Here is a 56215-nt window from a genome sequence, read left to right as displayed (position 1 = left end):
ACGGTCATTCGCCGGTCATCGTGCTGCGAAAGAGCACCGATGGTAGTTAGGGGCGCCCCCTGTGAGAGTAGGACATCGCTTCGCAATCAGAGCCCAATCTTAACGGATTGGGTTTTTTGTTTACAAAAAAGCTCCCAACAACCAAACACCGAAGGTGAGCCCGGCGCGTAAACCAAAGGATTCATTTTAACTAAGGAAATCAAAGGATACGATATGAATTCCCCGAGCATTGGGAGGACCTGCGATGGTAGTTGGAGGTGCCCCTGTGAGAGTAGGATATCGCTTCGCTAGTAGAATTCAGTCTATTAAGATTGATTTTTTTGTAAAAATAGCCTATAACCCTTCGACTACTTGTAAAAAAGTATAATTTACTATATAGCAATTATAAAAAGGAATATCATAGTAACCGTATAATTAAATAATAGAAACTATAGAAAGATATTTATATAATAGTGAAAACAAATATAAAAAGGGGGAAGTCATGAAGCTATTACTTATACGTCATGGCCAATCAGAGGCAGATTTGTTAAATGTCTATGAAGGAAGAGCAGATTTTTCATTAAGCAGATTAGGAAGAGAACAGGCAACAAAGCTAGCTCAATTCCTTATCACCCGTTATGATGTAGAACAAATCATTGCGAGTCCATTAAAGCGCGCCGCCCAAACATCGGAAATTATAAACTCAGTATATAACTGTGGCGTTATATTTAAAGAGAAGCTAATGGAATTTAATAATGGAATATTGGCCGGAATGGATAGAGAGCAGGCAAACGAAATATATCCTCTTCCACGGGGCGGACGTCCTCTAACAAAAGCAATTATGCATGGCGAATCTGCGCTCGAATTCCGCCAGCGTGTAGAATTTGCTTACCATGAAATAATGGATACATATAAAGAAGCGGCATGCATTGCCATTGTTGCCCATGGAGGGACAATCAATCATTTGTTAAATATTTTACTGAGAAATGATATAACATCACCATTCATTTTTACTACTGGAGATACAGGATATCATGAAATTGATTATAATCATGAAAAAATTATTGTCCGGTTATTAAATAATCAGAGGCATTTATAGTTTTCTAAATGTATTGAGTTACCTTTTATTGCTTCTACACAATTATTCGGAAAAATGATACTGTACTACAAGTTCTAAAGATACGCCTTGAAGTTTCTTCATTCTTATGTTTCTGCAAGATTTTAAGATAGGCTCCAAGCATTTCAGCCGTCTTCATTTTTACTGCCACATATAGCTCATCTTAACTATGTTAATAACAAACTTTACAAAAAGTTTCTTTTTAGATTACGGATATTCTCAACAGTTGGTTTTCCCCCTTGTAAATTCTATAATAAAGAAAGAACAAGGAACGGAGTGAAATGAAATGAAAAGTGAAAGACCACTTGTAGAGGCCCTACAAAAGTTTGTAGAAAAAGAACCGTATTCTCTACATGTTCCCGGACATAAAAATGGGCGTCTTTCAACGTTGCCGAAAGAAATAAAAAAGGCATTAATTTATGATGTGACAGAGTTATCTGGACTTGATGATTTTCATCATCCAGAAGAAGCAATTGATACAGCGCAAAAACTTCTGGCGGAAACATATGGAGCTGATCGCAGCTTTTTTCTTGTAAATGGGTCTACAGTGGGGAATTTAGCTATGGTCTATGCTGTATGCCAACAGGGAGATACAATTTTAGTACAGCGAAATGCGCATAAATCAGTCTTCCATGCAATAGAATTAGTTGGTGCCAAACCAGTCTATCTAGCACCTGAGTGGGACGACCATACGAGATCGGCTGGTGTAGTTCCACTTGAAACGATAAAAGAAGCATTAAGAGAGTATCCCGAAGCGAAGGCTCTCTTTCTTACCTATCCAACCTATTACGGGGTAGTTGCAAAGGATTTGCGGGAACAGATTGAACTTTGTCATGCACAGCAAATCCCTGTGTTAGTAGACGAGGCCCATGGTGCACATTTTACCGCAAGCAAAGAATTTCCTATATCAGCTCTTGAGTTGGGCGCAGATATAGTGGTGCATTCTGCTCATAAGACGCTTCCGGCCATGACAATGGCTTCCTTTATGCATATTAAATCCAAGTTTGTCTCCGATCAGAAGGTCAACCATTATCTACGCATGCTGCAATCAAGCAGCCCTTCCTATCTACTTCTTGCTTCCCTAGATGATGCAAGGCATTATATTAGTAAGTATAAGGAAAGTGATGCAGTATACTGTTTAGAAAGGCGAAAGCAATGGATAGAAGCACTGGAATCAATCCCCGAATTGGAACTTATTGAAGCTGATGATCCATTAAAGGTATGCATTCGGATGACAGGCTATACAGGGATAGAGCTAAAAGAAGCGATGGAGGAAAATTTAATATATCCTGAGCTGGCAGATATAGACCAGGTATTGCTAGTGCTGCCCTTGCTGAAGCACGGAGATTTGTATCCTTATGCAGAGATAAGAATAAGGATGAAACAAGTGGTAACCCAATTGAAAATGAAAAAGGGTAGTGGACAGCCACAAATGGGTAAACAATATAAAATGGCTTCTATTATTACCCCTAATGCCACATTCGCGGAGATAGAAGCGAAGGAAAAAGAATGGATTCCCTATATGCGGTCTATGGGCCGGATAGCAGGTGGTATGCTCATTCCTTATCCTCCAGGCATTCCTTTATTTGTCCCCGGAGAAAAGATTACTGTTTCGAAATTGAGCCAGCTTGAAGAGCTATTAGCTATCGGTGCTGCTTTTCAGGGAGAGCATCGTTTGGAAGAGCGTTTAATTCAAGTACTAAAGTAGTTGTTGGAGGAATATAGAAAATGGTAAGAAATATATTTATTACATTTGAAGGCCCAGAGGGAGCAGGAAAAACTTCTGTTTTAAAAGAAGTTACCAAGCGGCTGGAGAATGCACATATGGAATTTTTAGCGACACGTGAACCGGGTGGAATTAGGATTGCAGAAGAAATTAGAGAAATCATTTTGAATCCAGCAAATACGGAAATGGACGCTCATACAGAGGCTTTATTATATGCTGCAGCACGTAGCCAGCATTTACATGAGAAAGTAGAGCCGGCATTGCAGGCCGGAAGAGTGGTACTCTGTGACCGATTTATTGACTCTTCGCTTGTTTATCAGGGAATAGGACGTGGCTTAGGGGTAGAAAAAGTAAGGGCCATTAATGAATTCGCAATAGGAAGAAGGATGCCCGATAAAACAATTCTTTTTGATTTAGAGCCTTCTATTGGTTTAGCACGCATTGAGGCGAACCGGAAAAATGAGATGAACCGGTTGGATGTAGAAAGCCTTGCATTCCATGAGAAGGTGCGAGCTGGCTATTTACAGCTGGCAAAGGAAGAGCCGGAACGTATCATTCTTATTGATGCAAACCGCCCCTTAGATGAAGTAGTAGAAGAGGTTTGGTTGATAGTAAAAAGTTTGATAGAGGAAAAGTAAATGAAGTAAGTAAGAGTAATATGATATAATGGTAACACCATTCAACTGAAAGGATGAGGGCGAATGAAATTAGTCGTAGCAGTTATTCAAGATCAGGATAGTAATCGTTTATCAAATGCTTTAACGAAATATAATTTTCGTGCAACAAAATTAGCGAGTACAGGTGGATTTTTACGTTCGGGAAATACAACTTTTTTAGTTGGTGTTGATGATGAACGTATTCCGCAACTACTTGATGTAATTCGAGACAATTGCCGTTCGCGTGAGCAGATGGTAGCGCCGGTATCTCCATTGGGAGGAAGTGCAGATTCGTACATTCCTTATCCGGTTGAAGTGGAAGTTGGGGGAGCGACTGTGTTCGTATTGCCAATTGAACAGTTCCACCAGTTCTAAGATGGAGGTGGATTTTTAAGTGAAGATTAATCGTGATATGCGTGTCGGTTTCCAGAACCAAAATGAGGTGAGACAAACAAACCAGAACGGCAGCCGTTTTGGTGATATGGTCATAAAACAAGGTTCGAAAATGGAAACAGAGCAGCTGACACGTCTTCTAGGTGATATTTCCGCCGCTGGGGAAAGGGTGGCCCGTTCGCGGAACCTGCGCGAATTGACACGTTTTAAGATGCTGGTAAAACGCTTTCTGCAGGAAGCGGTAAACCACGGCTTGGAAATGAAGCAATCCCATACCTGGAATCGTTTTGGCGAGGGACGCCGCTTAAAAATTGTGGAGACAGTGGATGAGCGTCTTGTAGAACTTGCCAGCGATATTTTAGATGAAGAAAAAGAAACGATTGATTTATTAGATAAAATAGGTGAAATTAAAGGCTTATTAATTAACCTATACATGTAACCCCGTGTCTTTGTCGTGTATGTAGACACGGGATTTTTTCTAAAGGAATAGTGCTTGTATTGCATGAAGCAAGAAAGAGCTCTTCTATTGAGGCGAAAAGGTGAGTTGAAATGGTACGAAAAGTGGATGAGTTACAATTGGTTCAGCCGATTGTAATGAAGCAGCTTCAGACAATTTATGAAAAGAACAGAATGGCACATGCCTATATATTTGACGGCGAAAAAGGGACAGGAAAGCGCGATGTCATGACTTTTTTCGTGAAGCTTCTCCTATGCGAGCATCCGGCAGGTAACGTTCCATGTGAAACATGCCGTCACTGTATACGGGTTGATTCTGGAAATCACCCCAATGTAAAGCAGGTAGAGCCTGAGGGACAGTTTATTAAAATTGACCAAATTCGTGATTTAATTGCAGAAATGATGATGACAGGTGTGGAGAGTGGACGTAAAATTTACATTCTGCATCATGCTGATAAATTAAATACTGCTTCAGCAAATATGCTGTTAAAATTTTTAGAGGAGCCTGACGGGGAAGTGACCGCTATTCTATTAACGGAGCAAATCCAAAGTATTTTACCGACGATCCGCTCCAGATGTCAGCATATAAAATTTTCTAAGGTACCTCGACAAATTTTAATGGAACGCCTTATGGAGCAGGGAGTCACCCATTCGATGGCTTCCACGGTAAGTATGGTGACAAATGAATTTGAAACTGCCCTGGCCCTCACAAACGAAGAGCAATTTGCACATGCGAGAAAAACAGTGTTAAAATTAGTGGAGATAGTCAAAAGTAATGTGCATGAAGCTTTGCTTTTAGTACATGAAGAATGGCTTCCTTCATTTAAAGAAAAAGCGGAGATAGAACAAGCATTAGACTTACTACTGTTTGCTTACCGTGATATCGTGGCAATCAAGGCCAACCCTGATGCTGCCTGCACATATCCAGATATGCTGCATGTCTTTAAGGAAATGGCCCTGCATACAACGTACGAGCGATTATCGAGTCAAATGCAAGCAGTTTTACAAGCACGAGCGAACCTGCAGCGCAATATGAACCGAACGCTATTAATGGAGCAGCTAATGCTAAATTTGCAGGAGGGGTATACATTTGTATAATGTAGTAGGAGTCCGCTTTAAAAAAGCGGGTAAAATATATTATTTTGATCCGGCTGCTTACATACTGGAAGTTGGGGAGTATGTAATCGTCGAAACGGCGCGTGGTATAGAATACGGGAAAGTTGTCGTTCCCATCCGTCAAGTGGATGAAAATGATGTAGTGCTGCCGCTTAAACAGGTAGTACGGCCAGCCGATGAAAGAGACCGAATTCAGGTAGAAGAAAACTTGGCGGAATCCAAACGCGCGTTTGAATTAGCGAGTACAAAAATTATTGAACATACTTTAGAAATGAAGCTTGTCGATGTAGAGTATACGTTTGACCGTAACAAAATTATTTTTTATTTTACAGCAGAAGGCCGTGTTGATTTCCGGGAGCTTGTAAAAGATTTAGCCTCTATTTTCCGTACCCGTATCGAATTACGGCAAATCGGTGTACGAGATGAAGCAAAACTTTTAGGCGGGATTGGTCCATGCGGTCGTATGCTTTGTTGTTCCACATTTTTGGGGGATTTTGATCCAGTATCGATCAAAATGGCGAAGGATCAAAATCTATCGCTTAACCCAACCAAAATTTCAGGCCTTTGCGGCCGTTTAATGTGCTGCTTGAAATATGAGAATGATGATTACGAGCTTGCTAAAGAAGGCATGCCCGACATTGGTGACATAACAATGACACCGGATGGTCAGGGAAAAGTAATTGGCCTTAACATTCTCGAACGTTTAATTCAGGTTTACTTGCAGGAGCAGGAGCGTACTGCCGAATATTCTCTCGAAGAATTATTGAAATATGAAAAAAATCTTATATAGATAGAAACTTAATGAGGTGGCTTGAGTGAAGGACCGTAATTTTTTAGATACTGTTATGGAGTTCGAACAGCAGCTCGAATCAATGCAGCAACAGTTTGTTGACCTGAAGCGGTTTGTTGCGCATATGATGGAGGAACATCAGACACTTCAAACGGAAAACCTTCATCTAAGAAAGCGTCTAGAAGAGCTTTTATCTAAGGAGCAGCCCACTGTTAAGCAAAAGAAGAAGGGCAATTCTTTAGATATTGGGGAAGGATACGATAACTTGGCCCGCCTTTATCATGAAGGGTTCCATGTTTGTCATGTTCATTTTGGAAGCTCACGTAAGGGTGAGGATTGCTTGTTCTGTTTATCATTTTTAAATAAAGAAAATAGTTGATGAAGAGGCTGCTTCCTTAAAGGGGAGGTCAGTCTTTTCTTTTGGAGGAATGATGATGAATGAATGAATGGTTAAAGGAAGATGAGCGCCTGGATTATTTATTAGCTGAAGATTTACGGATTATTCAAAGCCCATCTGTTTTTTCATTTTCATTGGATGCAGTCTTATTATCCCGTTTTGTTAGCGTACCAAAACGTGGAGCAGTAGTAGACCTGTGTTCAGGCAATGGGGCAATTCCGCTGTTTTTGAGTGCCCGTACGAAAGCAGAGATTATTGGGGTGGAGCTGCAGCCACGTTTATATGATATGGCATGCAGAAGCATAGGCTATAACCAGCTGGAACATCAAATTAACATGGTGCTTGGCGATGTAAAAGAAGTACCGAATACTCTTGGGGTAGAAAAATATGATGCTGTAACATGCAACCCTCCTTATTTTCTTGCGCATGAATTGAGCGATAAAAATATAAGTGAGTACCATGCGATTGCAAGACACGAGCTTCATCTAACATTGGAAGAGGCCGTACATTCTGCCGGCCGTTTATTGAAACAAGGGGGCAAGGCAGCATTTGTTCATAGACCCAGCAGGCTATTGGACATTGTGACAGCTATGCGTGCAAACCGATTAGAGCCCAAAAGGATGCAGCTTATTTATCCAAAGCGTGGAAAAGAGGCCAATACACTGCTGATTGAAGGCATCAAGGATGGTAAACCGGATTTAAAAATTTTACCTCCACTTTATGTGTATGAGGACAATAATGAATATACAGAAGAGATACGAGCGATTCTGTATGGAGAATAGGCATTATTTTTATGTAGTAAAATGCCGGGACAATACATTGTATGCTGGTTATACAAATAATCTTGAAAAGCGCATAGCCGTGCACAATGCAGGAAAAGGGGCAAAATATACGAGGGCCCGTACTCCGGTAACATGTGTGCATTATGAAATATTTGAAACGAAACAAGAAGCAATGCAAAAGGAGTATGCGTTTAAACAATTAGGACGCAAGCGAAAATTGGAGTATATAAGGAGCAAAGCACATGAAATCACAGAAAAGCAGCCAATATGAAACAGGCAGTTGTTTATATCTTGTCGCAACACCGATCGGCAATCTTGAAGATATGACAGTCCGTGCATTGCGTATTCTAAAAGAAGTCGATATGATTGCAGCCGAGGATACACGTAATACACGTAAACTTTGCAATTATTTTGATATTACTACCCCACTGACTAGCTATCATGATCATAATCAGGAAATCGGCGGGGAAAAGCTGCTTTCCCTTTTACGGGATGGAAAATCGGTAGCACTAGTAAGTGATGCCGGACTGCCTTGTATTTCAGATCCGGGGACAGATATTGTTGAAAAGGCGCTTGCTGAAGGGTTTGCTGTTGTGCCGGTACCGGGCGCCAATGCAGCCTTGACAGCCCTCATTGCTTCAGGGTTAAATCCACAGCCGTTTTACTTTTTCGGTTTTTTAAACCGCAATAAAAAGGAGCGCCGTCTTCAGTTGGAAAGTTTGGCGAAGCGGGAAGAGACACAGCTTTTTTATGAAGCACCACACCGTTTGAAGGATACATTAAAAGACATGCAGCTAGTGCTTGGAAACCGCCGTATCGTCTTGGCACGTGAATTAACGAAGAAGTTTGAAGAGTTCCTGCGAGGCACGATAGAAGAAGCCATTATATGGTCGGAAGGAAATGAAATCAGAGGAGAGTTTGTAATAGTTGTTGAGGGAAATACTTCAGGTGAATTAGAGGAAGAAGAGCAGCTATGGGCCTCAATGACAATTATTGAACATGTGGACTATATAATAGAAGAAACTCAGGTCAATTCTAAGGAAGCAATTAAAGAAGTTGCTAAATTACGGGGAGTGCCTAAAAGAGATATATATAATGCCTATCATCATAAAGAATAGGAAAGTGCCCTTCATATAATGTATAATACATTCCAAATAAATTCCTAAACAAAATAGACCAAATTATTTTATCTGCAAGAGGAGGCTATATTAGAAGCGGTAATACCTTTAATAGAGCCTCTTTTCATAATAAATAACAGCTATAGAATACTGCTTCTGAGATGGTCATATTCATATAACACTATCCTCATCAAAAAGGAGGCGTCCTAGAAAAACTTCTTGGACACCTCCTTTTCAAATACTTAAATTATTTTTTTAAGTTATTTTGGATTTCTTTCATTAACATTTCTGCGCCTTCAGGGCTTAAAATTAATTTGCCCCCTACAAGGCGGAAATTGTCATCTGATACCTCACCTGTTACAGCGCAAGTCATGTTAGGCATGTATTTTTTTAGGATGATTTTATCATCATCAACATAAATTTCTAACGCATCTTTTTCAGCAATCCCTAATGTACGACGAAGCTCGATCGGGATAACTACACGACCTAACTCATCGACTTTACGAACAATACCTGTAGATTTCATGATAATATTTTCCTCCTAGTTTGGTGTTATGATAATTCGTCAAAATTCGACATCAATTCCTTGTCTATGATAAATCATACCAAGTAATACCATAAACGTCAATAAATTAGTACTGAAATTAGGATATTAATGTGAAATTTTTAATCAAAATCTGCAATTAAAACAACAAAAGTAAAGATTTTTACTATCATTAACCTTTTTTAGACTAAATATTCAAATAAAGGCTAAACTTATGTTGTGGTTATTTTTCGACAAAATACAATCTCAATAATCTTTCATTGAAACGAATTTACGACTTCGTTAGAATAGAAACTATACTGTGAAACAAATGGAGGCAGTTCTAGTGAGCGAACAAAAAACATTCTATATAACAACACCTATTTACTACCCGAGTGGCAAGTTCCATATCGGTACAGCCTATACGACGGTCGCATCTGATACAATGGCACGATATAAGCGTATGCGCGGTTATGATGTGCGCTTTTTGACAGGGATGGATGAACATGGTCAGAAAATCCAGGAGAAAGCCCAAGAGGCAGGAAAGCATCCTCAAGAATACGTAAATGAGATTGCAGATGCTGCTAAAAAACTTTGGTCTCTTATGGATATATCCTATGATGACTTTATTCAAACCACAGAAGAGCGCCATATCAAGAGTGTTGAACAAATTTTCACACATTTTCTAGAAAATGGTGACATTTATAAAGGTGAATATGAAGGACTTTATTGTGTGCCATGTGAGTCCTACTATACCGAAACACAATTAGTTGACGGTAAATGTCCTGATTGTGGCCGTGATGTACAAACCGTTAAAGAAGAATCTTACTTCTTTAATATGAAAAAATATGCGGATAAATTACTTCAATATTATGAAGAGAATATTGAATTTATTGAGCCGGAGTCTCGTAAAAATGAAATGATCAATAACTTCATTAAACCAGGTCTTGAAGACTTATCTGTTTCTCGAACTTCCTTCGATTGGGGAATTAAAGTCCCTGGTGATCCGAAGCATGTTATTTACGTGTGGGTAGATGCTCTATCCAACTATATTACGTCACTGGGCTACGGCTCTGACAATGAAGAACTATTTAATAAATACTGGCCGGCCGATGTTCATGTTGTCGGAAAGGATATTGTGCGGTTCCATACAATTTACTGGCCGATTTTCCTTATGGCCTTAGATTTACCATTACCGAAAAAAGTATTCGCCCATGGCTTCATAATGATGAAAGATGGAAAGATGTCAAAATCAAAAGGAAATGTTGTATATCCGGAAATGTTAGTAGAGCGCTACGGTTTGGATGCAACCCGTTACTTCCTGCTACGTGAGCTTCCGTTCGGTTCGGATGGTGTATTTTCACCTGAATCATTTGTAGAGCGGACGAATTTCGATTTAGCAAATGATTTAGGGAACTTATTGAACCGTACTGTTTCTATGATGAACAAATACTTTGATGGGGTCATTCCGTCAGAAAATCTGGAGCAGACAGAATTTGATGCCACATTAAAAGCATTTGCAGAAAATGTGCGTATTAAATATGAAGAAAGTATGGAAAAAATGCAATTTAGTGTAGTGTTAGCAGAATTATGGACACTTGTTTCCCGTACAAATAAATACATTGATGAAACTTCACCATGGGTATTGGCGAAAAATGAGGAAGATCGTCCAAAATTAGCGTCAGTAATGGCTAATTTGGCAGAAAGTTTACGTCATATTGCAGTAATGTTACAGCCGTTTATGACTTCTGCGCCAAAACAAATTGCTGAGCAGCTTGGACTACAAGAAAATCTGCTAAAGTGGGATTCCATTGCCACGTTCGGAAATGTTATTCCAGCAAACACAAAAGTGGTAGAAAAAGGGATACCTATTTTCCCGCGTTTGGATGCAGAGGAGGAAATTACCTACATTAGAGAGCAGATGCAGGCAAGTGTAAAAACACCGCAGGAAGAGCCGAAAAAGGAAGTTATAGAAACACCCGAAATGCCGGAAATAACAATTGATGATTTTATGAAGATTGATTTGCGAGTAGCTACGGTCACTGCCTGTGAACCGGTACCAAAGGCAAATAAATTACTAAAGCTTCAAGTCGACCTTGGGTTTGAGCAGCGTCAAGTCGTCTCTGGGATTGCGGAATACTATAAGCCTGAAGAGCTCGTAGGAAAGAAAGTAATTGTGGTAGCAAATCTAAAGCCGGTCAAGCTTCGCGGGGAGTTATCGCAAGGTATGATTTTAGCGGGCTCTCAAGATGGTGTGTTAACATTAGCTACCGTTGATCCGAAACTTGAAAATGGGGCAAAAGTAAAATAAACGTAATTAGCAGCGAGCCTCTTTCTAAATTTAGAGTTGTTAAGACATTCCCCTCTTTCAAATAGTGGAAAGAGGCCAATAGCTGGAGCATTTATAAGAAGCCTGTTGAACATGGAAGATTCAGCAGGCTTCCTTTCATTTGACTGTATAGCAAAATATTATTTTGGAATAAAGAAAAATACCATTAAATTGAATAAAAGGGGGTACATACATCCTTCGTCAAATAGAGACATATAGAGAGTTTGTTACAAAATAGCTATAGAAGTAATATAAATGAAATATAGATGAAAAATAAGAAATAATTTAATCCATTACAATACGGAAGTAGGAGAAGATAATATGGCATCATATATCGATACACATGTACATTTAAACGCAGACCAATATGATGAAGATCTAAAAGAAGTTATTAATCGTGCACTTGAAGCGAAAGTAGAGAAAATGGTAGTAGTCGGCTTTGATCGTAAGACCATTGAACGGGCAATGAAGCTGATTGAAGAGTATGATTTTCTCTATGCTGTCATTGGATGGCATCCGGTAGATGCAATTGATTGTACGGATGAAGAACTTGAATGGATTGAAAAATTGGCAGCACACCCTAAAGTAGTAGGTATAGGGGAGACAGGACTTGACTATTACTGGGATAAATCACCAAAGGATATACAGCAATATTGGTTCCGCAAGCAAATACAGCTTGCACAGAAAGTTAATTTACCGATCATTATCCATAACCGTGATGCAACAGGCGATGTAGTGCGTATTTTACGAGAAGAAAATGCAGCATCTGTCGGCGGTATTATGCATTGTTATGGCGGAAGCGTAGAAACTGCCCGTGAATGTATCGGAATGAACTTTATGATTAGTCTCGGAGGACCGGTTACGTTTAAAAATGCAAGACAGCCTAAAGAGGTGGCGAAGGAAATTCCACTCGAGTATCTTTTAATTGAGACGGATGCACCCTATCTAGCACCTCATCCACATCGGGGCAAGCGAAATGAGCCCTCATTAGTGCCTCTTGTTGCCGAGGAAATTGCACGCTTAAAAGAGATATCTGTAGAAGAAGTAGCAACAATGACAACAAAAAATGCAAAACGTTTTTTCAAAATTAGTGACTAAATTGTGAACACGCCTCCAATACTGCTGTTGGAAAGGCTTGCAAGCTGTCGCTAGGTGACTGGAATATGCATTTATGTTGACAGCTTAAAACGGAGTCCGTATAATCCAACGAGTATTAAAGGAGGCGTTTTTTCATGTCAAATGACACCATGAAAAATCTGTTCTTTGGTTCATTGAGGAGTAAGCAAACAGCGGTAAGAATTTTCTCTCTTGTCCTGTTTGTAGCAATTATTGTATTTGTTTTATACCAGGGAACGAAGGATTCGGTTGTCATCAATGCAAACGGTGAACAGCTGGAAGTGGCAACACACGAAAAAACAGTTAAAGATGTATTGGCAGACCAAAACATCACTGTTTCAGAATATGATAAATTATCACCCTCACTGGATACCAAAGTTGTCAGCGGAATGACAATTGATTGGGAACAGGCTAAAGAAGTTACTATTTCAGTTGATGGAAATCAGTCAATTATTTGGACAACTGAAAAACGAGTGAAGAACATTTTGGAAGAGGCAAATATTGAAGTAGCAGAGCATGATGATATTTCACTTAGCTTAGATACAGAAGTAGGAGCAGATCACAAAATCGATATTCAAAAAGCGTTTCAGTTAACGCTTGTCGATGGTTTAGAAGAGAGACAAGTATGGTCCACTTCGACTACGGTCGCTAACTTTTTGAAACAACAAGGGATTACATTAGGCGAATATGATCGTGTCGGGAAAAAGATGGAGGAGGTTATCACTCCAGGCGATCGCATCGCAGTTGTTCGCGTAGAAAAGGTTACCGATGTAGTGGAAGAATCAATCGATTTCGCAGTTGAAAAGAAAACGGATTCTTCTTTGTTGAAGGGAAAAGAGAAAGTAGTCACAACGGGTAAAAAGGGTACTGTTGAACGTACGTTTGAAGTTGTGAAAGAGAATGGTAAGGTAGTGTCTAAGACATTGCAAAAGGAAAATGTCATGAAGGCGCCGACAAAGCAGGTTGTAGCAGTAGGAACAAAAGTGATCACAGCCAGTGTTTCACGTAGTAATTCATCTGCCCCTTCACAAGGCAAGGAATTTTATGTGACGGCAACAGCCTATACAGCAAGCTGCTCAGGCTGTTCAGGTGTCACAGCTACAGGGGTGAATTTAAAAGCAAACCCTTCTAGTAAAGTTATTGCTGTGGATCCAAGCATTATCCCATTAGGTTCAAAAGTATGGGTAGAGGGCTACGGCTATGCTATCGCTGCTGATACAGGCGGCGCTATTAAAGGTCATAAAATTGATGTATTTGTATCTTCCAAGTCCAAAGCGGCAAGCTGGGGGCGTAAAAAGGTGCGCATAAAAGTATTAAACTAGTTAATAGAATTCCAAAATGATCGGCTTTCCCGTTTTTGACTGGCGGGAAGGCTATTTTTATGTGAAAAATCAAGAGTGGAAGCATTCCTGAAACGATAATTTTTCCGTTATAGAAGATGGATGTACTGCTGCGGGAGGCTATCTGTATTCAGCGATCACTTTCTGATGGGTGGCATTCTGCTGGATGTGTTAAAATACGAAAAGAAGCTTTACGGAAAAGAGGACATACTTTGAATATAAAAGAAATCATTGTCGTCGAAGGCAAGGATGATACAACTGCCATCAAGCGTGCTGTTGGTGCTGATACAATTGAAACGAATGGATCTGCTATTTCTGAGGAAACACTACGGCGAATTGAGCATGCTCAAAAAAAGCGGGGTGTTATTGTATTTACAGACCCTGATTATCCGGGGCGCCGCATTCGGGCCATTATCGAAGAACGTATACCTGGTGTAAAGCACGCATTTTTAGCAAAGGAAAAGACAATCGCTAAAAACGGGCGGGGACTTGGCATTGAACATGCCAGTGACGAGGATATCCGCCACGCATTGCTACATGTTTATACAATCAATGCAGGGGAGCATTTTGAAGAACAGATTACCCTCGAAGATTTAATGCTGGCAAGACTAATCGGACACCCCCAGTCCAAAGAGCGTCGTAATAAGCTTGGCGAAATTTTAAATATAGGAATGACAAATGGAAAACAGCTGCACAAACGTCTTATTATGTTCCAGATTACAGTGGAACAATTTGGCGCTGCGGTTGCACAGCTAAATCAGGAGGAACAAGATGCATAAGGACATTGCAACACCAATTCGTACAAAGGAAATTTTAAATAAGTATGGCTTTTCTTTTAAAAAGAGCCTAGGGCAGAACTTTTTAATCGACCCGAATATTCTACGGAACATCGTAAGTCATGCCAATCTTACATCAGAAAGTGGAGCCATTGAGGTTGGTCCAGGGATTGGAGCACTGACCGAGCACTTGGCAAGAGCAGCAAAGAAAGTAGTGTCATTTGAAATTGACCAACGCCTTTTGCCTGTATTGGAGGATACATTAAGTCCTTACGATAATATAAAAATCGTGCATTCAGATGTTTTAAAGGCAGATGTGGCAAAGGTAATTGAGGTGGAAATGCCGGGTATCAAAGACATTATGGTCGTAGCGAATCTTCCCTATTACGTGACAACACCTATCTTAATGAAACTGCTCAATGACCGTCTGCCGATTCGAGGCTTTGTCGTGATGATGCAAAAGGAAGTGGCAGATCGTATTACTGCCAAGCCGGGTACGAAAGAATATGGTTCATTATCCATTGCTATCCAGTACTATTGTACGGCAGAAGTGGCAATGATTGTACCAAAGACCGTGTTTATGCCACAGCCGAACGTGGATTCAGCTGTCATCCGTCTGATAAGACATGACCAGCCGCCTGTGGAAGTCATAAATGAAGATTTCCTGTTTGAAGTAACACGCGCGTCCTTTGCCCAGCGGCGTAAGACAATTCTTAATAACCTACAATCAGGTATGCCAGATGGCAAAAAAAATAAAGAAGCTATTGTAGCGGCGCTTGAAAAAGTAGGAGTAGACCCTTCACGCCGAGGGGAAACACTTACAATTGAAGAGTTCGGCCGTTTAGCGGATGCCCTATATCCTATATTTTACAAACGTCAATAAATCGAACTTCCTAAAAAAAAATAATGTTTTTTTTAAGAAAAAAGTTGACGGAAATTATTCCATGGTGATAAAATATTATATTTTATTGACTCAACTGACTATTTGTGATATACTTTTATTTAGTGAGGTGTATGCGAAAATGCCAAAAACGTTAGCTGACATTAAAAAGTCGTTAGAGTGTCATTTGGGTAAACGTTTGCAATTACGAGCAAACGGGGGTCGCAAGAAAACGGTTGAGTGTGAAGGCGTACTGAGCGAAACTTATCGTGCAGTGTTCGTTGTAGAGCTTGATCAGGAAGATAATGCGTGCAAACGTGTGTCTTACAGCTACACAGATATCTTAACAGAAGCAGTAGAGATTACTTTTTTAGATGACACGGTTGCTGTCGCTAAATAGGGTTTAGTTTTTATCTTATATGTTTAATGGAGCACCCATATAAATGGGTGTTTTTCCTTTTTTTAAAGGTGTATAGACAAAGCATATTCACACATAATACATTTGTCAGCCTTATATTCAAAAGGAGGAAGAAAGCATGGCTAAAGAAAAGATCATGTCACCACGTCTAAAAGAAGAGATTGCCAAGGAACTCGGATTTTATGATGTCGTACAAAAAGAAGGCTGGGGCGGGATTAAAGCTCGTGATGCTGGAAATATGGTCAAGCGTGCCATTGAAATGGCCGAAGAAGGTCTTGCAGCGGAAAAACGCAACAAGAACATTTAGCTAGGTTGAACCAAAAAGAGAAATAAGGCTGATGGAAGCTGTCTCGATAACGAGACAGCTTCTTTTCCGTAATTGGACAGTCTAAAAAGTTTCTATACTTTCCATAAGTGCCTTGTTCTGCAGTATGGTAAAATAAAGGACAATGATATTCGCAATGTGCGAGATGTAAGGAGGATTTTGGCATGTTGTATGTAAAGGCACCCGCTAAAATTAATTTAACATTAGATGTTTTATATAAAAGACCTGACCATTACCACGAGGTGGAAATGATCATGACGACCGTGGATTTAGCTGATCGAATTGGTTTAGAGCCTCGGAAAGATGGCCTTATTAAAATTATCTCTGCTGACCGCTTTGTCCCTGATGATGAACGGAATTTTGCCTATCAGGCAGCGAAGCTGTTGAAGGATACATATGGGATTTCTGAAGGTGTATCAATTAAGATTGATAAGGAAATTCCTATTGCAGCAGGACTAGCCGGCGGCAGCAGCGATGCAGCTGCTACTTTGCGCGGGCTAAATGAGATGTGGAATTTACAGTTAACAATGGATGAACTTGCTGAGCATGGCTCAAAAATAGGATCGGATGTTTCTTTCTGTGTGTATGGTGGAACGGCACTGGCTACAGGACGCGGAGAGAAAATTAGGGAATTGCCCGCCCCTCCCGCCTGCTGGGTCGTACTGGCAAAACCAAAAATCGGTGTTTCTACAGCAGATGTATATGGGGGGCTGAAGCTCGATGGGATCAAACACCCAGATACTAAGCGAATGATGGAGGCAATTGAGAAACAGAATTATGAACTTGTCTGCCAATCACTTGGGAATGTACTCGAAACTGTAACGTTCAATCTGCACCCGGAAGTAGTAACGATTAAAGAGCAAATGCAGCGCTTTGGGGCGGATGCCGTGCTAATGAGCGGCAGCGGCCCAACTGTATTTGGGCTGGTTGATTCAGAAACACGAGCTACCCGTATTTATAATGGCCTGCGGGGGTTCTGTGAAGAGGTATATATAGTACGGATGCTGGGAGAGCGGAATCCACTTGCTTAAAAGCGTATATTTGTGGTAATTTACCTATTAAAAGTTCGTGTTTATAGTGATTTAATTATGATATGGGAGAGGATCAAATGAAATGGAAGCGCAGTGAACGTCTTGTGGATATGACTTACTATCTACTTGAGCATCCACATCAGCTGATCCCGCTAACTTATTTTTCTACTCTATATCAATCAGCTAAATCTTCTATTAGTGAAGATTTATCGATTGTAAAAGAAACATTTGAAGAAAAAGGAATCGGGTTGCTGATGACCGTGCCTGGAGCAGCAGGCGGAGTGAAATATATCCCTAAAACGTCTGAACAGGACGTAAAGGATATTATTAATGAACTAATTGTAGAACTTAGACAGTCAGATCGGTTATTACCGGGCGGCTACTTATTTATGACAGATCTATTAGGAAATCCGGAACTGATGAACCGGGTGGGGAAAGTATTTGCGAGTGCATTTGCGGACAAGCAAATTGATGTTATCATGACAGTGGCAACAAAAGGGATTTCAATTGCCCATGCAATCGCCCGACATTTAAATGTACCGGTCGTTGTTGTACGCCGTGACAGTAAAGTGACGGAGGGTTCTACAGTAAGTATTAATTATGTATCAGGTTCTTCTCGTCGTATTCAGACGATGGTATTATCAAAGCGCAGCATGAAGAGCGGGCAACGTGTCCTTATTACAGATGATTTTATGAAAGTAGGAGGCACAATGAACGGTATGAAAAACCTGCTTGAAGAGTTCGAGTGTGAGCTAGCGGGGATGGCTGTCCTTGTTGAAGCAGAACATGCGGATGAAACGCTTGTTTATGACTATTATTCATTGGTGAAGCTTCATGAAGTAAACGAGAAGGATCGAACAATTGCATTAAGTGAAGGCAATTATTTTTCAAAGGAGAGAAAAGAATGAAAACAGTATCTACAAACAAAGCACCGGCAGCAATCGGTCCTTACGCACAAGGTATTATCGTAAATAACATGTTTTACTCTTCAGGACAAATCCCTCTAACAGCATCAGGCGAGTTAGTAGAAGGGGATATCAAGGAACAAACGAACCAGGTTTTTGAGAATTTGAAAGCTGTTCTTGCAGCGGCGGGTAGCTCGCTGGACAGCGTCGTAAAAACAACGGTATTTATGAAAGATATGAATGACTTTGCTGAAATGAACGAAGTATATGCTATTCATTTTGGTGAGCATAAACCGGCACGTTCGGCCGTGGAAGTGGCCCGTCTGCCAAAAGACGTCAAGGTCGAAATCGAAGTTATTGCATTAGTAAAATAATAAGTGGGAAAGCGCTGCTGATAAAGCGGCGCTTTTTTGTTAAAAGATAATAATTGATGGTTTATGATAGAAGTATGCCCATAACATTCTTGTAAATAGATTAGTATGCAAAGATTTGATCAAGTAATGTCCGATAAATTGAAAAAGTTAAAATATTTATAAATTTCTACTAATTAAAGAAGGAATTTAAGTTTTTTTGAAGAAATTAACTCTCATAAAAGGTGGCATCTTAGAAGAGAGGGGTGAAAGAATGGAAGTAACAGATGTTAGATTAAGACGTGTACAGACAGATGGTAGAATGCGTGCTATCGCTTCCATCACATTGGATGATGAGTTCGTCGTCCACGATATTCGAGTGATCGACGGGAATTCCGGCCTATTTGTAGCAATGCCGAGCAAGCGTACGCCGGATGGTGAATTCAGGGATATTGCCCATCCGATCAATTCAGGGACACGTAATAAGATTCAGGAGATCGTCTTGGCTGCTTATCATGCTTCAGATGAAGAAAATGAAGAGGAAGTCCTGGAACTAGAAGAAGCGAATGTATAATTTTAATATAAAGAGAGTCTACTCCGCAAAAGAGTAGACTCTTTTTATATGGGAAAAGAAGAATTCCGTCCGAATAAGCGTTTTCAAGGCGCAAAGGACGGTCATGGGAAAATGCGGATGTGTCAATGTTTTGTCAAGTCCGAATACCTTGAAAATCGCGTGAATTTACTATATAGTCATAAGAGACACTGAGCTGAATTGGGGGACTTAAAGATGACTAATATTTTTGCTATCGTGCTAGCAGCTGGTCAGGGAACACGAATGAAGTCCAAATTATATAAAGTGCTCCACCCTGTTTGCGGCAAGCCAATGGTTCAACACGTTGTAGACCATATCGAAACGTTGGATGTAAAACGTATCGTAACGGTTGTCGGGCATGGCGCCGAAATGGTAAAAGAACAACTGGGAGAGCAAAGCGAATATGTGCTGCAAGCGGAGCAGCTCGGAACAGCCCATGCTGTTCAACAGGCAGAACCTGTTCTTGGTTCGCTTGAAGGTACAACATTAGTGGTTTGTGGTGATACACCATTAATCCGCCCTGAAACAATGAAAGCCTTATTTGACTACCATACTTCGCAAAACGCTAAAGCGACTATTTTAACAGCTGTAGCAGAAGACCCGACTGGGTATGGCCGTATTTTACGAGATGCTGAAGGCAGCGTAGCTCAAATTGTAGAACAAAAAGATGCAACAGAAGAGCAAAGAAAAGTGACAGAAATCAATACAGGTACTTACTGTTTTGATAACAAGGCGCTTTTTGAGGCTTTGAAACTTGTAAAAAATGATAATGCCCAAGGAGAATATTATCTTCCGGACGTTATTGAAATCCTTCAGAAGCAAGGAGATCTCGTTGCTGCCTATGTAACAGAGAGTTTTGAAGAAACACTTGGTGTTAATGACCGTTTTGCGCTTTCACAGGCTGAGGAAATTATGCGCGCCCGTATCAATGAGCGTCATATGCGTAATGGAGTCACGATTATTAACCCTTCTACAACACATATTAGTGCTGATGCGGTTATCGGCTCTGATACCGTGATTCAGCCAGGCTGTATTATTGAAGGAAAATCAATAATTGGCGAAGACTGCATCATCGGGCCAAACAGTCATATTGTGGATAGTGAAATCGGCGACTCAACGACGATTCACAGCTCTGTTGTGCTACAAAGTAAAGTAGGAAATGAAACTGCTGTCGGACCATTTGCACACCTTCGTCCAGCTTCTTCGCTTGGTGACCACGTAAAGGTTGGTAACTTTGTAGAAGTGAAGAAAAGTAATTTAGGTGACTATACAAAAGTATCGCATTTAAGCTACATAGGAGATGCTGAAGTAGGGGATAATTGCAATATCGGCTGTGGTACCATTACAGTTAATTACGACGGTAAGAACAAATTTAAAACGATTATTGAAGATGATGTATTTGTAGGATGCAATTCGAATTTAGTGGCGCCGGTAACACTTGGAGCTGGCTCATTCATCGCGGCAGGCTCTACAGTCACGAAGGATGTACCGGGTGATGCGTTAGCTATTGCACGCGCGCGCCAGGAGAATAAATTAAATTACGTTAGTAACAAATTAAAATAAACTCATTAATTAGAAAAAACAGGAGGCCATCATGCCGTATCAATACGCTGACTCAAAATTAAAAATCTTCTCGCTAAACTCAAACAACCCTCTTGCGGAAGAAATTGCAAAAGAAATGGGCTGTGAGCTTGGTAAATCATCTGTAAAGCATTTCAGTGATGGAGAAATTCAAATTAGTATTGAAGAAAGTATTCGCGGTTGCGACGTATTCATCGTTCAATCCACTTCTGCACCTGTAAACGAACATCTTATGGAGCTATTAATTATGGTTGATGCTGTAAAACGTGCTTCTGCACGAACAGTAAACGTAGTAATGCCTTATTATGGGTATGCTCGTCAAGACCGTAAAGCAAAAGCTCGTGAGCCGATTACAGCAAAACTAGTAGCCAATCTTTTAGAAACTGCAGGAGCTACTCGTGTAATTGTATTAGATTTACACGCACCACAAATCCAAGGCTTCTTTGACATTTTAATCGATCACTTGGTAGCAGTGCCGATCTTATCTGATTACTTCAAAACAAAAGGTTTTAATCCTGATGATGTAGTAATCGTATCGCCTGACCACGGCGGTGTAACGCGTGCCCGTAAAATGGCAGAGCGTTTGAAAGCTCCAATTGCTATTATTGATAAACGTCGTCCAAAGCCAAACGTAGCAGAAGTAATGAATATTGTTGGTAATGTTGAAGGCAAGGTGGCTATCTTAATAGATGATATCATCGATACAGCAGGCACGATTACAATCGGTGCCAACGCACTGCTTGAAGCAGGGGCAAAAGAAGTTTATGCTTGCTGTTCACACCCTGTATTATCAGGTCCTGCAATCGAGCGTATTGAAAACTCAGTGATTAAGGAATTAGTTGTAACGAACACGATCCAATTAACAGAAGATCGTAAATCTCCAAAAATTAAACAACTTTCAGTAGCTGGCTTGATGGCTGATGCTATTTCACGTGTATATGAAAATAAATCTGTAAGTACTCTGTTTGACTAATCAAATAAATGAAAAGCCGTTTCCTTTTTAGGAAACGGCTTTTTTAATAGGGATAGTTTAAGTTTCCTCATAAAGGGTAAAGAATAAAGTGAAAAATTTTTATGGAAAAGGGGAATGTGAGATATGAGTACAGTATTAGAAGCAACAAAACGCGAAACTGGCGCTCGTTCGATTTTAACCGAAGTACGTAATAATGGCAGCATACCAGCAAATGTATATGGCTATAAAACAGAAGCCACTCCTATTAGTGTAGAGGCTAAAAGCTTACTGAAGGAGCTTCAGACAAATGGCCAAAACGCCGTGTTTAAATTAAATATTGAAGGAAAGACAGTGAATGCTGTTATCAATGAAATCCAGCGCTGTGCCTTAAAAGGCCACGTAAAGCATATAGACTTCCAAGCAATCAACATGAGTGAGGAAATCGAAGTAGAAGTTCCTATCACAATCGTTGGTGAGTCAGCGGGTGTCAAGGAAGGTGGCGTATTAACGCAGCCAAACCGAGATATAAAGATAAAAGTAAAACCTTCGGATATCCCGGAAGCTATCGAAATCGATGTATCAAACCTAAATGTCGGCGATACACTGTCATTAGCTGATGTACGTGGAAAAATTAATTTTGAAGTATTAAATGATGATGATTATACATTAGCTACTATTACTCCTCCAACGAAAGTTGAGGCAGATGCAGATGCTGAGGCAGTAACAGCAGACGATGTAGAAGCGACAGGTGAAAAGCTAGACCCAGAACGACCTGGACGCGAAGATTAAAAGAGCGGAGTCCCTATTAACGGGACTCTTTTTTTCACAATTTTTATCGGACGTAGGCATAACCTCAGCTATTTAAGCCATAGTAGGATATAATAATATTTACATAATCAGGTAAGAATACAGGCCTACTTTTTTCTCGAAAGAACTTTTTTTATAGATATGCTAAAATAAGCTACGATTAAAATTTAAATGAGGTTTATAAAAATGAAATTAATTATAGGTTTAGGTAATCCGGGGAAACCATATGAACATACCCGTCATAATATAGGATTTGATATTATTGATGCTTTGGCGGATAAATGGGGAGCTCCGTTAAATCTGTCAAAATTCAATGGGATGTATGCGACCATACATCGCCCCGAAGGAAAAGTTATGCTGTTAAAGCCACTGACATACATGAACTTGTCAGGTGAATGTGTACGGCCTTTCATGGATTATTTTGATATTGCGATTGAGGATATTATTGTTATTTACGATGATTTAGATTTGGAAACAGGGAAGCTGCGCTTACGTCAAAAAGGAAGTGCGGGCGGACATAATGGCATTAAATCATTAATCCAGCATCTTGGCACGCAGGAGTTTAACCGAATTAGGGTAGGAGTCAGCCGCCCGCCCGCCGGTATCAAGGTCGCCGATTATGTGTTGTCCAAGTTTTCAAAAGATGATGAGCCAATCGTGCAGGAAGCAATCAAAAAATCATGTGATGCCATAGAAGCATCGCTGTCGAAAAAATTTTTAGATGTCATGAACATATTTAACGGCGCATAAAAAAATAGAAGAACGTCTATACTTTGAATACACATGTATTCAAAGGAGGACGCATATGCCAGTTCGTTATCGCTGCAGACACTGTGAAACAGAAATTGGAAGGTTGCCTTTCGATGCAGAGGAAACAATCCGTAAGTTACACCTGTTTGAAATTGGGGAAATTGATGATTATATTGAAAAAGATGCACGCGGCGAAACAATCGTTCATTCGATCTGTGAGCATTGCGAAGATTCGCTCCGCCAATTTCCCGATTACCATGCGCTGAAAAATTGGTTACAGTAATAAAAAAGGTAAATGAGAAAAATAGCAGGTCGCTTTGGCACATGTAAACCTAAAAAGGTCTAGTGTGCCAAGGCTTTTTCCGTTTTTATTTAGGGAAGATTCTCTTTTGCTGCAAATATGTCATGAGTATGAGCCTTTTATCTAATATTCTTTCATCCTTGTAAAAAACAAGAAAAATAGAATGAATATTGCCAATGGATAAGTGGATGCAAGTTCTTTCAAATGAGAGGGGTTTTTAAATGGAAGTTTTTCATCAGCTATTCTCGCAAGATAAACATATAAATACACTGCTAAAGCAGATCGATAAAAATGAGGCGGATCAGCAATTAATTACCGGTCTGACAGGAGGGGCAAGACCAGCATTTATCCAGTCCATATTTAAGGAAACGAACAGGCCGATCTATGTATTATCACCAAATCTACTGCAGGCCCAGAAGCTTGCCGATGATGTAGCCTCTTTAGTTGGAGACGAATCTGTCTTTTATTACCCAGCAGACGAATTCATCGCAGCTGATATGACTATTGCCTCCCATGAGCTGCGGGCTCAGCGGATTGCAACGATGGACCATCTGGCAAAAGGAACGCCGGGTATTTACATTGTCCCAGTAGCCGGCATGCGGAAATATATAACACCTCCTGTCCAATGGAAAGAAAGTTCTTTACAGACAGCTGTTGGTGAAGAGATAGAAATGGACAAGTGGCTGTCAAAACTTGTTGCAATGGGCTATGCACGCAGCGGTATGGTGACGGCTCCGGGAGAATTTGCAGCGCGTGGAGGGATTTTAGATATCTATCCTTTATATGCAGATGCGCCAATCCGTATTGAATTGTTTGATACGGAAGTGGATTCCATCCGCTCCTTTGATGCGGATACACAGCGGTCGATTGAGAAGATGGATACTACTCGTATTTTACCGGCGATGGAGATTTTACTATCGGGGGCAGATCGGCTGAAGCTCGCGGAACGCTTAGAAGGCGCTCTAGCAAACAGCCTTAAGAAAGTCAAAAATCCCGAGCTGCAGGAGCTGCTTGTTGAAAACATTCAATATGATATCACGATGCTAAAGGAAGGGAATCTTCCCGATCATGTAAATAAATATGGCTCTCTTCTATTTGAGCAAACTACTTTTTTAGGGGATTATTTTGCAAGAGATGGCATTGTGCTATTTGATGAGCTGGGGCGCATTCAGGAGGTAATGGATGCATGGGAACGTGAAGAAGAGGAGTGGTTTTTATCCTTGATTGAAGAGGGGAAAATGCTCCATGACGTAAAACCTTCCTTCTCCTTTAAAGAAATAACGGCAATGCTCCGCCAGCAAACAATTTCTTTGGCATTATTTGCCCGTACATTTGCCGGCATCCGCTTTTCCAAAACAACAAATATCTCCTGTAAGCCGATGCAGCAGTTCCATGGACAGATTGCTTTGCTGCAAAATGAAGTAGAGCGCTGGGAGCGTGAGAAGTTTACTGTTCTATTTGCTGCAAGTGGTGTAGAAAGACTGCAGCAAATGCAGCGGATGCTAGAGAGCTATCATATAGAAGGGCAAATCGGCATGCCGAATGGTCCAGGCATCTTTTTGATAGACGCTGCGCTGTCCGCTGGCTTTGAGCTGCCTATGCAGAAAATCGCTGTTGTCACAGATGACGAGCTGTTTAAGCAGCAGGCAAAGAAGAAGAAGCGGCCGCAAAAAATGACGAATGCAGAGCGCATTAAGTCTTATACGGAAATCAAGCCTGGTGATTATGTTGTCCATATTCATCATGGGATCGGGAAATATATCGGCATTGAAACATTAGAGGTGGGGGGCACACATAAAGATTATCTCCATATTCGTTATCGTGCGGATGATAAGCTCTATGTCCCTGTTGACCAAATTGATCTCATCCAAAAATATGTGGCTTCCGAAGATAAAGAACCAAAGCTTCATAAGCTGGGCGGTGCCGAATGGAAAAAGGCAAAGGCGAAAGTATCTTCGGCGGTCCATGATATTGCGGATGAACTAATTAAATTATATGCCAAGCGCGAGGCGGAAAAGGGTTATGCGTTTGCACCGGATTCCGATGAAGTACGGGCTTTTGAAGCAGAGTTCCCTTATGAGGAGACAGATGACCAGCTGCGTACAATCATGGAAGTAAAGCATGATATGGAACGCGAACGCCCGATGGACCGCCTTGTATGCGGAGATGTAGGCTATGGAAAGACAGAGGTCGCTATTCGAGCTGCTTTCAAAGCTATCCAGGATGGAAAACAGGTCGCCTTCTTAGTGCCGACGACGATTTTAGCCCAGCAGCATTATGAAACTATTCAAGCGCGTTTTGAAGAACATGCGATAAATGTAGGTTTACTAAGCCGCTTCCGGACTCGTAAACAGCAGCTTGAAACGATTAAAGGGCTGAAAGAAGGAACGGTCGATATGGTAATCGGAACACACCGTATTTTATCGAAAGATGTACAATATCAAGACCTGGGACTTCTCATTGTTGATGAAGAGCAGCGGTTTGGTGTAACACATAAGGAAAAAATTAAGCAGCTAAAGACGAATATTGATGTATTAACGTTAACTGCAACACCAATTCCTCGTACATTGCATATGTCTATGGTGGGTGTACGGGATCTTTCTGTTATTGAGACACCTCCTCAAAACCGATTCCCTGTCCAGACATATGTAATGGAGCATAGCGGGGCATTAGTACGTGAAGCAATTGAACGGGAGATGGCACGCGGAGGGCAGACATTCTACTTATATAACCGTGTAGAGGATATGACAAGTCGTGTAGAAGAGATACGTGCCCTCGTTCCGGAAGCACGAGTTGGTTATGCTCATGGACGCATGACGGAATCAGAGCTGGAGTCTGTGATCCTCACATTTTTAGAAGGCGAGTATGATGTATTAGTAACGACGACAATTATTGAGACCGGTGTTGATATTCCTAATGTAAATACATTAATTGTCCATGATGCCGATCGAATGGGATTATCACAGCTTTACCAACTGCGTGGACGTGTTGGACGTTCAAACCGTGTCGCGTATGCTTATTTTATGTACCAACGTGATAAAGTGCTGACGGAAGTAGCAGAGCACCGTCTGCAAGCCATCAAAGAGTTTACAGAGCTGGGATCAGGCTTTAAGATTGCCATGCGTGATTTATCGATCCGGGGAGCCGGGAATTTACTTGGAGCTCAGCAGCATGGTTTCATTGACTCAGTCGGATTTGATTTATATTCTCAAATGCTGGAGGAGGCTATTGAAGAACGCCGTACTGGTGTGAAAAGAGAAGAAAAACCGGAAGTTGAAATTCTCTTACAGACAGATGCCTATATTCCGGATGCCTACATTCCAGACGGTTATCAGAAAATCCAAATGTATAAAAGAATTAAAGCGATGGAACGTGAGGAAGATTACTTCGAAATCATTGATGAGCTGCAGGACCGATTTGGTGATTTGCCGGTAGAGACGGAGCGTTTAATGCGTATTGCACGGATAAAAGTATGGGCGCTTCAGGCTGGAATTACTGCCATTAAGGAAAAGCAGGGAGTCATTACAATTAATTTATCCGAAGAAGGCACAGCACTTGTAGATGGAGCAAAAGTTGTCACAGATTCCATGCAGTTTGAACGGGCAGTAGGATTTGGTATGGATGGGACAAAGCTGAATCTGACAATTGATATGAAAAAATGCGGCAAGTATCAGCCGCTTGATGTATTAGAAAAAATGGTGAAGATTGTGTCAGAGGCAAAAAAAGAAGAGGTAGCATAATAAAAAAGGCGGACTATGTATAAAAAATGATGTCCGCCTTTTACCTATGGAAAAAACTATATGGAAATGTTTTGCGCTGCACTATAATGCATTCCATTCGTATAATTTAATCGTTGCATCAATTCTTCGCGATCGGCATGTTCCTGGCGTTTTTCCATAAACATCTTTTCCTTTGTCGAAGAAGTTGTCAGCATATCGCGCTGTCCATTATATTTTTCGAGATATCTAGTGAAAATGCCGCTTTCTACCTCAGTACGTACTTGTGGACGGTTCTTTATATCAACTGGATTGTAATAGTAAGCTAAATGCTCGCCTGCATAAAATTGAGTTTGTCTATACGCATCGGAATTGCTCTCTACTCGGTTTACTCGCATAAATATCCCCCTCATTTTTTATTAGCTATATACCCATTTCAAAAACAAATAAACGGTTAAAATAACGATTATTCTGAATTTAGTCTTCTCGTATTACTAAATAAATCAATAAACTAGTTATAATTTACTACCCACATTAATGTTTTTGTTGCATAGTTTACAATTTGCTTAACCATACTAATTGGGAACAGAGCTAAATTTGTGGAAAGTGAGGTAGCATATGAAAGCAACAGGTATTGTACGTCGGATTGATGATTTAGGGCGTGTTGTTATACCGAAAGAAATTCGCCGGACGATGCGGATTCGTGAAGGCGACCCGCTTGAAATCTTTACTGATCGTGAAGGTGAAGTCATTTTAAAAAAGTATTCACCAATCAATGATCTTAGCGAATTTGCAACGGAGTATGTGGAATCATTATACGAAGCATTAGGGTTACCGATTTTCCTTAGTGACCGCGATGAAATGATTGCCATTGCCGGTGTTGCCAAAAAGACTTATAGTCATCGACGTCTCTCTTCTTTTGCAGAGGATTCGATGAAAGAACGCCGCCCAATATTACATCAACAGGAAACTGTTATCGAACTTGTTCCAGGTCAGTATGAAGAAGTGAAATCGTATTGTATTGTCCCTATTCTTGCAAATGGCGATATTATCGGCGCTATTTATGTCCTTTCAAAAGATGGATTAATTGGGGCAGTAGAACAAAAAAGTGCCGAAATCGGTGCCCTCTTTTTGGCGAAACAAATGGAAAGTTAGAAGCAGCCAACAGATGGGTAACAACCATCCTGGCTTTCCATATAAGAAGAACATCATGTCATCCTTATGCAGGACGATATGGGGCTTTCCAAAAACGTCCTGTTTGTTACAAAGAACGGGGCGTTTTTTGTGTGTCCCTCTTCGGTTTGGAACAAGAACTGTCTTCCTAATCATGGTATACTTGTACCATTGTATAGATGAGGAAGGATTTTATATGTCTTCACAATTTAGTATGAAAAGCTATATGAAGGGTGCCCTGCTATTAACGATTGCATCGCTGATTGTGAAAGTATTGAGTGCCGTCTACCGTGTTCCTTTTCAAAACATGGTAGGGGATCAGGGGTTCTATGTGTATCAGCAGGTCTATCCATTCATTTCTCTTTTTGTCGTATGGACATCCGGCGGCTTTGCAGTCGCCATTTCAAAACTATTGGCCGATACTGAAAATAAACAAATAAAACAAGGGATTACATCAACAGTATTTCAATATTTAACTGTGCTATCTGTACTCTTTTTTTCCCTTCTGTTTTTCGGAGCAGATATATTGTCCTCTTGGATGGGAGATCTAAGACTAGCTCCTCTTTTGAAAACCGGTGCATTTGTAACGCTTTTTATGCCGGCCTTAGCTGTAATGAAAGGTACTTTTCAATCCCGTGCCGTGATGGAACCTGTCGCCTATGCGCAGGTTTTTGAGCAGTCTATCCGGGTAGCCGTTATTTTGATTGGGACGATTATAATAATGACTGCCTTTTCCGGTACCGTTTATGCTGCGGGAAACATGGCAGTACTGGGAACCGTAATTGGAGAATTGGCGGGCGTCATCCTATTATTTGTATATATGAAGAAGTCCCGGCTTTTATTCGGAGAACGGGCGATTATTCCAAAGTGGCCGATTATTAAGGAAGTAACGCTTTTTAGTATTAGTGTAAGCATGAGTAGTTTATTGCTGCTCGCTTTTCAGCTTGTTGACTCCTTTACTATCTTTTCTATGCTGGCAGATGCAGGGATGCCGAGAATAGAAGCAATGGAGACAAAGGGCATTTATGACCGCGGTCAGCCGTTAGTGCAGCTCGGAATTGTGATTGCGTCCTCCTTTTCGCTGGCTATTGTGCCGCTTGTCGCCTACAAATCGAAAAAAAGCGCATTAGCGGAGGTCCCTTATATCCAACTGACGTACCGGGCGTCCCTCCTTTTCGGAGTAGCCGCATCTCTTGGACTTATCCTTGTTATGCCTTATGTCAATGTACTGCTGTTTAAAACGGGAGCGCTTACTATCGTCTTAATGCTGTATGTGCTTCAGATCATCCCGCTTTCCATTATTTTGACGTTCACGTCAGTGCTGCAAGGCTACGGAAAGCTGAAGATGCCTACCGCCTTTTTAGTAGGCGCCTTTTTAGTAAAACTAGGTGGAAATATTGTGCTTATCCCCCTTATTGGCATTATAGGAGCGGCTTTGGCAAGTAATATTGGTCTATTTATGTGTGCGGCTGCCTTGATGTATTATTTAAAGCAATATAAGAATATGAGATTGGCGAACGGATCGTTTTATCGAAAATTAGCCGTTGCCAGTATTGCAATGATATTGGTAATAGAAGTTGCTATAGCTGTATTGGAGCGGGTCGTTCATCTTGAGTCCGCTCGAATGACATCTATTACTTATAGCGTTATTCTAATTATTCTTGGTGCTTTTACCTTTATCACTATTGTGGCAAAACTCCGTCTACTTAGTGCAAGGGAATGGTTCATCATTCCGTTTGGGCGGAAGATGGCCATGTATCAATTATGGTTAAATCAAAAGAAGTAGGTGTCAATATGTATCAATTAACGGTTATTGGCCTTGGGGCAGCGGACTTCGATCAGCTGCAGATGGGTGTTTATAAACAATTAAAGCAGGCAAAACAGTTATATGTGCGTACAGAAGATCACCCTGTACTCTGCGATTTAAAGGAGGAAGGGGTGGCGTTTTCCAGCTTGGACTACATATATGAAAAGCACGATACATTTGCTCCCGTGTATGAAGAAATTGCTTCAGTGCTGATAGAAGCAGCAAAGCGTGAGCCGGTCATGTATGCAGTACCCGGGCATCCCCTTGTTGCAGAGCAGACAGTGCAGCATCTCATCGAAGCAGAGCGAAACGGGGAAGTGCTTTTAAAAATCGAGGGCGGACAAAGTTTCCTGGATCCTATTTTTGGAGCATTGAAGATCGACCCGATTGAAGGGTTCCAACTGCTTGATGGGACAAGCATGTCGGTGTATGACATCAATATGCGCCAGCATATTTTAATTGCTCAGGTTTATGATGCATTCAGCGCATCAGAAGTAAAACTGACATTAATGGAAAAGTACCGGGATGATTATCCGGTAACGATTGTGACTGCAGCAGGCTCTTCGAAGGAAAAGCTATTGACCGTGCCCCTTTATGAGCTGGATCATGTGGCAGAATTGAATAATTTAACAACGGTCTATGTACCACCTGTAGCGTCTGACGAAGAGGCATTACGTGACTGGACGACATTCCGCAAAATTATCGCCACTCTCCGTGGTCCAAATGGCTGTCCGTGGGATCAGAAGCAGACGCATGAATCGCTGAAGAAATATTTGCTGGAAGAAGCGCATGAATTTTTGGCTGCCGTTGATGCAGAAGATGACTATGCCATGATTGAAGAGCTGGGAGATGTTCTGCTACAAGTATTTCTCCATGCCCAAATCGGAGAGGACAATGGTTATTTCAATTTAGAAGAGGTACTCGCCTCTATTAGTGAAAAAATGATCCGGCGCCATCCGCATGTATTCGGTGATGTAGCTGTCGAAGATGCAGAACAGGTAGTGGCAAACTGGGAAGAAATTAAACGGGCGGAAAAAGGCGAACAGAAAGAGCCTCTTCTAGATGGGGAATACCGTGCAGACTCTTCTTTACAGACAGCTTATAACTATCAGAAAAAGGCTGCGAAAGTAGGTTTTGATTGGCCGAATGTGGAAGAAGCATGGGATAAACTTATGGAAGAAATGAAAGAATTCCAGGTAGAAATAGAAAAGGGCGATGCCCGACAGCGGATGGATGAATTTGGTGATGTGCTGTTTACATTAGTAAACGTGGCACGTTATTATAAGATCTCTCCCGAGGAGGCCATGCTCCATGCGAATGAAAAATTTGCACGCCGCTTCCGTTATATAGAGAACGAGGTAAAGAAGAACGGTAAAGAGTTTACGTCATTTACTTTAGAAGAGCTTGATGCCTTTTGGAATGAGGCAAAGCGACAGGAAAAGGGGAAATAATCATGCGTTTAGATAAGTTTTTAAAAGTATCAAGATTAATCAAGCGCCGTACATTGGCAAAAGAGGTGGCAGTACAGGGCCGTATTACGATCAATGGTAAAACAGCTAAAGCCAGCAGCACTGTGAAAGTCGGTGATGAGCTGGCTATCCGATTCGGTCAAAAGATTGTCACAGCGCGTGTAGAAGAGCTGCGGGAAAATGTACGTAAAGAAGAAGCGGCCGGTATGTTTACGATTGTGAAAGAAGAAAAGCTAGAAAAAATCGAGCCTGAATTCATAGATGATGAAGAATAATAAGAAATGAATATAGGCAAAAAAATAGAGCGTGATAGTAAAATTTACTGTCATGCTTTTTTTTATGTGTGCATACAGTGTAGAAAGTGGACAAGGAAGGGGAGCTAATATGCATACTGAAAGCACAAGATATACAATTCCATCAGGAGATCATTTAATAACGCTGCGTAATCGTAAGCGTATGGATATGACATCGGTAAAGGAGATTGAGCGGTTCGACCAAGAGGAATTTTTTATTAGAACATCCCAGGGGCATTTGCTCATTCGCGGGGAAGAGTTAAAAATCGTCCATTTAGATGTGGACAAGGGACTGCTTACATTAGAAGGAATGGTCAAGCTTGTTCAATATGATGAAGAAGACTCAGGCCTATCGAAGAGCCTATTGCATAAATTATTTGGATAATGTCAGTACAATTAGTTAGCACGTTCATCATGTTCTTGGCAGGCATTATGGTCGGAACAGTAATTGATTGTATCCGGCATATGACTTCCTCGTTACCGAAAAAATCAATTTTTAATAAGCTGTCACCTTTTATTGAAATAGGCTTTTGGGCCATTTTGGGTACGATTACTTTTTATTTTTTATTTTTAATTAAAGGCGGGGAATGGCGGGCAATAGACCCTATTGCCCAAATAGCAGGAATTATTGCGTATGATTTATTTTTTCAGCCTATAATGCGTTTCATTGGAAGAGTTTTTGTGAATATAGTAATTAGGCCTTTTCTGTTTGTCGGTCATCTTGTTTTCCTCATCATTCGAAAAGTTATTCACATAGTAGTTGGAATCGTGAAGTTTTTAGGAAGACCCTTTTCCAAAATTTATAAAACTTCTAAGAAACGGTTTAATTCCGCCAGGTAAATACGTATAATAGGAAATAATACTATTCGAAGAATATGGGGGTGAACGGCGTGGCGCAGCGTCAACAACAAGAACAAGTACATAGAGACTCTGTTAAAACGTTGGATAATGACTATGTCCGTTCAAACGCGGGACAGGTAAAGAAGCAACAAATTAAACAACGTCAAAAAGTGTTAAGCCGTCGGAGATTAGCAGTATTTTTTGTGTTTGCTGCTATTATATGTATCGCTTTAGTTAGTGCAAGAATGAATCAACATACACGTTTGGCAGAGAAGGAAGAAGAGAAACGCCAAGCACAGGAAGAACTTGCAGCGGCCAAAGAACAGCAGGAGATGCTGAAGCTGCAAATAACTAAACTGGAAGATGATGATTATATTGCCAAGTTAGCCCGTAAAGAATATTTCCTCTCAGAGGATGGGGAAATCATCTTTACTATTCCTAAAGGGAACAAAAAAGAAGAAGACGACGAGCAATAACAAAAAAGGCGAACACGCGCTATGCGACGTTTGCCTTTTCAAATGGGTTAAAATCATAGGAAAGATTAAGGACTTTCAGCCGATTTGTCGTTTTATAGCGAGAGAGTGTTGTTGACAGGTAAACCTGGTCAGCTATAATAGAAGAGAAACTGATAAAAGTTTCACGATATTTCAGGACTGATACAGTCGCTTAAATTTTAAGGAGGAGCATTTTTTTTATGTCAATTGAAGTAGGCAGCAAAGTACAAGGGAAAGTAACAGGAATCACTAATTTTGGAGCATTCGTTGAGCTGCCAGATGGCAAAACGGGTCTAGTGCACATCAGTGAAGTAGCAGACAACTATGTCAAAGACATCAACGAACATCTCAAAGTAGGGGATGAAGTTGAAGTAAAAGTGATGAATGTTGAAGCGGATGGGAAGATTGGTCTTTCGATTCGTAAAGCAAAGCCTCAAGCTGAGCGACCAGAGCGTCCGCAGCGTCCTCGTCGTGATAACAATCGTTCACACGAGCGAAACGATCGTCAGCCGAAAGAAAACTTCGAGCAAAAAATGGCACGTTTCTTAAAAGATAGCGATGAGCGTTTAGCTACATTAAAACGTGCCACAGAATCAAAACGTGGCGGCCGTGGAGCACGCAGAGGGTAATTTGCTGGCTGTTTTAATTGTAGAAAAAGTGTGATATATAGTAGCGAATCATGTTTATTGGCATGATTCGCTCTTTTTATTTCTTCCTGCACGCAGTTGACCTGGAAGAGAGGTCGTCCATTTTTCAGACGTTTCCTTTTTGTTGTGCGATAAATAGCTTTACTAAGCCGATAAACGTAATAATACCGATCACTAGCCCGATTACTAACAGAAGAATCTGTAGGAGAACGGGCGTCTCAGTTAAAAAGAAGCCTAGCGAAATAAACAGTGCACTGGCCGCACATAGGGCCGACAATACACGAAAATCTTTCATCATACTTTCCAACCTCCTTCTTCCATCATAAACGACTATGAGGGACAAAAAAAGCTGTGTCTTACTATTTATAGGTGACAAATTGTTCATACATTATTATAGTAAGAATAAGTACACATAGAAGGGACGATGGGTGAAAGATGGACTTTTAATCTTATTTTCATGAGCAGTCGAAAACGAATGTTTCAGTAAAATAGGATTAGTCTGCCCATTTCCAAAAAAAGTATTAAAAGCGGTGTTTTCTGCCGTTTTATTTGCTGACTAATCCTTCCAAAATAATTGGAGGGATTTTTTTCTCTCCATTTTTATCGGAGGAATAAAGATGAAGGAACTTTTAACGACAGAGCATTTGACTGTAGAAGCAGGGGAGCGGCTGCTTTTCAAAGAAGCTAAATTGACAGTGAAGGAAAGGGAAATCATTGGGGTCATCGGGCGTAATGGAGCGGGGAAGTCGTTGCTTCTTTCTGCTATTGCAGGGAAGATGAAAGAAATAGAAGGTCAGTTGAACTGGCGGAAACGTATAACAATCCAGCTTGTTCCCCAAGAAGTAGAGCATTATGAGGGGAACTATTTACCTTCGATGAGGCATTGGCGTATTCCGGAATTGCCATATGAGCTGCTAAGTGGTGGGCAGCAGCTAAAGTGGCGTCTAGCAGAAGGGTTTTCAAAGGGAGCGGAACTGCTTCTGCTGGATGAACCAACCAATCATTTAGATGAAACTGCCGTTTCTTTTTTAATAAAAGAAATTAAAAATTACAAAGGTGCGATGATTATCGTTTCACACGATCGGCATTTTTTAGATGAGGTCGCAACAAAAATTTGGTCAATCGAGGAACAGGGGATCATTGAGCAGGAAGGGAACTACTCTCATTATATTTATGTGCGGGATGAACGGAAAAAAGCCAGGCAGGCAGCCTATGATAAACAACAGAAAAAAATAGAGCAGATTGAAAAGCAGATCGGTGAATTGACTGCATGGTCCCAAAAAGCACATAAACAATCAACAAAGCAGGAAGGTTTTAAAGAGTATCATCGTGTAAAGGCAAAGAGAACCGATGCCCAAATCAAGTCGAAACGCAAGCTTTTGGAAAAACAGTTGCAAAAGGAAAAGGTAGAGGAAGTAAAGCAGGAGCACGACGTGTTCTTTGATTTTCAAGGAAAGGCGAAACAAGGAAGACGCCTATTTGAATTAAAAGATGTAACAGTAGCTTTTGATAATAACGTGTTGTTCAAACATTTCCATTTAACGATACAAAAAGGAGAACGCATTGCCATTAGCGGTGATAATGGAAGCGGTAAGACGACTCTTTTGAAGTTGCTGACAGGCGAGATAGGGCCTTCGGAAGGAACGGTGTGGCGCTCTCCAACAGCAAAGATCGGCTACTTATCGCAGCAGGTGTTCGATCTGCCCCTTCATGCTACACCCGCTCAACTGTTTGAAAGAGAAACATTTGAAGAACGTGGTAAGGTACAAACAATCATGTCACAGCTCGGATTTAGCCAGTTGCAATGGAAAGAACCAATAGGGAAGATGAGCATGGGGGAGCGCGTGAAATGTAAGCTCATGCAATATATTTTAAATGAGACAGAAGTACTGCTGCTGGATGAACCGACCAATCATCTAGATCTTCCATCACGTGAACAGTTGGAAAGAACATTACTTTCTTATCCCTGTACATTATTTGTTGTCTCTCATGATCGTTATTTTCGGCAAAAAATCACAAATACCGAAGTGAAATTAAGCGAGTCACAACATAAAAAGCCACCAAAAGAAAGGGATGATAAGGAAGATCTACGGATGAAGCTTGAAAATGAACGGCAGCACGTATTAGGAAAGTTGAGTATATTGACGAATAAAGATGAAGAATATGCAGAATTAGATGCGAAGTTCCTAGAACTGACAAAAAAAATCAATGCATTGAAGTAATAAAAAAGCGTAGAACGATCTAAAATCGTCCTACGCTTTTGATATGACCCGTACGGGATTCGAACCCGTGTTACCGCCGTGAAAGGGCGGTGTCTTAACCACTTGACCAACGGGCCGTTGGTGGCGGCAGAGGGGATCGAACCCCCGACCTTACGGGTATGAACCGTACGCTCTAGCCAGCTGAGCTACGCCGCCAAAATTAACAACAAAGACTATATTACTAGCGATGCCTGAAAGTGTCAAGCAGTTTTTTAATAGAAATCTTATGTATTTATTTATCATAATGTCAGCGTTTCCGTCGAACAATTTTCAGAAGGAGCCGATACAAACAGACAAAATTCCGTTCTCTCATTTCTTATAATAGACCCCATATAAAGGGGGAGGAAAATTGGTGACAACTCAAGCTTTACGACAATTATCGAACTTAGATGGAGAGCGGGCAGCAGGAAGTGAAAAGAGACTAGCCTTTTTACTGCAGCTTACTTTTTTAGGGATCGGTTTCTTTTTAGCGAAGTCCGTCTTTTTTGGAGCGGCAGTCCCGTTTTTTGTCCCATTTTGGGCGATTGTAAATTTACGGTACCAGCATGTGAAATGGCCGGCATTAATCGGGGGCATGATCGGTACCTTAACGCTGGGATTTGGGCAGTTTGTTATTGTCTGCCTGCAAATCTGCGCGTATCAGTTATTAAAAAGAATGAGGAGACTACCGCTTCCGGTTCTCGTGATGTTAGCGACTCTGCTTGTCCAGACCGGCTGGCAGTGCATCGTTTATATGGGCTGGCCGCCGCCGATTATACAATTTTACGTTGCCTGTGAAGTAGTCCTTGCCACAGTGATGACGATTTTTTTACATTTCACTCTGCTGCCCCCATATCGTTTTTGGTCAGCGGAATGGTCGTATGAGCGGGCAGGAGCAGCGTTCTTTATCCTGGCAGCCATCCTGACAGGTATGTCTTCCTTTACATTTTCGATATTTAATCTAGCTATTATTTGTCTTCATCTTTTTATTTATATCGCAGCATTTGTCGGCGGCGTTACATTATCTACGATTATTGCAACGATATTAGGGGCTATCGTTGGCATGGCGGAGCTTTCGTTTACAGGCATGCTTGCACTCTATGCATTGACCGGTGTCTTTGCGGGCAGCAGTATGAGGATGGGAAGGATAGGCATTGCGCTTAGCGGTATTGCACCAAGCGTTTTTTTCTTTTTCTATGATGCAACATTACCACTGGATATTGTTTATTTCTCTTCCATTGCGACCGCAACACTTTTATTCCTGCTGATAAGCGGCTCTGCGCTAGAGAAAATGCGGATACTTTTTTATCCAAAGCGGGAAGAAGTCTTATTAAGAAGGCAAGAATGGCTGACGAATAATATGGCTCAAACAATTGAACAGTTCCAGCAATTTGTTTTCTTCATGAAGGATCTTGTATTTGATCGTTTTACTGAGCAGTCTGCAGCGCCCAAGAATCTCCAGCCGTGCAATATATGCCAGGAATGCTTCCGGTACGACCATTGCTGGGGAGAAGAACAAAATATTGTGGAGCCTATTTCGCAATATTACCGGGCAAGGGCCTCTAGAAAAACAGTTGCCACTGTGCAGGCGGAGGAACTGCTAAAAGCAAAATGTATCAAGTCATCAAAATTGCTGCAAGAACTTGAGAGAATATTATACAATGAGCAAATGAATAACCAGCTTTTCCATGGGAAGAAAATGATTGCTCTCCAGCTGCAGGATGTAAGTCATCATTTAAACGGACTGCTGCAGCAAATGCAGGGGGAATCTGTGACATTTCAATCGATGGAAAATGAATTGCTGGATCAATTTCAAAGTGCTCAGCTGAACTGTTTTCAAGTGGATATCCTATCAAATGAAGTAGGCCGCCGCCGTATCGTCTGCTCTGTTACAGCAGAGAAGGCAGAACATGTAACAGAGCTTAGTGAACGGGTATTGCTCCCGGTTTTATATGAACGTTTTTCAGAGCCGTTCTATGTAGACCGGATTGATTATAGAGAGGTGCCGTTCCCTTACGTGGAGGTACGTGTAAAGTCATCGGTTCGGTTCACGATGGAGCAGGGAATCTATAGCCAGGCCAAATACCAAACATCTGGGGACGCCCATGCATTGTTCCCGATTCATGAAGGGTTGACGGCTGTTATGCTGTCTGATGGGATGGGACAGGACCGCCGTGCACGTAAGGAAAGCGATACACTTATCCGTATGCTGCGTGAATGCCTGACGTATAATATGGATCCGGAGACAGCTATGCATACGATCCATTATGTCATGTCTTTAAAGCGTGACAGCGATCTATATGCCACAATTGACTTTGCCCTTGTTGATTTGCAGCACGGCTCGCTTTGGTCCTGGAAGGCCGGGGGAATCGCTACCTATATTCTTCGCGGAAAGGATGTATTGAAAATAGAAGGCAATGCTGCACCGGTAGGAATGATGCCAACCTTCTCTATTGAAACGGAATCGCTTCGGCTGAAGGCAGATGATATAATTATTATGGCATCAGACGGTTTGTTTGAAGGAACTAGTAATTGGCATAAGCAGGAAACTACTTTTTTAAAGCTGCTGAAACAGACAAATAAGCCGCATCTTTCGGCTGACGTATTATTGTACGATGTAATGGCGCAATACAAGCGTATATTTGACATAGATGATGATTGTACGGTTATTGCCTGCAAAATAAAGCATATTAATCCAGAGTGGTCGGTATTAAACTTAGTGTAAGAAGGTGAAGAGATGAAAGGATTTGAGGAAAAGGTACTGGCGTTTATCAAGAGTGAACAGTTGGTAAACAGTGGAGACCGGCTTCTCATTGCTTGTTCGGGGGGCGTCGACTCAATGGCGCTTCTCCATTTTTTTGATCAATATAAACAGTTATTACATATTGAACTGTACGTGGTGCATGTGGATCATATGCTGCGCAAAGATCAATCAGCGGGAGACCGGAAATTCGTGGAGGATTTTTGTGCAAGTCGTAATATCCGTTGCTTCAGTACAGCAATTCCTATCCCGAGTATTTTAAAAGAACATGGCGGGAACTCTCAGGCAGTCTGCAGGCAGGAACGTTACGGTTATTTTGCTGATGTTATGAGGGAACATAATATAAAGACGCTGGTAACAGCACACCATGCGGACGATCAATTGGAATCCATGCTGATGGCACTTGCTAAGTCAGGGAGTGTAAAAGGAATGCTCGGTATCAAGGTGAACCGTCGTTTTGATATCGGTCGTGTAATCCGTCCATTTTTGATGGTTACAAAGGAAGAGATAAGGGAATATTTAAAAAAAGACGGTCTCGATTATCGGGAAGATCCGAGCAATGCAAAGGATGACTATACACGCAATAGGTTCCGACATCATATCGTCCCTCTTTTAAAGACAGAAAATAAAGCCGTTGCACAACATGCTGTACAACTAGCACTGCAGCTGGCACAAGATGATGAATACCTACAGGAGGTTGCGCAACATGCTTTTGACCGTTTAGTCACAAAAAAAGGCGGAAATTGCTATGAAGTTGAAATTCATCCGTTTATAAGCGAGCCACTTGCTTTACAAAGAAGGCTCATTTTAATACTATTAAACTATATTTATAACGATACAAGCACGTTTCAACGTCATGCATTATGTACATCCATTTTAAATTTATTCCAGACGCAAAGCGGGAATGCCATGTTGAATTTGCCACATTCATTTTTGGCAAGCAGGCAGTATGGCAAAGTCCTGTTCCATCAGGCACAGGAAAAGGAACCATTTGTTCCCTGGGAGCTTACTGTGAATAAGTGGAATGAGATTATGGATCTTCGTGTGTACATAGGAGAACCCTCTCAAATGACCGCGCTACAAAGTGACGAAGCGCAAGCATTCTATTGCAGCGCCGATAAGGTATCCTTTCCATTACGAGTAAGAACTCGCGAAGAGGGAGACCGAATACAGCTACCTGGCATGTCCATGCCAAAGCGTTTATCCCGCCTCTTTATAGATGAAAAGGTTCCTCTTGCTAAGCGAGATGAGTGGCCGCTACTCGTTGATGTTCACAATGACATATTAGCAGTACTAGGATTACGTGTAAGTAGTAAGTTTTCCAGAACAAGACGGGCTGATGATGACTGGGTGTTCATTATCGACTCGAAGTAAGGCTGGAATGCTTGAACAATCTCGAGGAGGAATCAATGATGATTCAGAATGATATTGAAAAGATTATGATTACGGAAGAGCAGCTCCAGGAACGTATTAAAGAACTGGGAGCGGAGCTGACAGAGCTTTATAAAAATGATTTTCCATTGGCTGTCGGTGTATTGAAGGGTGCAATGCCATTTATGACAGACTTGATGAAGCGTTTTGATTCCTATGTGGAAATTGACTTTATGGATGTTTCGAGCTATGGGAATGCAACGGTATCTTCAGGGGAAGTAAAAATTCTCAAGGACTTGAATACAAGTGTGGAGGGCCGAGATGTCATCATTATCGAGGATATCATCGATAGCGGCTTGACATTGAGCTACTTGGTGGATTTATTCAAGTATCGTAAAGCGAAAACGATTCGCATCGTCACGCTTTTAGATAAGCCATCAGGACGAAAGGTTGATCTGAAGGCTGATATTGTTGGGTTTGAAGTACCAGATGGTTTTGTAGTTGGCTATGGTTTAGATTACGCAGAAAAATATCGTAATTTACCTTACATCGGGATTCTAAAACGAGAAGTTTACTCCTTTTAAATAAAATACATGTAACGATTTCGACAAAAATCGCGCAAAACGTATTTTATCTAGGGCTTTTCGTTGTATGTAGAAATCATCGTATGTTAAGATTTTACTTATAGTTTTTCTGTAATGTTGTGAGGAGGCTGGGGATGAATCGAATATTTCGATACACCATATTTTATTTGTTAATCTTTCTCGTAATTATCGGGATTTTTGGCACATTCAACGGGGGGAATACTCCAACCGATGATCTTACGTACCATGAGTTTTTACAGGCCTTGGACGAGGATACGATCGAGTCGGCAACTATTCAGCCGGAAAGCGGCGTATACGTTGTAGAAGGCAAAATGAAAGGTGCAGAAGAGGGAGAGAAGTTTACTGTTAACCTTCCTCAAAATAACCAAGCACTGATGGAGCGCCTGACGGATCTTAAGCAGTCATATCCAGATGTGAAATGGGAAAAAGCACCTGAGACGAGCGGATGGGTTCAGTTCTTTACTGGCATCATTCCATTCATTATCATCATTATTTTATTCTTCTTCCTCTTGAGTCAATCTCAAGGCGGCGGTAATAAGGTGATGAACTTTGGTAAATCGAAAGCAAAGCTTTACGACGACCAAAAGAAAAAAGTACGCTTTACAGATGTAGCAGGCGCTGATGAAGAAAAAGCAGAGCTTGTAGAAGTTGTAGAATTCTTAAAAGACCATCGTAAATTTACTGAAATTGGAGCTCGCATTCCAAAAGGTATTTTACTAGTAGGTCCTCCTGGTACGGGTAAAACATTACTTGCTCGTGCAGTAGCAGGGGAAGCCGGCGTACCGTTCTTCTCGATTTCAGGTTCTGACTTCGTAGAAATGTTCGTTGGTGTCGGTGCATCACGTGTTCGTGACTTATTTGAAAATGCGAAGAAAAATGCACCATGTATCATCTTCATTGATGAAATTGATGCTGTTGGTCGTCAGCGCGGCGCTGGTCTAGGCGGTGGCCATGATGAGCGTGAGCAGACATTGAACCAATTGCTTGTTGAAATGGATGGCTTTGGCGAAAACGAGGGTATTATTATCATCGCTGCAACTAACCGTCCAGATATTCTAGATAAAGCATTATTACGTCCAGGCCGTTTTGATCGTCAAATTACAGTGGGACATCCAGATGTAAAAGGACGCGAACAAATTCTAAAGGTGCATGCGCGTAACAAGCCACTTTCAGATACAGTGGATTTAGCAGCTGTGGCACAACGTACACCGGGGTTCTCGGGTGCGGATTTAGAAAACTTGTTAAATGAAGCAGCACTTGTAGCAGCTCGTAAAAACAAGAAAACCATTGCAATGATTGATATTGATGAAGCTTCTGACCGCGTTATTGCGGGTCCAGCGAAAACGAGCCGTGTTTACTCTCCTAAGGAGAAAAAGCTTGTTTCGTTCCATGAAGCAGGTCATGTAGTTGTCGGGTTAATGCTAGATGAAGCGGACACAGTGCATAAAGTAACAATCGTACCACGTGGTCAAGCAGGTGGTTACGCAATTATGCTTCCGAAGGAAGAACGTTTCTTCACAACGAAGCAAGAGCTATTAGACCGCATTGCGGGACTTCTAGGTGGCCGTGTAGCAGAAGAAATCGTACTTGGTGAAGTTTCAACCGGTGCACATAATGACTTCCAAAAAGTAACAAGCATTGCACGTGCAATGGTTACAGAGTATGGTATGAGTGATAAAATCGGGGCAACTCAGTTTAGCTCAAGCTCTGGTGGAAACCCGTTCTTAGGACGTGATTTCACTACAGATCAAAACTACTCTGATCAAATTGCGTATGAAATCGATCAAGAAGTACAACGTATCGTAGGTGAGCAATACGAACGTACACGTCAGATTTTAACGGAGCGACGTGATTTACTGGATTTAATTGCGAACACTTTAATGGAGAAAGAAACATTAAATTCACAAGAAATCGAGTATTTACGTGACCATGGTGAGTTACCAGCCCAACCGTTAGAGATGATGGGAGAAAAACAAGCAAAAGAAAATACAACAGAACCGACAATTGAGGTAGCAGGTACACCAACGATCAATAATGATATGCTTGGTAAAGAGCCGGAGCCATCAGTTGCAGATTTACCAAAACCGGAATCAGAGCTGAAAAAACAGCAAGGTATCGATGAGGATCCAAATCGAGGTTAATTTAAAAGGACAAAGCATTCGCTTTGTCCTTTACTTTTTTATGTTTATGCACTGATAGGGTAGGTAGCCAGTTTAAATATGGCACAAGTACGGAGGGGATTAAAGAAAATAATAGATACAGTGTCAGAAATCCTCTTGGTCAAATACAGCATGCACACCTTTTACCGTAATAATTTGTCCTGTAATCGGGTTGGTTTGACCCCCTGCAGGAAGGCTGTGGTATAGGCAACATCTAGCGCTCTTCCAAGACGTTAGAAAGGGTATGACTTTACAACCTGCTTTTCTATGTCGGGTATAAAGGGCAAATTATCCTGGTCGATTAAACTGATTGACAAGACATTTCATGGAATTGGGTAACGACCTACCTCCTAGGTAATAGATTTAATAAAGCTGATGATCCCGTCCCGAACAATAAGTTTGTGGCCGCCTGTACGACCAGAAACCGCTAATAAGTGTAATAACTTAATCTGCTTTTGCTCTTTTATTGCCGGTAAAAATACATAAGCTAATGCAAGTAAACCGTTTAAACAAACATCAATCTCTTTTTGCCACCCTAACAGAGAATAGTTGGAAGGTTATGGAGGTTGTGTATAAGGCATTGGTGCTGGGAAATGTAACTGTGCCTAATGATAATTCCATTACGGATTTTAGCTGCTGGACATCTTCAACTGAACTGAGGTCCGCTCAAAAGAGGAGAGAAGCCTTCGAATATACCGAACCTGCCTCTAACCAAACCATGTAAATATAGATGAAAGTGCATGTCTTGGCACAATTTGTTTAATGTTGTTTGCTCACTTAAAAGATTTGAATAGGTTGTAGAGTAAGCTCTAATTTCATGTAATATCTCCCTTTGTAAAGTATTGTGTAATAGCAATGCTCACTTAAGGCTACTGTTGATATTTCTAGATTTATTAAAAGAATAATTTTTATAAAAAAATTAAAATTCCATACTGCAATTTGTTCTTATTAGAAAAGGACATATATTTTGGTTAAGAGCCAAAATTAAATTTTTAAAGCTTTTTATGAGGAAAAGAAGAAGGTGTTGCAATTACGTCTTAACGATAAAAAATCTGAAGCTGTTCTTGACCGTTCTTTCTATGTTATTATTTTTAACAAATGGACAGGTGGTGAGTATATGATTTTGGCATTAGATGTAGGGAATTCAACGATTATATTAGGCGTATATCATAATGATTGTTTAGTTCATCATTGGCGTATGAGTACGGAGAAAAAAGCGACCGAAGATGAATATGCTATGAAACTACAATCGTTTTTTACACATGCAGGTATCTCATTTGACCGAATTTCGGGCATTATCATATCCTCCGTAGTACCTCCAATTATGTTTGTGCTAGAGGAAATGTGCAAAAAGTATTTTCATGTGAAGCCTTTAGTTGTAGGTCCGGGCGTTAAAACCAGCCTTAATATAAAATATGAGAATCCGAGAGAAGTTGGCGCGGATCGTATTGTGAATGCCATTGCAGCTCTACAATTGTACGGGGGGAGACCATTAATTGTAGTAGATTTTGGTACTGCCAATACGTATTGCTATATTAATGAAAAGGGCGATTATATAGGCGGAGCTATTGCGCCGGGAATTTCGATTTCCAGCGAGGCTTTATATAATAAAGCTGCAAAGCTACCCCGAATTGAAATTGCCAAGACAGCTCAGGTAGTGGGGAAAAATACAGTAGCAGCGATGCAAGCTGGCATCTTTTATGGCTTTATTGGACAAGTAGAGGGTATTGTCGGCCGTATGAAGGCACAAAGTGAAGAAGAACCATTAGTTGTTGCAACGGGTGGTATTGCGAGTTTAATTGCAAATGAAACAAAGATGATCGATATCGTTGAGCCTTTGCTGACATTAAAAGGCTTGTATATCATTTATAAAAGAAATCAATAAGAAATGAGGAATGACAATGACAGGTGACTACTTGGTAAGAGCACTCGGCTATAACGGACAAGTACGGGCATTTGCAGCACGTACGACAGAAGCAGTAAGCGAAGCCCAGCAGCGTCATCATACATGGCCTCTTGTTTCTGCTGCATTAGGCCGTGCTATGACAGCCAGCGTAATGATGGGAGCTATGCTGAAGGGTGAAGATAAGCTGACAGTGAAAATTGAAGGCGATGGTCCAATTGGTCCCCTTATCATTGATGCCAATGCAAAAGGGGACGTCCGTGGGTTTGTAACAAACGGGCAAGTCCATTTTGATCTAAATGAGCTTGGCAAGCTGGACGTACGTGCCGGGGTAGGAACAACGGGTTTCCTAACGGTAGTAAAAGACCTTGGCATGCGGGATATGTTCTCTGGACAGACACCGATTGTATCCGGTGAAATTGCGGAGGATTTTACATATTATTTTGCTACGTCAGAGCAGGTGCCTTCTTCCGTAGGGCTAGGCGTTCTTGTGAACCCAGATAATACAATACTTGCAGCAGGCGGTTTTATTATCCAATTAATGCCGGGGTGTGAGGAAGAGACAATTGATGCGATTGAACGGCAGTTAAGCATCATTGAACCAGTCTCTAAAATGATTGAAAAAGGAATGTCTCCGGAAGAAATTTTAGAGGCTGCTCTTGGTACAGAAAGTAATATGCAATTGTTAGGTACGCAGCCGGTAACGTTCCATTGTCCATGTTCAAAAGAGCGGTTCAGTGCAGCAATTCTTGGATTGGGTGCCGGGGAAATACAAGAAATGATTGATGAAGTAGGGCAGATTGAAACACAATGCCATTTCTGCTTGGAGACATACAATTTTTCAAAAGCCGAATTGCAGGAGTTAATCGATGAAATCAACACACAAAACTAGCGGTGCTAGACAAACACCTCCCACACCGAATTCTGTACCGCTGACACAACGACGTTTAAAAACAAAGCCGGCTCTTGCTGTAATGGGCATTTTATTGCTAGGTAACTTAGTATGGTTTATGTTATGGGTGTGGCCATCTAATAAAGATCAAAGCGAAGGAGAAGTCGTTGCTTCGATTGATGGCGATAAAATTACACGCCAGGAATGGTTGAGTGAAATGGAAAGCCGCTATGGCAAAGAGACGCTTCAGGACTTGGTGAACGAAGCAGTGATGGAAAAAGCGGCTAAGAAATATAATATTAAAGTGACCGATGAAGAAATTAATTTGGAAATCGCTCTTTTGCGATCGACACAAGATGCAACTGATACAGCAAATTTAAAGGATACCCAGCTTCGGCAAAAAATACGCGCCCAGCTTATTTTAGAAAAAGTGCTGGCAAAGGATATTTTGATAGAAGAAGGACAAGCAGCTACATATTATGAGGAGAACCAATCCTTATACAATATTCCTACCTCATATCGGACAAGTATGATTGTCGTCTCTTCAAAAGGGGAAGCAGAAAGTGTGAAGGAAGAGCTGAAAAGCGGCTCGGAGTTTTCTGTGCTGGCTCGTGAGCGTTCCTTGGATACTGCCTCTGCTAGCCTTGGCGGGGATATCGGCTACATTACAGAAGACCAGGAATCGGTTGATTCAGCTATTTTAAAAGCAGTGAGTGATTTAAAACCTGAGGAAATTAGCAGGCCGGTCAAACTAAGTGATGGCAGATATGCAATCCTAAAGATGAAAGATGTATTGCAGGGCCAATCGTTCTCTTATGAAGAGGTAAAAGACCATATCTCAAGGGAACTTGCTATGGAGCAGCTATCCCCTACGATTGCTCCGGAAGTATTTTGGTCGGAATTTGGGGCAGAATGGTTTTACGGGCAAGGAGAATAGAGCAGAAAGAAGGTGAAGGGAGTTCTTCACTTCTTTCTTTTGTATTTGAATTTTCCGAAAAAATATCTAGGAAATGTAAGGTGTTTCATTGACAAAGGTAATAGGAAATTGGTAAGATGAAATTAATAAAAACCTATTTACTTGGTAGGAATTAAAGAGAGGATGAGTTTCATGAGCAAATTAGCAAATTCCGTTGCGGATTTAGTTGGTCGTACACCAATTGTAAAACTAAACCATGCAACAGGGGAAAACGAAGGTACTGTATATGTAAAATTAGAGTACTTTAACCCTGGTTCATCAGTAAAAGACCGCCTTGCATTAGCGATGATCGAAGCAGCTGAGAAAGACGGTACATTACAACCGGGCGGTACAATTATTGAGCCGACATCAGGTAATACAGGAATCGGTCTTGCCATGATCGCTGCTGCAAAAGGATACAAAGCAATTCTTGTTATGCCGGAAACAATGTCTTTAGAGCGCCGCAACTTATTACGTGCTTATGGTGCTCAGCTAGTATTAACTCCTGGCCCGGAAGGTATGAAGGGCGCTATTGCAAAAGCAGAGGAACTAGCCGCTTCAGAAGGCTACTTCTTGCCACAGCAATTCAAAAACCCAGCAAATGCAGAAATTCACCGTTTAACAACTGGTCCAGAGATAGTAGAAGCATTTGAATCAGAAGGATTACAGCTTGATGCATTTGTAGCGGGTATCGGGACGGGCGGTACAATTACAGGTGCAGGTGTCGTGTTAAAAGAGAAATACCCTAATATTGAAATTATTGCTGTAGAACCAAAAGACTCTCCAGTTCTTTCAGGCGGTAATCCTGGTCCGCACAAAATTCAAGGAATCGGGGCAGGTTTCGTGCCGGAAGTATTAGATACAGAGATCTATGATTCTGTATTCCCTGTTGAGAATGAAGTAGCATTTGAAAATGCTCGCAAAGTAGCGCGCGAAGAGGGAATTCTAGCTGGTATTTCTTCAGGTGCAGCGATTTATGCGGCAATCGAAGCAGCGAAACGTTTAGGTGCAGGCAAAAATGTATTAGCTATCGTACCATCAAATGGTGAGCGTTACTTATCTACACCTCTATACCAATTCGAGGATTAATAAGAAGAGGAACTTTGACTGGGCGCAGCGAGAAATCGTTGCGCTTTTTTGTTGACTCTTATTAGCTTTCTTCTCCAATTTCGAGTTTAATAGTAAGTAATTGCGAAAAAATTGGAGGTTCTTATGACGGCACTAAAAGTAGAAACATTTTCATTTTCAATGACAAAGGATGCTTTTTTTTATAGCTTCAAACAACAAATCCAAAATGAAAGAGAATATGCCTTTTTGGAGAGTGGAAGAGGCGGTCATTATTCAATTGCTGCACTTCAGCCGTTTGCGACAGCTACTTCACAAGAAGAAGGTCTACATATCCGATGGCATGACGGGGAGACAGAAGTAAGAAGAGGAGAGGCACTTGCACAGCTCGAAGCGCTTGTTGACGAGTACAAAGTAGGGCGGGACATGCAGCTCCCTGTATTTCAGGGCGGGGCAATTGGCTTTATCTCCTATGATTATGTAAGGAAGATTGAAATATTGCCGGAATTAGCAGAAGATGATCTGCACATTCCAGATCTATTCTTCTATTTATTTGATGCATGGGCAGTACATGATGTAAAGAATGATATTGTAACATTAATGAAATTACCGTCCAGCCTTAAAAATTTGGAAGCATGGGCAGCACATTGGCAAAAGTGTGCGGAAACAGGACAACAGGAGCGCCTATTTGGACAGGAACAAGCCGTAGAGGTAAAGCCCGATGAAAGCGAGCTGACCGTATCATTTTCCGGATTTTCCTTTGAGGAGGCAGTGCGAAAGATCCAGCAATATATCGGGCAGGGAGATGTCTTTCAGGTTAATCTTTCGGTCCGCCAGGCAAAGCAGCTTCATACGACACCAATAACGATGTATGAGGCAGTCCGCTCGTTTAACCCCTCGCCTTATATGGCATTAATTGCCCATGAGGAGTTTGCCGTTGTAAGCGGATCTCCTGAGCTGCTGATCAAGCGGGACGGTAAAGAACTTTCAACTCGGCCAATTGCGGGTACACGTCCGCGTGGCAAATCAGATAAAGAGGATATAGTACTGGCAAATGAACTGATCCACCATGAAAAAGAACGGGCAGAGCATGTTATGCTGGTGGATTTGGAGCGGAATGACCTTGGGAAAGTATCAGCCTATGGGACGGTCGAGGTAAATGAATTTATGGTTATTGAACGCTATTCCCATGTGATGCATATCGTATCAAATGTTCGTGGGCAATTGGCAGAAGGAAAAACGAATACAGATGTCATTCGTGCCATGTTCCCGGGTGGAACCATTACAGGTGCACCTAAAATCCGTACGATGGAAATTATCGAGGAGCTTGAGCCTGTCCGCAGGGGTCTTTATACAGGTTCCATCGGCTGGATCGGCTACACAGGAGACATGGAGCTCAATATTGTAATACGGACGGCCTTTATTAAAGACGGCCTCGCTTATATCCAGGCGGGAGCAGGGATTGTCATTGATTCCATCCCCGCAAATGAATTTATCGAGTCACTTAACAAGGCAAAAGCGATGTGGCAGGCCAAAGCGATGGCGGAGGGAGTAAAACAATGATTTTAATGATCGACAACTATGATTCCTTTACTTATAATCTTGTGCAGTATTTAGGAGAATTAGGGGAAGAATTGCTTGTGAAGCGTAATGATGAAGTAACACTAGAAGAGATTGAGGGGCTGGCACCAAAAATGCTCGTCATTTCGCCTGGTCCGTGTACACCGAATGAGGCAGGGGAAAGCTTACGCATTATTGAATATTTTGCCGGGAAGGTTCCGATTCTTGGCGTCTGTCTAGGGCATCAGGCAATTGCCCAGGTGTTTGGCGGCAAGGTAATACGGGCTGAACGGTTAATGCATGGCAAAACGTCCCCTGTGCAGCATGCAGGTATTGGTCTTCATGCGAAGAATAGTAATCCTTTTACAGCAACACGCTATCATTCACTTATTGTAGAACGTGATTCACTTCCTGACTGCCTGGAAATTACAGCATGGACAGAGGAGGGGGAAATTATGGGTCTCCGCCATAAAGAATATGCGATTGAGGGTGTGCAGTATCACCCGGAGTCCATCATGACAGAGGACGGAAAACAGCTGCTGAATGAGTTCATTACGTTATACTGCAAGGAGTGAAAACAATGCTTTGTTGGATGAACGGAGAATATATAGATTCTACTGAAATACTTATTTCGCCATTTGATCACGGCTTTTTATACGGAGTCGGCTTTTTTGAAACCTTTCGTACATATGAAGGTAAAGTACCATTTTTACAGGAGCATTTGGAGCGTTTAGAAACAGCACTACATCATTTCCATATTCATATGCCCTATACGATAAAAGAGTTTCGTACAGTTATCGAACGGCTGAATGAAGCCGTGGGAGGGGAAGGTTATTTTCGTCTGAATGTATCAGCCGGGCCCCATGAGATCGGCTTGCAGCCAACGAGTTATACAGAGCCTACCGTCATTCTCTTTCGTAAACCTTTACTTGAGCGTCCGCGCGGAAAAAATAAGGAAGCTATTTGGTTAAAAACCCCCCGTAACACAGCAGAAAGTGCAAACCGCTTTAAAAGCCATCACTACGGCAATAATGTTCTTGCCCGTTTTGAGGTGCCTAATTTGGCTGATTATGAAGGGTTTTTCCTGACAAAAGACGGCTTTGTGGCAGAAGGTATCACGTCAAATATCTTCTGGGTGAAAAATGATATACTTTATACACCGTCTTTATCGACTGGTATTTTAGGAGGTATTACAAGGGGTGCTGTAATGGATATTGCTGCTAGCCTAGGCATCATTGTAAAAGAGGGGAATTATAAATCGGCGGCACTTGAACAGGCGGAGGAGTGCTTTGTGACAAATGCGGTACAGGAACTTGTACCGATTGACCGAATAGGTGGAGTGATTTTTGAGGGGCATACAGGCCCGGTTTACAACCGGCTGCATGATGCCTATCTTGCACAAATTTTCAATGGATAAAGGGAGAATAAAGATGCTACAACACTATCCGAAACCACTTATATTGAATGGTATAACATTAGACTATACAAAAGAGACTTTTATTATGGGAATCCTAAATATAACACCGGATTCCTTTTCGGACGGCGGCAAATATAATACAGTAGAAGCTGCAGTAAAACAGGCAAAGAAAATGGTAGCGGACGGAGCGAAAATCATCGATGTTGGCGGCGAATCTACACGACCGGGCTATGAACGTATTTCCGATGAAGAGGAAATCAACAGAGTAGTACCAGTCATTAAGGCATTACTACGTGAAGTGCCTGCCATTATTTCTATTGATACGTACAAACCGGCTGTAGCCCGTGCAGCAGTCGAGGCCGGCGCTCACATGATAAATGATATTTGGGGTGCTAAGGCAGATCCTGCCATGGCGGCCGTAGCAGCGGCGTATAATGTACCCATTATTTTGATGCATAACCGTCAAAATGAATTGTACAGTCATTACTGGGCAGATTTTATAAAAGACCTTAAGGGGAGCATTGCGATTGCGAAACGGGCCGGCGTGCCTGATTGTCATATTATATTAGATCCCGGTATTGGCTTTGCAAAAAATTTAGAGCAAAGTATTGAAACGATGCAGCGCTTAGACGAGTTATCTGCTATGGGCTATCCCGTTTTATTGGCGACGTCCCGTAAACGGATGATTGGCTCAATTTTAGATCTGCCTGTAGATGAGCGTGTCGAAGGAACGGCTGCGACTTGTGCTTATGGGGTGATGAAGGGCTGTCATATAATGCGTGTTCATGATGTGAAAGAAGTCTCTCGCACCGTAAAGATGATCGATGCCCTTGTCGGCAAATTTACAGTGGAAGGCGAGCTTGCTCCCCGCCATTAAGAGGAGAGGTTAACTATGGATTATATTCATTTAAGAGAAATGCAGTTTTTTGGGTACCACGGTGTCTTGCCAGAGGAAACAGTACTGGGGCAGCGTTTTCGTGCCTCCGTATCATTAGCGGTTGATCTACAGCAAGCCGGGAAGACAGACAACCTAGACAACACGGTCAGCTATGTAGGCGTATACGACATTTGTAGGGAAGTTATTGAAGGAAAGCCCTTTAAACTGATCGAAGCAGTGGCAGAAGCAGTAGCAAGCCGTGTGCTGTCCCAATACGAAGGACAAGTAAAGGGCTGCCGGGTGGAAATTATCAAGCCTGACCCTCCAATTCCGGGACATTATAAAGAAGTAGCGGTAGAGATTGTGCGAGGTATATTTCAATGAATACGGTGTATTTATCAATTGGTACTAATATGGGTGATAGAGAAGCTAATTTAAAACTAGCAGTAAAGTTACTAATGGAAGCAGAAAATATAACAGTGGAAGAAGTTTCATCTGTTTATGAAACAGCGCCGGTAGGCTTCACCGACCAAGCTGCTTTTTTAAATATTGCTGTACGTCTTACAACGGATTTACCACCGGATGGGATGCTCCGGTTATGCCAAAAAACAGAGCAGGAGCTGGGGCGTATACGAGAGTTTCGATGGGGCCCCCGGATCATTGACCTTGACATTTTGCTATATAATCAAGAAAATATTGAAACAGATAGCCTAATTGTGCCGCATGAACGTATGTTCGAAAGGGCGTTTGTCCTTGTACCGTTAATGGAGATAAGCACTCCTGCAACGGAACAATTACGCCAAGCGCACGAAGCGCTTGCATCACTAGATATACAGAAAGAAGGCGTCGTGCAGTGGAAGAAGAGCGTTACGGCAGAAGAATTCGTGCGTTCCGGAAGTTAAAAAGAATCCAGCAAGTGGAGTTCGCAAAGCGGATCGGCGTTTCCACAACTCTCTTGGGACGCATGGAACGCGGCGAGAAGATACCGACGGCTGAACAGCTTCAAAAAATTGCAGACGAACTCCATATAGATGTTCAGGAACTAATCGGTGAATAACTTCCAGGAGGACATAATGATGATGAACGAACAAAAGCCGTTCCAAATAGCACATATCGTAATGGATAATCGTGTTGTATTGGCACCCATGGCCGGCATTTGTAATTCGGCTTTCCGTCTTACGGTAAAAGAATTCGGTGCAGGGCTGGTCTATGCGGAGATGATTAGCGACAAAGGGCTTGTACAGCGTAATCAAAAAACTTTGGACATGCTTTATATCGATCAACGGGAAAATCCGCTGTCTCTACAGATTTTTGGCGGCGACAAAGAAACACTGGTAGAGGCTGCAAAATATGTGGATCAGCATACACCAGCAGACATTATTGATATTAATATGGGCTGTCCGGTAAATAAAATTATAAAATGTGAAGCCGGCGCACGTCTTTTATTAGATCCTAATAAAGTTTATGAAATGGTAGCGGCTGTTGTAGATGCAGTGAAAAAACCGGTATCTGTTAAAATGCGGATCGGTTGGGATGATGAGCATATTTTTGCTATCGAAAATGCCCAGGCAGTAGAACGTGCCGGTGCCGCAGCAGTAGCTGTGCATGGACGCACACGCGTACAAATGTATGAAGGCAAGGCCGATTGGAATATGATCAAGCAAGTGAAAGAGAACGTCGGCATCCCGGTACTTGGTAATGGAGATGTAGAAACGCCGCAGGATGCAAAACGCATGCTGGAAACAACAGGTGTAGATGCAGTGATGATTGGTCGGGCTGCATTGGGAAATCCATGGATGATTTATCGGACGGTACAATATCTTGAAACAGGCGAGTTAAAAGAAGAGCCTTCAGCAGCAGAAAAGATTGATGTATGTCTTCTGCATTTTGAACGCTTGCTCCAATTGAAGGGTGAAACAGTGGCGGTCCGTGAGATGCGTAAGCATGCTTCATGGTATCTGAAAGGCATCCGTGGAAATGGAAAAATCCGTAATGCCATTAATCAGACGGAAACAGCGGTCGAGCTGCGTGCATTATTAACAGGTGTAGTAGCGGAATATGAAACACGAGAAACGGAACTTATGGTACAGTAGGTGCCATATAAGAAAGAGGGCTGTGTTAAAAGTTGTGTTGACTTTTAACACAGCCTTTTTCCATGGTAAATATCCGCTATAAAATATTGCTTATACGGTAGTTGCATCAATATGCCACCATCTATGTCATAAAGGAGGCGTCCCCGACAGTCTTCTAGGACGCTCCTTTTTTGATAATTTATTCAGAAATAGTCCGAAAGTGATGAATACACACGTAAATTTGTGTACAATAAGAAATTATGGACAAAATGTACCGCAAACCTGCGGATCATGAAATAGGGAGTGACAAACGTGTCAAATATAGAAGAATTAAACGACCAGCTTTTGGTTCGACGCCAAAAGATGACGGATATTCGTGAAAACGGCAAAGACCCATTTGGCGGCCGTTTTGAACGTTCGCATTTATCAAATGAAGTAAAAGCAGAAAATGAAGAATTTACAAAAGAGCAGCTGGAGGAAAATCCGCGAGAGGTAGTAATTGCCGGTCGTATTATGACAAAGCGGGGAAAAGGTAAGGCAGGTTTCGCCCACATCCAGGATCTTGGCGGCCAAATCCAAATCTATGTACGTAAAGATGCGGTAGGCGATGAAGCATATGAATTATTTACGAAGGCAGATCTGGGTGATATCGTCGGTGTGAAGGGGAATGTTTTCCGTACACAAGTCGGAGAACTATCCGTAAAAGCTACGGAATTTATATTTTTAACAAAGTCTCTTCGTCCGATGCCAGAGAAATTCCATGGTCTGCAGGATGTAGAGCAACGCTACCGTCAACGCTACCTTGACTTAATGACAAATGAAGAGAGCAAAGAAACATTCATTATGCGCTCTAAAATCATCCGTGCCATCCGCAACTATCTAGATAATCATGGCTATTTAGAAGTAGAGACACCAATGCTGCATACAATCGCCGGCGGTGCTGCGGCTCGCCCATTTATTACTCATCATAATGCACTGGATATGGAACTTTATATGCGTATTGCTATTGAGCTTCACTTAAAACGCTTAATTGTAGGTGGATTAGAAAAGGTATATGAAATCGGCCGTGTATTCCGTAATGAGGGAATTTCGACTCGTCATAATCCAGAGTTCACAATGATTGAGTTATACGAAGCGTATGCCGATTACCAAGATATTATGAACCTAACAGAAAACTTAATTGCACACGTAGCTCAAGAGGTGCTAGGTACGACAAGTATCCAATACGGGGAAGATACGATTGAATTAGGTATAGGCTGGAAACGTGTACACATGGTAGACGCAGTAAAAGAAGCGACAGGTGTAGACTTCTGGCAGCCGATGTCTGTAGAAGAAGCACGTGCTTTGGCAGCAGAGCATGATGTAGAAATCAAACCGGCGCATGAAGTAGGGCACATTATTAACGAATTCTTCGAGCAAAAGGTAGAAGAAACGTTAGTACAGCCGACATTCGTAACGGGTCATCCTGTAGAAATTTCACCGCTTGCGAAGAAAAACCCGGAAGATCCACGCTTTACAGATCGTTTTGAGCTATTCATCGTCCGTCGTGAGCATGCAAATGCCTTTACGGAGCTAAATGACCCAATCGATCAACGTGAACGCTTTGAAGCGCAGTTAGCTGAAAAAGAAGCAGGAAATGATGAAGCGCACGAAATGGATAATGATTTCATTGAGGCACTAGAATACGGTATGCCGCCAACAGGTGGTCTAGGGATCGGTATTGACCGTTTAATTATGCTTTTAACGAATTCTCCTTCTATCCGAGATGTACTGTTGTTCCCAACTATGCGTCATACAACAAAGTAATAAAATAAGTAGAAGTAGTTTCCGTTAAAAGAGAAGAAGGATTTCCTCGATGACTAAATAGAGAAACTATCGGAAGCCGCACTACCCTGCGGCTTCCTTTTTCATTTGAGAGAGTAAGGCAGAGCTTATTAGCTCTGTATAAATATGATAAAAGGGTAAAAGTTGTTTGCCGGCAGATATAGAGAGTGATAATTGTTAAGTAAAGAAGGACAGCAAATGCTCTTTCGACACCGAGTAATTTATAAGGATCTAATGATTGCGGTAACTTTTCTATATAAAAAAGAAGAGTGATAGAGAATTAGCGAGCAAAGTGAGTGAGGTGAACGAAAAAAAGATTTAAAAAATCTTTTTAAAAAGGGTTGCGTTTGTGATGGAATTATGTTAAATTATTAAACGTCGCTGAAACGCGATAGAGGATTTAAAAACTTTTAAAAAAGTAATTGACTTCACAAGCGAGTTGATGTTAATATATAAAAGTTGCTGTTGTAAATAACGAAGTAACTTAAGAAACTTTTTAAAAAAGTTATTGACACTTAAATTAATAAGTGTTAATATATAAAAGTTGCTGCTAACGAGCGGCGGCGAAA

Annotated in this window: 57 protein-coding genes and 2 tRNA genes; 54 read left to right on the top strand and 5 right to left on the bottom strand. The window is 41.5% G+C overall.

Annotated elements, in window-relative coordinates; genetic code table 11:
• The first annotated feature begins 481 nt into the window (after positions 1-481).
• From BOD01S_RS21545 to rsmI, 11 genes are all read left to right on the top strand, one after another.
• Entirely contained in the window at positions 482-1078 is a 597-nt protein-coding gene (locus tag BOD01S_RS21545) for a histidine phosphatase family protein (RefSeq protein WP_036150984.1), read from the top strand.
• 304 nt (positions 1079-1382) lie between these two features.
• Positions 1383-2804: an aminotransferase class I/II-fold pyridoxal phosphate-dependent enzyme gene (locus BOD01S_RS21540; RefSeq protein WP_036150981.1), complete on the top strand. Its 1422-nt coding sequence runs from the start codon at positions 1383-1385 to the stop codon at positions 2802-2804.
• Between the two features lie 20 nt (positions 2805-2824).
• Positions 2825-3460 carry a dTMP kinase gene (tmk, locus tag BOD01S_RS21535; RefSeq protein ID WP_036150979.1) on the top strand — a complete coding sequence of 212 codons (636 nt, stop codon included), beginning with the start codon at positions 2825-2827 and terminating at the stop codon, positions 3458-3460.
• A 63-nt stretch (positions 3461-3523) separates the two neighbouring features.
• The gene (locus BOD01S_RS21530; RefSeq protein ID WP_036150977.1) at positions 3524-3853 is read left to right on the top strand and encodes a cyclic-di-AMP receptor; all 330 of its coding nucleotides are present in this window, start codon (positions 3524-3526) and stop codon (positions 3851-3853) included.
• A gap of 19 nt (positions 3854-3872) precedes the next feature.
• Positions 3873-4310: a YaaR family protein gene (locus tag BOD01S_RS21525; protein WP_036150975.1), complete on the top strand. Its 438-nt coding sequence runs from the start codon at positions 3873-3875 to the stop codon at positions 4308-4310.
• Between the two features lie 110 nt (positions 4311-4420).
• On the top strand, positions 4421-5425 hold the full coding sequence (holB, locus tag BOD01S_RS21520) for a DNA polymerase III subunit delta' (RefSeq protein ID WP_036150972.1): 1005 nt from the start codon (positions 4421-4423) through the stop codon (positions 5423-5425).
• On the top strand, positions 5418-6233 hold the full coding sequence (locus tag BOD01S_RS21515) for a PSP1 domain-containing protein (protein WP_036150969.1): 816 nt from the start codon (positions 5418-5420) through the stop codon (positions 6231-6233). Before holB ends, BOD01S_RS21515 begins: the two co-directional genes overlap by 8 nt.
• A gap of 25 nt (positions 6234-6258) precedes the next feature.
• Entirely contained in the window at positions 6259-6612 is a 354-nt protein-coding gene (gene yabA, locus BOD01S_RS21510) for a DNA replication initiation control protein YabA (RefSeq protein ID WP_036150967.1), read from the top strand.
• Between the two features lie 59 nt (positions 6613-6671).
• The gene (locus BOD01S_RS21505) at positions 6672-7412 is read left to right on the top strand and encodes a tRNA1(Val) (adenine(37)-N6)-methyltransferase (protein WP_036150965.1); all 741 of its coding nucleotides are present in this window, start codon (positions 6672-6674) and stop codon (positions 7410-7412) included.
• Positions 7402-7683: a GIY-YIG nuclease family protein gene (locus tag BOD01S_RS21500; protein WP_036150963.1), complete on the top strand. Its 282-nt coding sequence runs from the start codon at positions 7402-7404 to the stop codon at positions 7681-7683. Before BOD01S_RS21505 ends, BOD01S_RS21500 begins: the two co-directional genes overlap by 11 nt.
• Positions 7655-8530 carry a 16S rRNA (cytidine(1402)-2'-O)-methyltransferase gene (gene rsmI, locus BOD01S_RS21495; protein ID WP_036150960.1) on the top strand — a complete coding sequence of 292 codons (876 nt, stop codon included), beginning with the start codon at positions 7655-7657 and terminating at the stop codon, positions 8528-8530. The genes BOD01S_RS21500 and rsmI overlap by 29 nt, the downstream gene beginning before the upstream one ends.
• A 247-nt stretch (positions 8531-8777) precedes the next feature.
• Here rsmI and BOD01S_RS21490 read toward each other — a convergent pair whose 3' ends face one another.
• Positions 8778-9056 (bottom strand): AbrB/MazE/SpoVT family DNA-binding domain-containing protein, encoded by a 279-nt coding sequence (locus BOD01S_RS21490; RefSeq protein ID WP_036150958.1) that lies wholly within the window; start codon positions 9054-9056, stop codon positions 8778-8780.
• A gap of 328 nt (positions 9057-9384) precedes the next feature.
• Between BOD01S_RS21490 and metG the strand changes: the two genes are divergently transcribed.
• The 17 genes from metG (at position 9385) to mfd (ending at position 27246) form a co-directional block, all read left to right on the top strand.
• Positions 9385-11364 (top strand): methionine--tRNA ligase, encoded by a 1980-nt coding sequence (gene metG / locus BOD01S_RS21485; RefSeq protein WP_174523115.1) that lies wholly within the window; start codon positions 9385-9387, stop codon positions 11362-11364.
• Between the two features lie 339 nt (positions 11365-11703).
• Positions 11704-12480 carry a TatD family hydrolase gene (locus BOD01S_RS21480; protein ID WP_036150954.1) on the top strand — a complete coding sequence of 259 codons (777 nt, stop codon included), beginning with the start codon at positions 11704-11706 and terminating at the stop codon, positions 12478-12480.
• Positions 12481-12614: 134 nt separating this feature from the next.
• Positions 12615-13820 carry a G5 and 3D domain-containing protein gene (locus tag BOD01S_RS21475; RefSeq protein WP_036150952.1) on the top strand — a complete coding sequence of 402 codons (1206 nt, stop codon included), beginning with the start codon at positions 12615-12617 and terminating at the stop codon, positions 13818-13820.
• 230 nt (positions 13821-14050) lie between these two features.
• Positions 14051-14617 carry a ribonuclease M5 gene (gene rnmV, locus BOD01S_RS21470; protein ID WP_036150949.1) on the top strand — a complete coding sequence of 189 codons (567 nt, stop codon included), beginning with the start codon at positions 14051-14053 and terminating at the stop codon, positions 14615-14617.
• On the top strand, positions 14610-15497 hold the full coding sequence (rsmA, locus tag BOD01S_RS21465) for a 16S rRNA (adenine(1518)-N(6)/adenine(1519)-N(6))-dimethyltransferase RsmA (RefSeq protein WP_036150947.1): 888 nt from the start codon (positions 14610-14612) through the stop codon (positions 15495-15497). Before rnmV ends, rsmA begins: the two co-directional genes overlap by 8 nt.
• Positions 15498-15636: 139 nt before the next feature.
• The gene (gene veg, locus BOD01S_RS21460; protein ID WP_036150994.1) at positions 15637-15894 is read left to right on the top strand and encodes a biofilm formation stimulator Veg; all 258 of its coding nucleotides are present in this window, start codon (positions 15637-15639) and stop codon (positions 15892-15894) included.
• A gap of 136 nt (positions 15895-16030) precedes the next feature.
• The gene (locus tag BOD01S_RS21455) at positions 16031-16219 is read left to right on the top strand and encodes a small, acid-soluble spore protein, alpha/beta type (RefSeq protein ID WP_036150944.1); all 189 of its coding nucleotides are present in this window, start codon (positions 16031-16033) and stop codon (positions 16217-16219) included.
• A gap of 182 nt (positions 16220-16401) precedes the next feature.
• Positions 16402-17268, top strand: a complete 867-nt coding sequence (gene ispE, locus BOD01S_RS21450) for a 4-(cytidine 5'-diphospho)-2-C-methyl-D-erythritol kinase (protein WP_036150942.1) — start codon at positions 16402-16404, stop codon at positions 17266-17268.
• A gap of 77 nt (positions 17269-17345) precedes the next feature.
• Complete coding sequence (gene purR, locus BOD01S_RS21445; RefSeq protein WP_036150940.1) at positions 17346-18176, top strand: pur operon repressor; 831 nt, start codon at positions 17346-17348, stop codon at positions 18174-18176.
• The gene (locus tag BOD01S_RS21440) at positions 18173-18547 is read left to right on the top strand and encodes a RidA family protein (RefSeq protein ID WP_036150938.1); all 375 of its coding nucleotides are present in this window, start codon (positions 18173-18175) and stop codon (positions 18545-18547) included. Before purR ends, BOD01S_RS21440 begins: the two co-directional genes overlap by 4 nt.
• Positions 18548-18797: 250 nt before the next feature.
• A complete protein-coding gene (spoVG, locus tag BOD01S_RS21435) occupies positions 18798-19097 on the top strand; it encodes a septation regulator SpoVG (RefSeq protein ID WP_036150936.1) in 300 nt (99 codons plus the stop codon).
• Positions 19098-19310: 213 nt separating this feature from the next.
• A complete protein-coding gene (gene glmU / locus BOD01S_RS21430; protein ID WP_036150934.1) occupies positions 19311-20678 on the top strand; it encodes a bifunctional UDP-N-acetylglucosamine diphosphorylase/glucosamine-1-phosphate N-acetyltransferase GlmU in 1368 nt (455 codons plus the stop codon).
• Positions 20679-20709: 31 nt separating this feature from the next.
• A complete protein-coding gene (locus BOD01S_RS21425; protein ID WP_036150933.1) occupies positions 20710-21669 on the top strand; it encodes a ribose-phosphate diphosphokinase in 960 nt (319 codons plus the stop codon).
• Between the two features lie 123 nt (positions 21670-21792).
• The gene (locus BOD01S_RS21420; RefSeq protein ID WP_036150930.1) at positions 21793-22437 is read left to right on the top strand and encodes a 50S ribosomal protein L25/general stress protein Ctc; all 645 of its coding nucleotides are present in this window, start codon (positions 21793-21795) and stop codon (positions 22435-22437) included.
• Positions 22438-22641: 204 nt separating this feature from the next.
• A complete protein-coding gene (gene pth, locus BOD01S_RS21415; protein WP_036150927.1) occupies positions 22642-23205 on the top strand; it encodes an aminoacyl-tRNA hydrolase in 564 nt (187 codons plus the stop codon).
• 55 nt (positions 23206-23260) lie between these two features.
• Positions 23261-23488 carry an anti-sigma-F factor Fin gene (locus tag BOD01S_RS21410; protein WP_036150924.1) on the top strand — a complete coding sequence of 76 codons (228 nt, stop codon included), beginning with the start codon at positions 23261-23263 and terminating at the stop codon, positions 23486-23488.
• A 239-nt stretch (positions 23489-23727) separates the two neighbouring features.
• Positions 23728-27246 carry a transcription-repair coupling factor gene (gene mfd / locus BOD01S_RS21405; RefSeq protein ID WP_036150921.1) on the top strand — a complete coding sequence of 1173 codons (3519 nt, stop codon included), beginning with the start codon at positions 23728-23730 and terminating at the stop codon, positions 27244-27246.
• Positions 27247-27302: 56 nt separating this feature from the next.
• On the opposite strand, the gene BOD01S_RS21400 is transcribed toward mfd, so the two are convergent.
• Positions 27303-27620 carry a hypothetical protein gene (locus BOD01S_RS21400; protein WP_036150918.1) on the bottom strand — a complete coding sequence of 106 codons (318 nt, stop codon included), beginning with the start codon at positions 27618-27620 and terminating at the stop codon, positions 27303-27305.
• 220 nt (positions 27621-27840) lie between these two features.
• Here BOD01S_RS21400 and spoVT point away from each other — a divergent pair, with 220 nt between their 5' ends.
• The 8 genes from spoVT (at position 27841) to BOD01S_RS21360 (ending at position 33927) form a co-directional block, all read left to right on the top strand.
• The gene (spoVT, locus tag BOD01S_RS21395) at positions 27841-28377 is read left to right on the top strand and encodes a stage V sporulation protein T (protein WP_036150915.1); all 537 of its coding nucleotides are present in this window, start codon (positions 27841-27843) and stop codon (positions 28375-28377) included.
• A 214-nt stretch (positions 28378-28591) separates the two neighbouring features.
• Entirely contained in the window at positions 28592-30181 is a 1590-nt protein-coding gene (locus BOD01S_RS21390; RefSeq protein ID WP_036150913.1) for a putative polysaccharide biosynthesis protein, read from the top strand.
• Between the two features lie 8 nt (positions 30182-30189).
• Entirely contained in the window at positions 30190-31653 is a 1464-nt protein-coding gene (yabN, locus tag BOD01S_RS21385; protein WP_036150992.1) for a bifunctional methyltransferase/pyrophosphohydrolase YabN, read from the top strand.
• Between the two features lie 2 nt (positions 31654-31655).
• Complete coding sequence (locus BOD01S_RS21380) at positions 31656-31946, top strand: RNA-binding S4 domain-containing protein (RefSeq protein ID WP_036150911.1); 291 nt, start codon at positions 31656-31658, stop codon at positions 31944-31946.
• Between the two features lie 109 nt (positions 31947-32055).
• The gene (gene yabP / locus BOD01S_RS21375) at positions 32056-32349 is read left to right on the top strand and encodes a sporulation protein YabP (RefSeq protein WP_036150908.1); all 294 of its coding nucleotides are present in this window, start codon (positions 32056-32058) and stop codon (positions 32347-32349) included.
• Positions 32349-32804: a spore cortex biosynthesis protein YabQ gene (yabQ, locus tag BOD01S_RS21370; protein ID WP_052124698.1), complete on the top strand. Its 456-nt coding sequence runs from the start codon at positions 32349-32351 to the stop codon at positions 32802-32804. Before yabP ends, yabQ begins: the two co-directional genes overlap by 1 nt.
• Before the next feature lie 50 nt (positions 32805-32854).
• Complete coding sequence (locus BOD01S_RS21365) at positions 32855-33280, top strand: FtsB family cell division protein (RefSeq protein WP_036150906.1); 426 nt, start codon at positions 32855-32857, stop codon at positions 33278-33280.
• A gap of 218 nt (positions 33281-33498) precedes the next feature.
• On the top strand, positions 33499-33927 hold the full coding sequence (locus tag BOD01S_RS21360) for a S1 domain-containing RNA-binding protein (RefSeq protein WP_036150904.1): 429 nt from the start codon (positions 33499-33501) through the stop codon (positions 33925-33927).
• Between the two features lie 124 nt (positions 33928-34051).
• Here the strand turns inward: BOD01S_RS21360 and BOD01S_RS21355 are convergent, their stop codons facing one another.
• Complete coding sequence (locus tag BOD01S_RS21355; protein ID WP_036150902.1) at positions 34052-34243, bottom strand: hypothetical protein; 192 nt, start codon at positions 34241-34243, stop codon at positions 34052-34054.
• Positions 34244-34562: 319 nt separating this feature from the next.
• Between BOD01S_RS21355 and abc-f the strand changes: the two genes are divergently transcribed.
• Entirely contained in the window at positions 34563-36167 is a 1605-nt protein-coding gene (abc-f, locus tag BOD01S_RS21350) for a ribosomal protection-like ABC-F family protein (protein ID WP_036150900.1), read from the top strand.
• Between the two features lie 44 nt (positions 36168-36211).
• Here the strand turns inward: abc-f and BOD01S_RS21345 are convergent.
• Both BOD01S_RS21345 and BOD01S_RS21340 read right to left on the bottom strand, forming a co-directional pair.
• A tRNA-Glu gene (locus BOD01S_RS21345) sits at positions 36212-36283 on the bottom strand.
• 2 nt (positions 36284-36285) lie between these two features.
• Positions 36286-36362, bottom strand: a tRNA-Met gene (locus BOD01S_RS21340).
• Positions 36363-36558: 196 nt separating this feature from the next.
• On the opposite strand from BOD01S_RS21340, the gene BOD01S_RS21335 reads away from it, so the two are divergent.
• From BOD01S_RS21335 to lysS, 17 genes are all read left to right on the top strand, one after another.
• Positions 36559-38910 (top strand): SpoIIE family protein phosphatase, encoded by a 2352-nt coding sequence (locus BOD01S_RS21335; RefSeq protein ID WP_036150989.1) that lies wholly within the window; start codon positions 36559-36561, stop codon positions 38908-38910.
• A 12-nt stretch (positions 38911-38922) separates the two neighbouring features.
• Positions 38923-40320, top strand: coding sequence for a tRNA lysidine(34) synthetase TilS (gene tilS / locus BOD01S_RS21330; protein WP_036150897.1), 1398 nt, complete (start codon positions 38923-38925; stop codon positions 40318-40320).
• A gap of 38 nt (positions 40321-40358) precedes the next feature.
• Positions 40359-40901, top strand: a complete 543-nt coding sequence (gene hpt / locus BOD01S_RS21325; RefSeq protein ID WP_036150896.1) for a hypoxanthine phosphoribosyltransferase — start codon at positions 40359-40361, stop codon at positions 40899-40901.
• Positions 40902-41035: 134 nt separating this feature from the next.
• Positions 41036-43063, top strand: coding sequence for an ATP-dependent zinc metalloprotease FtsH (gene ftsH, locus BOD01S_RS21320; RefSeq protein WP_036150893.1), 2028 nt, complete (start codon positions 41036-41038; stop codon positions 43061-43063).
• 1135 nt (positions 43064-44198) lie between these two features.
• On the top strand, positions 44199-44966 hold the full coding sequence (locus BOD01S_RS21315) for a type III pantothenate kinase (protein WP_036150987.1): 768 nt from the start codon (positions 44199-44201) through the stop codon (positions 44964-44966).
• 16 nt (positions 44967-44982) lie between these two features.
• Positions 44983-45876, top strand: coding sequence for an Hsp33 family molecular chaperone HslO (gene hslO, locus BOD01S_RS21310; protein WP_036150890.1), 894 nt, complete (start codon positions 44983-44985; stop codon positions 45874-45876).
• Complete coding sequence (locus BOD01S_RS21305) at positions 45854-46813, top strand: peptidyl-prolyl cis-trans isomerase (RefSeq protein WP_036150888.1); 960 nt, start codon at positions 45854-45856, stop codon at positions 46811-46813. The genes hslO and BOD01S_RS21305 overlap by 23 nt, the downstream gene beginning before the upstream one ends.
• Positions 46814-46984: 171 nt before the next feature.
• Positions 46985-47920: a cysteine synthase A gene (cysK, locus tag BOD01S_RS21300; protein ID WP_036150887.1), complete on the top strand. Its 936-nt coding sequence runs from the start codon at positions 46985-46987 to the stop codon at positions 47918-47920.
• Positions 47921-48043: 123 nt separating this feature from the next.
• On the top strand, positions 48044-49459 hold the full coding sequence (locus BOD01S_RS21295) for an anthranilate synthase component I family protein (RefSeq protein WP_036150884.1): 1416 nt from the start codon (positions 48044-48046) through the stop codon (positions 49457-49459).
• On the top strand, positions 49456-50031 hold the full coding sequence (gene pabA / locus BOD01S_RS21290; protein WP_036150882.1) for an aminodeoxychorismate/anthranilate synthase component II: 576 nt from the start codon (positions 49456-49458) through the stop codon (positions 50029-50031). Before BOD01S_RS21295 ends, pabA begins: the two co-directional genes overlap by 4 nt.
• Before the next feature lie 5 nt (positions 50032-50036).
• Positions 50037-50873, top strand: coding sequence for an aminodeoxychorismate lyase (pabC, locus tag BOD01S_RS21285; RefSeq protein WP_036150880.1), 837 nt, complete (start codon positions 50037-50039; stop codon positions 50871-50873).
• A gap of 13 nt (positions 50874-50886) precedes the next feature.
• The gene (folP, locus tag BOD01S_RS21280; RefSeq protein ID WP_036150878.1) at positions 50887-51750 is read left to right on the top strand and encodes a dihydropteroate synthase; all 864 of its coding nucleotides are present in this window, start codon (positions 50887-50889) and stop codon (positions 51748-51750) included.
• A 15-nt stretch (positions 51751-51765) separates the two neighbouring features.
• Positions 51766-52134, top strand: a complete 369-nt coding sequence (gene folB, locus BOD01S_RS21275) for a dihydroneopterin aldolase (RefSeq protein ID WP_036150876.1) — start codon at positions 51766-51768, stop codon at positions 52132-52134.
• Positions 52131-52652, top strand: coding sequence for a 2-amino-4-hydroxy-6-hydroxymethyldihydropteridine diphosphokinase (gene folK / locus BOD01S_RS21270; protein WP_036150874.1), 522 nt, complete (start codon positions 52131-52133; stop codon positions 52650-52652). Before folB ends, folK begins: the two co-directional genes overlap by 4 nt.
• Positions 52604-52807 carry a helix-turn-helix domain-containing protein gene (locus BOD01S_RS21265; RefSeq protein ID WP_036150872.1) on the top strand — a complete coding sequence of 68 codons (204 nt, stop codon included), beginning with the start codon at positions 52604-52606 and terminating at the stop codon, positions 52805-52807. Before folK ends, BOD01S_RS21265 begins: the two co-directional genes overlap by 49 nt.
• Positions 52808-52829: 22 nt before the next feature.
• On the top strand, positions 52830-53843 hold the full coding sequence (gene dusB / locus BOD01S_RS21260; protein WP_407656011.1) for a tRNA dihydrouridine synthase DusB: 1014 nt from the start codon (positions 52830-52832) through the stop codon (positions 53841-53843).
• 282 nt (positions 53844-54125) lie between these two features.
• On the top strand, positions 54126-55628 hold the full coding sequence (gene lysS, locus BOD01S_RS21255) for a lysine--tRNA ligase (RefSeq protein WP_174523114.1): 1503 nt from the start codon (positions 54126-54128) through the stop codon (positions 55626-55628).
• The last annotated feature ends 587 nt before the right edge of the window (positions 55629-56215 follow it).

It is taken from the genome of Lysinibacillus odysseyi 34hs-1 = NBRC 100172, assembly GCF_001591965.1.
In the GTDB taxonomy this organism is placed as follows: Bacteria; Bacillota; Bacilli; order Bacillales_A; family Planococcaceae; genus Lysinibacillus_B; species Lysinibacillus_B odysseyi.
The sequence above is the reverse complement of the archived record's forward strand: the minus strand, read 5'-3'. Positions and strand labels throughout refer to the sequence as shown.

Bases quoted from the DNA above. Each gene is read 5' to 3' on its own strand.
- BOD01S_RS21380 (WP_036150911.1), top strand. From the start codon at position 31,656: ATGCGTTTAGATAAGTTTTTAAAAGTATCAAGATTAATCAAGCGCCGT.
- BOD01S_RS21355 (WP_036150902.1), bottom strand. From the start codon at position 34,243: ATGATGAAAGATTTTCGTGTATTGTCGGCCCTATGTGCGGCCAGTGCA.
- BOD01S_RS21360 (WP_036150904.1), top strand. From the start codon at position 33,499: ATGTCAATTGAAGTAGGCAGCAAAGTACAAGGGAAAGTAACAGGAATC.
- dusB (WP_407656011.1), top strand. From the start codon at position 52,830: ATGAACGAACAAAAGCCGTTCCAAATAGCACATATCGTAATGGATAAT.
- hpt (WP_036150896.1), top strand. From the start codon at position 40,359: ATGATTCAGAATGATATTGAAAAGATTATGATTACGGAAGAGCAGCTC.
- BOD01S_RS21545 (WP_036150984.1), top strand. From the start codon at position 482: ATGAAGCTATTACTTATACGTCATGGCCAATCAGAGGCAGATTTGTTA.
- BOD01S_RS21480 (WP_036150954.1), top strand. From the start codon at position 11,704: ATGGCATCATATATCGATACACATGTACATTTAAACGCAGACCAATAT.
- purR (WP_036150940.1), top strand. From the start codon at position 17,346: ATGAAATGGAAGCGCAGTGAACGTCTTGTGGATATGACTTACTATCTA.
- BOD01S_RS21295 (WP_036150884.1), top strand. From the start codon at position 48,044: ATGACGGCACTAAAAGTAGAAACATTTTCATTTTCAATGACAAAGGAT.
- folB (WP_036150876.1), top strand. From the start codon at position 51,766: ATGGATTATATTCATTTAAGAGAAATGCAGTTTTTTGGGTACCACGGT.
- mfd (WP_036150921.1), top strand. From the start codon at position 23,728: ATGGAAGTTTTTCATCAGCTATTCTCGCAAGATAAACATATAAATACA.
- hslO (WP_036150890.1), top strand. From the start codon at position 44,983: ATGACAGGTGACTACTTGGTAAGAGCACTCGGCTATAACGGACAAGTA.
- BOD01S_RS21315 (WP_036150987.1), top strand. From the start codon at position 44,199: ATGATTTTGGCATTAGATGTAGGGAATTCAACGATTATATTAGGCGTA.
- BOD01S_RS21490 (WP_036150958.1), bottom strand. From the start codon at position 9,056: ATGAAATCTACAGGTATTGTTCGTAAAGTCGATGAGTTAGGTCGTGTA.
- metG (WP_174523115.1), top strand. From the start codon at position 9,385: ATGGAGGCAGTTCTAGTGAGCGAACAAAAAACATTCTATATAACAACA.
- BOD01S_RS21500 (WP_036150963.1), top strand. From the start codon at position 7,402: ATGGAGAATAGGCATTATTTTTATGTAGTAAAATGCCGGGACAATACA.
- BOD01S_RS21455 (WP_036150944.1), top strand. From the start codon at position 16,031: ATGGCTAAAGAAAAGATCATGTCACCACGTCTAAAAGAAGAGATTGCC.
- BOD01S_RS21530 (WP_036150977.1), top strand. From the start codon at position 3,524: ATGAAATTAGTCGTAGCAGTTATTCAAGATCAGGATAGTAATCGTTTA.
- BOD01S_RS21305 (WP_036150888.1), top strand. From the start codon at position 45,854: ATGAAATCAACACACAAAACTAGCGGTGCTAGACAAACACCTCCCACA.
- BOD01S_RS21390 (WP_036150913.1), top strand. From the start codon at position 28,592: ATGTCTTCACAATTTAGTATGAAAAGCTATATGAAGGGTGCCCTGCTA.
- folK (WP_036150874.1), top strand. From the start codon at position 52,131: ATGAATACGGTGTATTTATCAATTGGTACTAATATGGGTGATAGAGAA.
- spoVT (WP_036150915.1), top strand. From the start codon at position 27,841: ATGAAAGCAACAGGTATTGTACGTCGGATTGATGATTTAGGGCGTGTT.
- yabN (WP_036150992.1), top strand. From the start codon at position 30,190: ATGTATCAATTAACGGTTATTGGCCTTGGGGCAGCGGACTTCGATCAG.
- BOD01S_RS21475 (WP_036150952.1), top strand. From the start codon at position 12,615: ATGTCAAATGACACCATGAAAAATCTGTTCTTTGGTTCATTGAGGAGT.
- rsmA (WP_036150947.1), top strand. From the start codon at position 14,610: ATGCATAAGGACATTGCAACACCAATTCGTACAAAGGAAATTTTAAAT.
- pabA (WP_036150882.1), top strand. From the start codon at position 49,456: ATGATTTTAATGATCGACAACTATGATTCCTTTACTTATAATCTTGTG.
- pabC (WP_036150880.1), top strand. From the start codon at position 50,037: ATGCTTTGTTGGATGAACGGAGAATATATAGATTCTACTGAAATACTT.
- veg (WP_036150994.1), top strand. From the start codon at position 15,637: ATGCCAAAAACGTTAGCTGACATTAAAAAGTCGTTAGAGTGTCATTTG.
- abc-f (WP_036150900.1), top strand. From the start codon at position 34,563: ATGAAGGAACTTTTAACGACAGAGCATTTGACTGTAGAAGCAGGGGAG.
- yabQ (WP_052124698.1), top strand. From the start codon at position 32,349: ATGTCAGTACAATTAGTTAGCACGTTCATCATGTTCTTGGCAGGCATT.
- holB (WP_036150972.1), top strand. From the start codon at position 4,421: ATGGTACGAAAAGTGGATGAGTTACAATTGGTTCAGCCGATTGTAATG.
- pth (WP_036150927.1), top strand. From the start codon at position 22,642: ATGAAATTAATTATAGGTTTAGGTAATCCGGGGAAACCATATGAACAT.
- ispE (WP_036150942.1), top strand. From the start codon at position 16,402: ATGTTGTATGTAAAGGCACCCGCTAAAATTAATTTAACATTAGATGTT.
- rsmI (WP_036150960.1), top strand. From the start codon at position 7,655: ATGAAATCACAGAAAAGCAGCCAATATGAAACAGGCAGTTGTTTATAT.
- ftsH (WP_036150893.1), top strand. From the start codon at position 41,036: ATGAATCGAATATTTCGATACACCATATTTTATTTGTTAATCTTTCTC.
- folP (WP_036150878.1), top strand. From the start codon at position 50,887: ATGCTACAACACTATCCGAAACCACTTATATTGAATGGTATAACATTA.
- glmU (WP_036150934.1), top strand. From the start codon at position 19,311: ATGACTAATATTTTTGCTATCGTGCTAGCAGCTGGTCAGGGAACACGA.
- spoVG (WP_036150936.1), top strand. From the start codon at position 18,798: ATGGAAGTAACAGATGTTAGATTAAGACGTGTACAGACAGATGGTAGA.
- BOD01S_RS21420 (WP_036150930.1), top strand. From the start codon at position 21,793: ATGAGTACAGTATTAGAAGCAACAAAACGCGAAACTGGCGCTCGTTCG.
- tilS (WP_036150897.1), top strand. From the start codon at position 38,923: ATGAAAGGATTTGAGGAAAAGGTACTGGCGTTTATCAAGAGTGAACAG.
- BOD01S_RS21440 (WP_036150938.1), top strand. From the start codon at position 18,173: ATGAAAACAGTATCTACAAACAAAGCACCGGCAGCAATCGGTCCTTAC.
- BOD01S_RS21425 (WP_036150933.1), top strand. From the start codon at position 20,710: ATGCCGTATCAATACGCTGACTCAAAATTAAAAATCTTCTCGCTAAAC.
- tmk (WP_036150979.1), top strand. From the start codon at position 2,825: ATGGTAAGAAATATATTTATTACATTTGAAGGCCCAGAGGGAGCAGGA.
- cysK (WP_036150887.1), top strand. From the start codon at position 46,985: ATGAGCAAATTAGCAAATTCCGTTGCGGATTTAGTTGGTCGTACACCA.
- BOD01S_RS21540 (WP_036150981.1), top strand. From the start codon at position 1,383: ATGAAAAGTGAAAGACCACTTGTAGAGGCCCTACAAAAGTTTGTAGAA.
- BOD01S_RS21410 (WP_036150924.1), top strand. From the start codon at position 23,261: ATGCCAGTTCGTTATCGCTGCAGACACTGTGAAACAGAAATTGGAAGG.
- BOD01S_RS21505 (WP_036150965.1), top strand. From the start codon at position 6,672: ATGAATGAATGGTTAAAGGAAGATGAGCGCCTGGATTATTTATTAGCT.
- BOD01S_RS21400 (WP_036150918.1), bottom strand. From the start codon at position 27,620: ATGCGAGTAAACCGAGTAGAGAGCAATTCCGATGCGTATAGACAAACT.
- yabP (WP_036150908.1), top strand. From the start codon at position 32,056: ATGCATACTGAAAGCACAAGATATACAATTCCATCAGGAGATCATTTA.